This is a genomic window from Micromonospora zhanjiangensis, from assembly GCF_042650605.1.
GTDB lineage: Bacteria > Actinomycetota > Actinomycetes > Mycobacteriales > Micromonosporaceae > Micromonospora_J > Micromonospora_J zhanjiangensis.
In genome coordinates, this window is record NZ_JBHSBN010000037.1 from 1 (window position 1) to 42,727 (window position 42,727).

43 protein-coding genes, 1 rRNA gene and 1 pseudogene are annotated in these 42,727 nt (G+C 72.5%); 33 read left to right on the top strand and 12 right to left on the bottom strand.

Going from position 1 to position 42,727, the window contains the following annotated elements:
* Nucleotides 1-68 (bottom strand): 16S ribosomal RNA (locus ACFOX0_RS30590); the annotation flags it as partial.
* Nucleotides 69-839: 771 nt separating this feature from the next.
* Between ACFOX0_RS30590 and ACFOX0_RS30595 the strand changes: the two genes are divergently transcribed.
* From ACFOX0_RS30595 to ACFOX0_RS30605, 3 genes are all read left to right on the top strand, one after another.
* The gene (locus ACFOX0_RS30595) at nt 840-2,642 is read left to right on the top strand and encodes a serine/threonine-protein kinase (RefSeq protein WP_377552508.1); all 1,803 of its coding nucleotides are present in this window, start codon (nt 840-842) and stop codon (nt 2,640-2,642) included.
* Nucleotides 2,643-2,761: 119 nt separating this feature from the next.
* A complete protein-coding gene (locus ACFOX0_RS30600; RefSeq protein WP_377552509.1) occupies nt 2,762-3,982 on the top strand; it encodes an MFS transporter in 1,221 nt (406 codons plus the stop codon).
* A gap of 299 nt (nt 3,983-4,281) precedes the next feature.
* Nucleotides 4,282-4,998: a DivIVA domain-containing protein gene (locus ACFOX0_RS30605; RefSeq protein ID WP_377552511.1), complete on the top strand. Its 717-nt coding sequence runs from the start codon at nt 4,282-4,284 to the stop codon at nt 4,996-4,998.
* 75 nt (nt 4,999-5,073) lie between these two features.
* On the opposite strand, the gene ACFOX0_RS30610 is transcribed toward ACFOX0_RS30605, so the two are convergent.
* Together ACFOX0_RS30610 and ACFOX0_RS30615 are read right to left on the bottom strand one after the other, a co-directional pair.
* Complete coding sequence (locus tag ACFOX0_RS30610) at nt 5,074-5,496, bottom strand: acyl-CoA thioesterase (RefSeq protein ID WP_377552512.1); 423 nt, start codon at nt 5,494-5,496, stop codon at nt 5,074-5,076.
* 10 nt (nt 5,497-5,506) lie between these two features.
* The gene (locus ACFOX0_RS30615) at nt 5,507-6,238 is read right to left on the bottom strand and encodes a hypothetical protein (protein ID WP_377552514.1); all 732 of its coding nucleotides are present in this window, start codon (nt 6,236-6,238) and stop codon (nt 5,507-5,509) included.
* A gap of 64 nt (nt 6,239-6,302) precedes the next feature.
* Between ACFOX0_RS30615 and ACFOX0_RS30620 the strand changes: the two genes are divergently transcribed.
* The 4 genes and pseudogenes from ACFOX0_RS30620 to ACFOX0_RS30635 all read left to right on the top strand — a co-directional run.
* Nucleotides 6,303-7,004: an ArsR/SmtB family transcription factor gene (locus ACFOX0_RS30620; RefSeq protein ID WP_377552516.1), complete on the top strand. Its 702-nt coding sequence runs from the start codon at nt 6,303-6,305 to the stop codon at nt 7,002-7,004.
* 57 nt (nt 7,005-7,061) lie between these two features.
* Complete coding sequence (locus ACFOX0_RS30625; protein ID WP_377552517.1) at nt 7,062-7,442, top strand: YccF domain-containing protein; 381 nt, start codon at nt 7,062-7,064, stop codon at nt 7,440-7,442.
* Between the two features lie 225 nt (nt 7,443-7,667).
* Nucleotides 7,668-8,978 carry an RNA ligase RtcB family protein gene (locus tag ACFOX0_RS30630; protein ID WP_377552519.1) on the top strand — a complete coding sequence of 437 codons (1,311 nt, stop codon included), beginning with the start codon at nt 7,668-7,670 and terminating at the stop codon, nt 8,976-8,978.
* Between the two features lie 11 nt (nt 8,979-8,989).
* Nucleotides 8,990-9,277 (top strand): annotated as a pseudogene (locus ACFOX0_RS30635) (peptide chain release factor-like protein); the annotation flags it as partial.
* Here ACFOX0_RS30635 and ACFOX0_RS30640 read toward each other — a convergent pair.
* Nucleotides 9,274-9,432, bottom strand: a complete 159-nt coding sequence (locus tag ACFOX0_RS30640) for a DNA-binding protein (RefSeq protein WP_377552520.1) — start codon at nt 9,430-9,432, stop codon at nt 9,274-9,276. The pseudogene ACFOX0_RS30635 and the gene ACFOX0_RS30640 sit on opposite strands and share 4 nt — an antisense overlap.
* A 253-nt stretch (nt 9,433-9,685) precedes the next feature.
* Here ACFOX0_RS30640 and ACFOX0_RS30645 point away from each other — a divergent pair, with 253 nt between their 5' ends.
* Both ACFOX0_RS30645 and ACFOX0_RS30650 read left to right on the top strand, forming a co-directional pair.
* Nucleotides 9,686-10,993, top strand: a complete 1,308-nt coding sequence (locus ACFOX0_RS30645) for a D-alanyl-D-alanine carboxypeptidase family protein (RefSeq protein WP_377552522.1) — start codon at nt 9,686-9,688, stop codon at nt 10,991-10,993.
* Between the two features lie 104 nt (nt 10,994-11,097).
* Nucleotides 11,098-11,415 carry a hypothetical protein gene (locus ACFOX0_RS30650; RefSeq protein ID WP_377552524.1) on the top strand — a complete coding sequence of 106 codons (318 nt, stop codon included), beginning with the start codon at nt 11,098-11,100 and terminating at the stop codon, nt 11,413-11,415.
* Between the two features lie 15 nt (nt 11,416-11,430).
* On the opposite strand, the gene ACFOX0_RS30655 is transcribed toward ACFOX0_RS30650, so the two are convergent.
* A complete protein-coding gene (locus tag ACFOX0_RS30655) occupies nt 11,431-11,688 on the bottom strand; it encodes a hypothetical protein (protein ID WP_377552525.1) in 258 nt (85 codons plus the stop codon).
* Between the two features lie 117 nt (nt 11,689-11,805).
* Here ACFOX0_RS30655 and ACFOX0_RS30660 point away from each other — a divergent pair, with 117 nt between their 5' ends.
* The 3 genes from ACFOX0_RS30660 (at nt 11,806) to ACFOX0_RS30670 (ending at nt 15,961) form a co-directional block, all read left to right on the top strand.
* Nucleotides 11,806-14,271 (top strand): PEP/pyruvate-binding domain-containing protein, encoded by a 2,466-nt coding sequence (locus ACFOX0_RS30660; RefSeq protein ID WP_377552527.1) that lies wholly within the window; start codon nt 11,806-11,808, stop codon nt 14,269-14,271.
* A gap of 88 nt (nt 14,272-14,359) precedes the next feature.
* Nucleotides 14,360-14,935 (top strand): TetR/AcrR family transcriptional regulator, encoded by a 576-nt coding sequence (locus tag ACFOX0_RS30665; RefSeq protein WP_377552529.1) that lies wholly within the window; start codon nt 14,360-14,362, stop codon nt 14,933-14,935.
* 42 nt (nt 14,936-14,977) lie between these two features.
* Nucleotides 14,978-15,961 carry an aldo/keto reductase gene (locus ACFOX0_RS30670; protein WP_377552531.1) on the top strand — a complete coding sequence of 328 codons (984 nt, stop codon included), beginning with the start codon at nt 14,978-14,980 and terminating at the stop codon, nt 15,959-15,961.
* Between the two features lie 63 nt (nt 15,962-16,024).
* Here ACFOX0_RS30670 and ACFOX0_RS30675 read toward each other — a convergent pair whose 3' ends face one another.
* Complete coding sequence (locus tag ACFOX0_RS30675) at nt 16,025-16,471, bottom strand: MarR family winged helix-turn-helix transcriptional regulator (RefSeq protein WP_377552533.1); 447 nt, start codon at nt 16,469-16,471, stop codon at nt 16,025-16,027.
* A 97-nt stretch (nt 16,472-16,568) separates the two neighbouring features.
* Between ACFOX0_RS30675 and ACFOX0_RS30680 the strand changes: the two genes are divergently transcribed.
* The 12 genes from ACFOX0_RS30680 to ACFOX0_RS30735 all read left to right on the top strand — a co-directional run bounded on the left by ACFOX0_RS30680 (nt 16,569) and on the right by ACFOX0_RS30735 (nt 27,587).
* On the top strand, nt 16,569-17,720 hold the full coding sequence (locus ACFOX0_RS30680) for a substrate-binding domain-containing protein (protein WP_377552535.1): 1,152 nt from the start codon (nt 16,569-16,571) through the stop codon (nt 17,718-17,720).
* 481 nt (nt 17,721-18,201) lie between these two features.
* Nucleotides 18,202-19,446 (top strand): urea ABC transporter substrate-binding protein, encoded by a 1,245-nt coding sequence (urtA, locus tag ACFOX0_RS30685; protein WP_377552537.1) that lies wholly within the window; start codon nt 18,202-18,204, stop codon nt 19,444-19,446.
* 30 nt (nt 19,447-19,476) lie between these two features.
* The gene (gene urtB / locus ACFOX0_RS30690) at nt 19,477-20,361 is read left to right on the top strand and encodes an urea ABC transporter permease subunit UrtB (protein WP_377552539.1); all 885 of its coding nucleotides are present in this window, start codon (nt 19,477-19,479) and stop codon (nt 20,359-20,361) included.
* Nucleotides 20,358-21,491, top strand: coding sequence for an urea ABC transporter permease subunit UrtC (urtC, locus tag ACFOX0_RS30695; protein ID WP_377552541.1), 1,134 nt, complete (start codon nt 20,358-20,360; stop codon nt 21,489-21,491). The genes urtB and urtC overlap by 4 nt, the downstream gene beginning before the upstream one ends.
* Nucleotides 21,488-22,261, top strand: coding sequence for an urea ABC transporter ATP-binding protein UrtD (gene urtD / locus ACFOX0_RS30700; protein ID WP_377552543.1), 774 nt, complete (start codon nt 21,488-21,490; stop codon nt 22,259-22,261). Before urtC ends, urtD begins: the two co-directional genes overlap by 4 nt.
* On the top strand, nt 22,261-22,953 hold the full coding sequence (gene urtE / locus ACFOX0_RS30705; RefSeq protein WP_377552545.1) for an urea ABC transporter ATP-binding subunit UrtE: 693 nt from the start codon (nt 22,261-22,263) through the stop codon (nt 22,951-22,953). Before urtD ends, urtE begins: the two co-directional genes overlap by 1 nt.
* Nucleotides 22,954-22,966: 13 nt before the next feature.
* A complete protein-coding gene (locus ACFOX0_RS30710) occupies nt 22,967-23,269 on the top strand; it encodes an urease subunit gamma (RefSeq protein ID WP_377552547.1) in 303 nt (100 codons plus the stop codon).
* On the top strand, nt 23,266-23,589 hold the full coding sequence (locus ACFOX0_RS30715; RefSeq protein ID WP_377552549.1) for an urease subunit beta: 324 nt from the start codon (nt 23,266-23,268) through the stop codon (nt 23,587-23,589). Before ACFOX0_RS30710 ends, ACFOX0_RS30715 begins: the two co-directional genes overlap by 4 nt.
* Complete coding sequence (locus ACFOX0_RS30720) at nt 23,586-25,289, top strand: urease subunit alpha (RefSeq protein WP_377552551.1); 1,704 nt, start codon at nt 23,586-23,588, stop codon at nt 25,287-25,289. The genes ACFOX0_RS30715 and ACFOX0_RS30720 overlap by 4 nt, the downstream gene beginning before the upstream one ends.
* 6 nt (nt 25,290-25,295) lie before the next feature.
* On the top strand, nt 25,296-26,078 hold the full coding sequence (locus ACFOX0_RS30725; protein WP_377552553.1) for an urease accessory protein UreF: 783 nt from the start codon (nt 25,296-25,298) through the stop codon (nt 26,076-26,078).
* Nucleotides 26,079-26,112: 34 nt separating this feature from the next.
* A complete protein-coding gene (gene ureG, locus ACFOX0_RS30730; protein ID WP_377552555.1) occupies nt 26,113-26,811 on the top strand; it encodes an urease accessory protein UreG in 699 nt (232 codons plus the stop codon).
* Between the two features lie 20 nt (nt 26,812-26,831).
* Nucleotides 26,832-27,587 carry an urease accessory protein UreD gene (locus tag ACFOX0_RS30735; RefSeq protein WP_377552557.1) on the top strand — a complete coding sequence of 252 codons (756 nt, stop codon included), beginning with the start codon at nt 26,832-26,834 and terminating at the stop codon, nt 27,585-27,587.
* Between the two features lie 83 nt (nt 27,588-27,670).
* Here the strand turns inward: ACFOX0_RS30735 and ACFOX0_RS30740 are convergent, their stop codons facing one another.
* Nucleotides 27,671-28,318 (bottom strand): DUF4360 domain-containing protein, encoded by a 648-nt coding sequence (locus ACFOX0_RS30740; protein WP_377552559.1) that lies wholly within the window; start codon nt 28,316-28,318, stop codon nt 27,671-27,673.
* Between the two features lie 532 nt (nt 28,319-28,850).
* On the opposite strand from ACFOX0_RS30740, the gene ACFOX0_RS30745 reads away from it, so the two are divergent.
* Nucleotides 28,851-29,471: a DUF4360 domain-containing protein gene (locus ACFOX0_RS30745; protein WP_377552561.1), complete on the top strand. Its 621-nt coding sequence runs from the start codon at nt 28,851-28,853 to the stop codon at nt 29,469-29,471.
* Nucleotides 29,472-29,565: 94 nt separating this feature from the next.
* Here the strand turns inward: ACFOX0_RS30745 and ACFOX0_RS30750 are convergent, their stop codons facing one another.
* Nucleotides 29,566-30,402: an alpha/beta fold hydrolase gene (locus ACFOX0_RS30750; RefSeq protein ID WP_377552563.1), complete on the bottom strand. Its 837-nt coding sequence runs from the start codon at nt 30,400-30,402 to the stop codon at nt 29,566-29,568.
* 103 nt (nt 30,403-30,505) lie between these two features.
* On the opposite strand from ACFOX0_RS30750, the gene ACFOX0_RS30755 reads away from it, so the two are divergent.
* A complete protein-coding gene (locus ACFOX0_RS30755; protein ID WP_377552565.1) occupies nt 30,506-31,483 on the top strand; it encodes a sigma-70 family RNA polymerase sigma factor in 978 nt (325 codons plus the stop codon).
* On the opposite strand, the gene ACFOX0_RS30760 is transcribed toward ACFOX0_RS30755, so the two are convergent.
* Complete coding sequence (locus ACFOX0_RS30760) at nt 31,394-31,825, bottom strand: STAS domain-containing protein (RefSeq protein WP_377552567.1); 432 nt, start codon at nt 31,823-31,825, stop codon at nt 31,394-31,396. The genes ACFOX0_RS30755 and ACFOX0_RS30760 overlap by 90 nt on opposite strands.
* A 296-nt stretch (nt 31,826-32,121) precedes the next feature.
* Here ACFOX0_RS30760 and ACFOX0_RS30765 point away from each other — a divergent pair, with 296 nt between their 5' ends.
* Nucleotides 32,122-33,108, top strand: coding sequence for a glycoside hydrolase family 11 protein (locus ACFOX0_RS30765; RefSeq protein ID WP_377552569.1), 987 nt, complete (start codon nt 32,122-32,124; stop codon nt 33,106-33,108).
* A gap of 212 nt (nt 33,109-33,320) precedes the next feature.
* Here ACFOX0_RS30765 and ACFOX0_RS30770 read toward each other — a convergent pair whose 3' ends face one another.
* A complete protein-coding gene (locus tag ACFOX0_RS30770) occupies nt 33,321-33,971 on the bottom strand; it encodes a TetR/AcrR family transcriptional regulator (protein ID WP_377552571.1) in 651 nt (216 codons plus the stop codon).
* Between the two features lie 73 nt (nt 33,972-34,044).
* Between ACFOX0_RS30770 and ACFOX0_RS30775 the strand changes: the two genes are divergently transcribed.
* Nucleotides 34,045-35,553, top strand: coding sequence for an FAD-dependent oxidoreductase (locus ACFOX0_RS30775; RefSeq protein ID WP_377552573.1), 1,509 nt, complete (start codon nt 34,045-34,047; stop codon nt 35,551-35,553).
* Nucleotides 35,554-35,685: 132 nt separating this feature from the next.
* Here ACFOX0_RS30775 and ACFOX0_RS30780 read toward each other — a convergent pair whose 3' ends face one another.
* A complete protein-coding gene (locus tag ACFOX0_RS30780; RefSeq protein WP_377552575.1) occupies nt 35,686-36,981 on the bottom strand; it encodes a serine hydrolase domain-containing protein in 1,296 nt (431 codons plus the stop codon).
* Between the two features lie 140 nt (nt 36,982-37,121).
* Nucleotides 37,122-38,153 carry an ABC transporter substrate-binding protein gene (locus ACFOX0_RS30785; RefSeq protein ID WP_377552577.1) on the bottom strand — a complete coding sequence of 344 codons (1,032 nt, stop codon included), beginning with the start codon at nt 38,151-38,153 and terminating at the stop codon, nt 37,122-37,124.
* A gap of 152 nt (nt 38,154-38,305) precedes the next feature.
* On the opposite strand from ACFOX0_RS30785, the gene ACFOX0_RS30790 reads away from it, so the two are divergent.
* From ACFOX0_RS30790 to ACFOX0_RS30810, 5 genes are all read left to right on the top strand, one after another.
* Nucleotides 38,306-39,313 (top strand): FecCD family ABC transporter permease, encoded by a 1,008-nt coding sequence (locus ACFOX0_RS30790; RefSeq protein WP_449288878.1) that lies wholly within the window; start codon nt 38,306-38,308, stop codon nt 39,311-39,313.
* A gap of 53 nt (nt 39,314-39,366) precedes the next feature.
* Nucleotides 39,367-40,389, top strand: a complete 1,023-nt coding sequence (locus ACFOX0_RS30795) for a FecCD family ABC transporter permease (RefSeq protein WP_377552585.1) — start codon at nt 39,367-39,369, stop codon at nt 40,387-40,389.
* A gap of 29 nt (nt 40,390-40,418) precedes the next feature.
* Nucleotides 40,419-41,186, top strand: a complete 768-nt coding sequence (locus ACFOX0_RS30800; RefSeq protein ID WP_377552587.1) for an ABC transporter ATP-binding protein — start codon at nt 40,419-40,421, stop codon at nt 41,184-41,186.
* 86 nt (nt 41,187-41,272) lie between these two features.
* A complete protein-coding gene (locus tag ACFOX0_RS30805; RefSeq protein WP_377552579.1) occupies nt 41,273-42,334 on the top strand; it encodes a glutathione S-transferase family protein in 1,062 nt (353 codons plus the stop codon).
* A 167-nt stretch (nt 42,335-42,501) separates the two neighbouring features.
* On the top strand, nt 42,502-42,727 hold a 226-nt coding region (locus ACFOX0_RS30810), incomplete at its 3' end, for a cellulose binding domain-containing protein (RefSeq protein WP_377552581.1).

Sequence of the window (42,727 nt, forward strand, 5' to 3'; positions counted from 1 at the left end):
CGCTCGACTTGCATGTGTTAAGCACGCCGCCAGCGTTCGTCCTGAGCCAGGATCAAACTCTCCAACAAAAAATTAGAGAAAATCCTGACAACAAAAATGTTGCCAAAGGAATCCCAGCCGAACCAGCCAAAAGACCAGCCCGACACGGGGTAAAAACAATTGGCACTGGCTTATCAAGCACCCTGTTGAGTTCTCAAAGAACAAACACACACCAGACAACCAACCCGAAAACCGGGCCACCATCCGGGGCTTTTGTTCGCGCCGCGCTCTCGCTTGGCACTCCTACTACGTTACCCGGTCGTTTTCGCCGTGTCAAACCGGTGTCTCCCGGTTTGTCGCGGTTTGACGGCCACCCACGCGCTCGCAGGCGGTCACCCGCCTGGTCTGCTCGGAGGATTTTCGACAGGCCGGCCGCTGCGGTTACCCACGGTCCGTCCGGTTCCCTGCCGGTCGTGAACCATACCCGGTTGGTTTCGCTGGACCAAATCCGCCGCGCCGCGGCCTCACCGATCCGGCACCACCCGGTCACCGATCCCACCCGACGTCAGTCGGGGCGTTCTCGGCGCCCTCGGGTCCGGCCTGGCGGTTCTCACCGTTTCGTCCGTTCCCTGCGGGCAGAGAGAAAGTTACGCGGCACGGAGATCAAACGTCAAATCCACCCAGTGCGTCGCGCGTCACATCTGTCCGGACACCGCGTTCCGGTCGAGTCCCGTTGACCGGACGCTCTGCGGTGAGAGCCATTGGGGTGAGCGGTCCCCTACGGTCGGTCCATTCGAACGATCCACGGAACTGGATATCGTGAACCGAAATCCGGCTTCTGGAGGGGCTTCGGTGCGGCTGTGCTGATCGGCGAGCGCTACCGGTTACTGCACCTGGTGGGCAGGGGCGGCATGGGTCAGGTCTGGCTGGCCAGAGACGAGCTGCTGGACCGGCACGTCGCGGTCAAGGAGATGACACCGCCGCACTGGCTCGGTGACGACGAACAGGACGCCCTCGTCGCCCGCACGATGCGCGAGGCCCGCACGGCGGCCCGGCTGAACCATCCGAACGTGGTCAGCGTCCACGACATCGTCCGGTCCGACGGCGCACCCTGGATCGTGATGCAGTACGTGCCGTCCCGCACCCTGCAGGACCTCCTCGAGTCGGGTCCGGTCAGCCCTCACCGGGCCGCCGAGATCGGGTTGGCCGTGCTGGCCGCGCTGCGCGCCGCCCACCGGGCCGGCGTGCTGCACCGCGACGTCAAGCCGGGCAACGTGCTGATCGCCGACGACGGACGGGTACTGCTCACCGACTTCGGGCTCGCCAGGTTCGACGACGATGAGGGGGCGCTGACCCGTCCCGGCGTGATCCTGGGTTCACCCGAGTACGTGGCGCCGGAGCGGGCCGCCGACGGGGTGTCCAGCGTGGCAACCGACCTCTGGTCGCTGGGAGCCACGCTGCACGCCGCGATCGAGGGCCGCTCGCCGTACGCCCGGTCGACCGCCATGGCCACGCTCACCGCGCTGGCGAACGCGGCACCGGATCCGGCACCGCACGCCGGCGCGCTCGGGCCGGTACTGGCCGGCCTGTTGCAGCGTGACCCGGGCCGGCGGCTCGGCGCCGACGAGGTCGAACGGCTGCTGCGGGCGGTGGTCGACCGGGACGTACCGGTGGACGGGCCGGCGGTGGGACGGGCCGCGCCGATCGCCGGCCAGCCGGCAGGGTCCGGACCGCACCGCGCCGACTCGGACCGCCGCGACCGGGACCCGGCCGAGCCGGACCGCGGTGGGGCGCCCGATCCGGACCGACCCGGCACAGCGGTACGGCGCACCGGAAACGGACGGCTGCGCGGCTGGATGCGCGGGGCGCTTGCCGGACCGTACCGGCGCTGGTGGCTCCCGGTCGCGGCGACCGCGGTCGCGGTGCTGGTCGGCGTCGGCGCGGCGGTGGCCGTGGCGCCGGTACGGACGACCACGACGGTCGTTCCGCTGACCGGGCGGTTCGGCGGTGCGGACGCGGACCCGGGCACCCAGGCGGTGGACCGGGACGGCCAGGGCTGGGATCGGCGCGGCGGGCCGGGACGCGGCAGGCCGGATCAGGACCGGCCACCGCCGCCGGGCGGACCTCCCGTGCCACCACCACCGTTCGAATGCGTCCGCCCCGCCGGACCCGGTGAGGCCGTGCGTCCCTCGCCACAGCCGCCCGGTGAGGACTTCGCGCCGCCGGCCGGCTGGACCTGGCACCGGGACGACAGCGGCTTCCGCGTCGCCGTGCCGGTGGGCTGGCTGTTCTACCGCGACGACGGGGTGTCCTGCTTCCAGAACCCGCGGTCGGAGGAGGCCCTCGCGATCGACCCGACCACCAGGGCCGGCGGTGACCTGGTGAGCCAGCTGCGCGCGGAGGAGGAGCGGGACCTCGCGGCCGGCGTCCTGCCGGCGTACCGGCGGATCCGGATCGAACCGACCGGCGACCGGCGGGACGCGGAATGGGAGTGCCTGTGGACCGCTCCCTACGGGGAGCGGCTGCACAGTCTCCGGTTGGTCACCGGCGTGTCCGGCTCGCGGGCGTACACGGTGGGCCTGGTCGCGGCGGACCGGGAGTGGGCCGGCGGCGCCTCCGCCCGGCTGGTGACCGCGCGGGCCAGCTTCCGCCCGGCCGCCTGACCGGTCGGCGCGGACCACCGGGTCGGTCGGCCGCAGTACGGTCGGTGTTCCGGCCCGCCTCGGGTCGGCTGCCACGCGCACGGCCCGGCACCGGGACCGGCCGCAACGGAGGGACCGCCGTGAGTCAGATCCGCACAACCACCCCGGCCGATGCGGGCGTACGCCGGTTCCGGGCCGCCCGCAACGGCGTGGCGGTGACGTTCGGGCTGAACGGGTTGGCCATGGGCACCTGGTTCGCCCGGATACCGGCGGCCCGGGACGCGCTCGGAATCAGCCCCGGCACGCTGGGACTGGTGCTGCTGGCGATCTCGGCCGGCGCGGTGCTGTCGATGGCGACGGCCGGCACGGTGGTGCACCGGTTCGGGCCGGCCCGGGTGGCGGTCGGTGCGACCCTGCTGGTGTCGCTCGGCCTCGCCCTGACCGGTCTGGGCGTTGGCGCCTGGGCCTCGGTGCCGATGGTGACCGTCGGGCTGTTCGCCCTCGGCTACGGCTCGGGCAGCTGCGACGTGGCGATGAACGTCGAGGGCGCCGCCGTCGAGCGCAAGCTCGACCGCACCGTCATGCCCCGGTTCCACGCGGCCTGGAGCCTCGGCACGGTCGCCGGCGGCGGGTTCGGGGCGGCCAGCGCCCACCTCGGCGTGCCGATCGCCGTACAACTGGGGGTGACCGCCGCCGTGGTGCTGGCCGGCACGGCGGCCGGCGCCCGGTTCTTCCTGCCCACCGGTACGGGCGACGGGCCGGCCGCCGGCGAGGCCGGTCGCGGCAGCGGGGTGCTCGCCGCCTGGCGCGAGCCACGGGTCCTGATGGTCGGGCTGTTCGTGCTGGTGATGGCGTTCACCGAGGGCACCGCCAACGACTGGGTCGGGGTCGCCTTCGTCGACGGGCACGGGTTCGACGAGGCGGCCGGCGCCGCCGTCTTCGGGCTCTTCGTGGCCGCGATGATGGCCGGCCGGATGGTGGGCACCATGGCGCTGGACCGCTGGAGTCGGGTACCGGTGCTGACCGCCACGGTCGGGCTGGCCATGGTCGGGGTGCTGGCGGCCGTCTTCGGCACCGGTCCGGTGGCCCTGGTCGGCGTGGCGCTCTGGGGGCTCGGCACCTCACTGGGCTTCCCGGTGGGGATGAGCGCCGCGGCCGACGACGAGGACCACGCGGCGGCCCGGGTCAGCGTGGTGGCGATGATCGGCTACACCGCGTTCCTCGGCGGACCGCCGCTGGTCGGCCTGCTCGGTGACCGGTTCGGCACGCTGCGCGCGCTGATTGTCGTCCCGCTGCTGCTGCTGGCCGCGTTGGTGCTGATCCCGGCCACCCGCAAACCCCGGCCGGCGGAAAAGGCCTGATCTGGAAAGGTCTGATCTGGACCGGAACGGCGTCGACGACCACCTCGTCGACGCCGTATTCCACCCGAACACGATCTGGTAACCCGACCGTCCAGCTTGGTAGCATGCTGCCGGTCGATGCCCCTGTTACCGCTGGCGGCACGGGCCGATCGAACGAATCCCTCAGGGTCCAGATCCCTTTCTGGGCCGACATCTCGTCGACACGAACCCACGCGTATCAACCGTACGTAAGGAATCCCCCTGTGTCCGACATCTGGAGTAAGGACCCCGGCAGAGTGATGCGAAACGGGACGGCCTCCGTGCATTCGGCGACCTCCGAACACCCCATGGTCACGGCGGCCACCCCCGGCCTGCCCACCCAGGCGCTGCAGGTGCTGACCATGGCGCAGCGCACCGCCGAGGAACACGTCAGCACCGCGCACCGGCAGGCCCAGAAGATCCGCGCCGACGCCGAGGCGGCTGCCGAGCAGATCGCCCGGGACGCCAACCTGCACGCCCAGAACGTCCGGCGTGAGGCCGACAAGGTGCTCGCCGAGGCCGAGGAGGCCGCCGACCAGGCGGCGCAGCAGGCCCAGCAGCGCGTCGAGGACGCCCAGCGCAACGCGGAGAAGATCGTCGCGGACGCCCGGGCACAGGCCGAGGCGATCGCCGCCCACGCCCAGGACAACGCCGAGGAGATGCGGCAGCAGGCGCAGCGGCGCTTCGACGACGTGGTGGGCAGCCTGGGCGCCCGGCGCGAGGCGCTGCAGGAACAGATCGAGGCGCTGGAGCGGTTCGACCGCGAGTACCGCGGCCGGCTGACCACGTTCATGCAGGGTCAGCTGCGCGCCCTCTGGGTGGACCGGCCGCAGGTGAACATCGAACTCGAACCGGTACTGCCCGCGCCCGCCGCCGACGAGCCGGTGGACGAGGTCGAGGCGGTGGAACAGGACCTGGAGGACGAGCACGAGTACGACCAGCAGCGGCACGACCAGGAGGAGCCCAACGGGCCGGTCCTGGCGACGCAGGAGAACTGACTCGTTCGCGGAGGGCGGTCGTCGGGACCCGACGGCCGCCCTCCGGCGTGTCCGGGTCCGACCGGGACGGCGGTCTCAGAGGTTGAGCGGGGCGTAATCGGTGGCCAGTTCCCGGAACCTCCCGCGCGGGTCGGCCACCAACCGCCGGGCCGACAGGTCGAGCAGGCCACCCACCCCGGTCAGCGTCGCCACGGGGGTGCCGTCGGCCCGGGTGTAGTCCTGGTCGATGTGGAACGTCTTGCCCTCGCCCCAGCGGAACCCGCAGCTCACCTCGACCTCGTCGCCGCCGCGCAGCTCGCGCAGGTAGCGCAGGGTCAGCTCCAGGGCGACCGGGCCCACGCCGGAGGAGAGCAGCCGGTCCTGGGAGATGCCGGCGGCGCGCAGGCACTCCCACCGGGCGTGTTCGGCGTACTGCAGGTAGACCGCCTGGTTCAGGTGTCCCTGAGTGTCCAGCTCGTAGCCGCGGACGGTGATGCGTACCCGGAACGGATCTGCCATGGTGGCGAGCCTAGTCAGCGGCGCCGGTCGGCCCGCGGGTCAGGGCGAGGGCGTGCGCGCGGCCCGGGCAGCGCCGGGGACCGGCACCGAACGCCAGGTCGCCGGCCAGGCGTACCCGGATCGTTTCGCCGGCCGCGACGGTGACGCCGCCGACGGTGGTCGCGGCGAGCGCCCGCCGGAGGGTGGCCGGCACCGGTGGGTCGTCGCGGAGCACCTCCTCGACCGGCCGGTGCCGGGCCCGGTCGACCAGGACCGCGGTAGCGTCGCAGGCCTGCACCAGGACGCCGATCCGGGCCGCCGTCGACTCGTCGTGACCTCCGCCGAGGAGCGCGACCAGCCGCTCGACCGCCGCGTCGGCCCGCGCGTCGTCCCCGGTGCCCGGCCGGTACGCCTGCGCGACCGCCCGGACCAACTCGACGACGCACTGGTCGCCGACGGACCGGCCGCCGACGGACGAGTCGACAGCCGGCCGATCCCCGACGGAGCGCTCGACGCCCATCGCCCGGGCGAGCGCCGCCACCGGATGTTCGCCCGCCGCGACCCGCAGGGACTCCGGCGCGATCCCGGCCAGGACCGCGACCGACAGGGCACGCCGCCGGGCGTACGCCTCCCCGGTGCTGAACCGGCCCACGGTGGCCCGCAGCCAGCCGATCCCGGCCGCGCCGGCCGGCACCGGCGGGACCACGAAGTTCGGGTCGTGCAGGACGGCGCGCGCCGCCTTCGGATCGTCGATCTGTCGCATGGCGGGGACGCTACGGCGGCGATCGTTCGGCGCCCGCCGAACCGTGGCCGGGAACAATGGAGGCGTGACCTCAGCCGCAGACCTGGCCGCGCTGGCCGCGCTGCTCGCCGACGAGACCCGCGCCGCGATCTGCCTCGCACTGCTCGACGGCCGGGCCTGGACGGCGGGCGAACTGGCGGCGTACGCGGGGGTGGCGCCCTCGACCGCGACCGGGCACCTGCACCGGCTCGTCGACGGCGGCCTGCTGGTGGAGCGCCGCCAGGGGCGGCACCGGTACGTCCAACTCGCCGACCCGTCGGTGGCGTACCTGCTGGAGGACCTGTCGGCCCGGCTCGACGTACGGTCGGTGCCGGCCCGGGGGCTGCGGGCGGCGACCGTTGACGCGGCGCTGCGCCGCGGCCGGACCTGTTACGACCACCTCGCGGGCCGGCTCGGGGTGGCCGTGACCGACGCGATGACCGACGCGGGCCTGCTCGACCAGGCCGGCGGTTTCGCCCTCACCTCCGCCGGGGCGGCCTGGCTGACCGGCGAGGTCGGGGTGGACCCGGCCGCCCTGCGGCCCGGCGGGCGACGCCCGCTCGCCCGGGGCTGCGTGGACTGGACCGAACGCCGCCAGCACCTCGCCGGGGTGGCCGGGGCGAAACTGTGCGCGGCCTTCCTCGACCGCGGCTGGGTGACCCGGATCGGCTCCGGGCGCGCGGTACGCGTCACCCCGACCGGCCGGACCGCCCTGCGCGACCTCGTCGGGCTCACCGATCTCGACTGATCCCGGCCGCGGCCTCCGTCGGCTCGGTGGGTGGCGGGCGGCGGTCATGCTGGAGACATGATCCGCTTTGTGTTGAACGTGCTGTGGCTGATCTTCGGTGGCGGGATCGTCCTCGCCATCGGGTACGGCATCGCCGCGCTGATCTGCTTCCTGCTGGTGGTCACCATCCCGTTCGGGGTCGCCTCGGGACGGTTGGCGCTCTACTCGCTGTGGCCGTTCGGCCGGACGGTCGTGCCCAAGGCCGGCGCGGGCGCGGCGTCCGGGCTGGCCAACGTGCTGTGGGTGGTGCTGGCCGGCTGGTGGCTCGCGCTGTCGCACATCACCGCCGGCATCGCGCTGTGCGTCACGATCATCGGCATCCCGTTCGGGATCGCCAACTTCAAGCTCGTACCGGCGGCGTTCTGGCCGCTCGGCCGCGAGGTCGTCGACGTGCCGTGACGTTCGGGGACCGAGCGCAGGTACAGCTCGATGGTGTCTACGAGATCGTTCATCACCCTGGGCGGTGGTGGAAATCCGGTTTGCGGCCACGGCTCGACGTTCTAGGGTTTGCGGCATGACGTACTGACGGACAGCACCTCGATGCCGGCTCGACCGGCCGACGCCGGACATTTTCCGGCGCCCCGACGACACCGCCGCCCGTCCGCATTCCCGTAGAGGAACGTCATGCCCTCAGCCCTGCCGTCCACGCTGTCCGTGGGCGACGCCACCATCACCGTCTTCGCCTCCGCCGGCAGCTGGATCGAGTCCGACGCCGTCGAGCAGTGCCGCCAGGTGGCCGCGCTCGACGGCGTCGACCACGTCGCCGCCATGCCCGACCTGCACCCGGGCAAGGGCGCGCCGATCGGTGCCGCCATCGCGTCCACCGTGCTCTACCCGCACCTGGTCGGCTCGGACATCGGCTGCGGGATCGCGGTCTTCCCGCTCGGGCTGCGCCGGGCCGTACCGGAGCGGTTGGCCCGCCGGTTCCCCGACCTGGACGTCGGTCCGGAGTCGGACGACCCCGCCTGGTCGACCGTCGACCGGGCGGCGCTCGACGGCCCGGTCGACGGGCTCGGCACGGTGGGCCGCGGCAACCACTTCGTGGAGCTGGCCCGGATCGAGTCGCCGCTCGACGCCGGGCACGCCGGCCGGCTCGGGCTGGCCGCCGGTGACCTGGTCCTGCTCGTCCACAGCGGCTCGCGGGGCCTCGGCGAACGCATCCTGCGCGCGCACACCGAGCGGCACGGCAACGGGCCGGCCGTCGACCCGCCGGCCTACCTGGCCGCGCACAACGCGGCGGTGCGCTGGGCCTCGCTGAACCGGCGGCTGATCGCCGCCCGGGTTGCGCACGCGCTGGGTGCCCGGATCACCGAACCGGTGGTCGACCAGTGCCACAACCAGGTGGTCCGGGTCGGGTCCGGGTCCGCGGCCGCCCCGGGTCCAGACCCAGGTCTCGACGGAGCGGGTGCGGGGCCCGGGCGAGCCACCGGTGCGGCCGGCCCGGGGTCCTCGGCGGCGGGCCGGCTCCCGCGCGGCTATCTGCACCGCAAGGGCGCCGCGCCGGGCGACGGCGCGGACGTGTTGATCGCCGGCACCCGGGGCACCCGGTCCTACCTGGTGGCCACCCACGCCGGCGCGGCGGCCAACTTCTCGGTGGCGCACGGCGCCGGGCGCAAGATGTCCCGGGCCGACGCGCTCCGCCGGGGCCAGGCCAAGCACACGGTGGCGGAACTGCGCCGTACGCCGCTGGGGTCGCTGGTCGTCTGCGGCGACCGGCAACTGCTGTTCGAGGAGGCGCCGACGGCGTACAAGCGGATCGATCAGGTGATCGCGGACCTGGTGGACCACGGGCTGGCGACGCCGGTCTGCGCGACCGTCCCGCTGGTCACCTACAAGACGCCCGACCACCGGAGCGAGGCGGGCGCCGGGGACCGTACCCGGGGAGACCGCGCCCGGGGGCGGAACCGGCGTCCCGGGTCCCGGGAGCGGTCGTGAGCGAGGTCCGCGGGCCCGGCGGCCAACACCGCAACAAGGCCAGTACGGCGGTCCGGGCGACCCACCGGCCGACCGGGCTGGTGGTCGTGGTCGACGAGGAACGGCAGTTCAGCGCCAACCGGCGGCTCGCCATCGAGCGCCTCCGGCAGCGGATCGAGCGGGGCAACACGGCCGCCGAGCACGCCGCCACCGAGGCCCGCTGGACCACCCACGACCAACTGGTACGGGGAGCCCCGACCCGAACCGAACGCCCGGAGACGCCGACACCGGACCGCTCAACGGAAACCCGGACGCGCTAACTCTGCTCGTCGCCGTCGGTGGGGCGGGGCGGCCGGTTGGTGGCGGCCCACGCGTCGACTTCGTCCGCGTCCCAGACTGTCGTCCCGATGAGGCGGGCGACCGGCTCGGGGAATCCCGGCCGTCGGGTGATCTGGAGAACCCGCTGCCGCGACACGTCGAAGAGTATGGCGAGTTCGCCAGGCCCATAAAGCCGCGGTCGCTTCACCCAACGAACGTAGCGTCCGCCGGCCAACCTCTTCGACTGACTTCCAACCCCCACGATCATTCGGTTTGTGCGCGTTCGGTGTTGCTGCGGTGACACTGGATGCGCACGAACCGGCGGACCAGCCTGGCCCCCGCAGCCCGCCTGCTAGTATTTTTCGATTTTGCTACGGGGGGAGCGCACGGTGTACGGATCGCCGGAGGAAATGCCGACAGTCCAGTTCAGCCGGATTCCCCCGGCCGCCCAACCGCCGCCACCAGTGGCGCCGCCGTCCCCGGCCGGTCGCAAGCGCCGCCCGCTGCCCTGGATCCTGACCGGCCTGCTGGCCCTCCTGCTGCTCGGCGGCCTGCTGTACGCCGTCGCGCCGCTGCGGAACCCGCCGCCCGCCCCGACTGCCGAGTTGACCCTGCCGGCGTCGATGACGATCCCCGGCAAGGCGCCGAAGCTGCCCTGGCCGCGTACCGGTCAGGCGATGATCTCGATCGACGGGCTCGGCACCATGGGCACCGCGGGGGACACGAAGCCGCAGCCGATCGCGAGCGTCACCAAGATGATGACCGCCTACGTCATTCTGACCGCGCATCCGCTCGGCGTCGGCGAGCACGGGCCGGAGTTGACGGTCAGCCAGGCGGCGGCCGACGCGTTCCACGGGGAGCAGGCCCGCGGTGAGTCGCTGGTCGCGGTGCAGGCCGGCGAGAAGATCACCGAGCGGCAGGCGTTGCAGGCGCTGCTGCTGCCGTCGGCGAACAACATCGCGCGGATCCTCGCCACCTGGGACGCGGGCAGCATCGAGGCGTTCGTCGAGAAGATGAACAACACCGCCAAAGAGCTCGGGATGACCGGTACGCGCTACACCGACCCGTCCGGTCTGGATCCGCAGACCGTGAGCACGGTCCGCGACCAGGTGATCCTGGCCGGCAAGGCGATGGCCCTGCCGGCGTTCGCGGAGATCTCCAAGCAGAAGCAGGCGACCATCCCGGTGGCCGGCACGGTGACGAACTACAACGAACTGCTCGGCAAGGACGGCGTGGTCGGCATCAAGACCGGCTCCACCGACGAGGCCGGCGGGTGCTTCGTCTTCGCCGCGGTGTACACCGTCGGCGGCCGGAAGGTGACCGTGGTGGGAGCCGTGTTCGGCGCGCCCGGCAACAACACTCCCGTGCAACTGGACAATGTCTTCGCCTCGACCCGGTCGCTGTTGCGGGCGACCAAGGCGTCGCTGGCCGTGCACACCCTGGTCAAGGCCGGCCAGCAGGTCGCGACCGTGCACGGTCCGCTGGACACCGGGACCACCCTGCATGCCGCGCAGGACGTACAGGTGGTCGGCTGGCCGGGCCTGGAGGTGAAGCTGGACGCCCAGCTCGGAGGCGTACCCGCGCGGCTCGCGGCCGGCGCCGAACACGGCCGGCTCACGGTCAACCTCGGCGACGACGCGCCGGTCGAGACGGCGCTGCGCGCCGGCGCGGCCCTGGAACCGCCGAGCACCTGGGACCGCATCCGCCACCACGGCTGACCGGCAACCGGGACGATCCCGTGACCTCGCACGCAGCATGGTTTAGCCACCGCCACCGCTGGTGATAGACGAGGCGGAAACCATCGTCAAGCAGGGGATGTGCCGTGTCTGAAGCCAGTGCTGTCCGGTCCGACCGGTACGGGGACCGCCCCGCCACCGTGACCGATCCGTTGTTGTGGTCGCTCGCCCTGGACGTCGCCGACGCGCACGCCCCCGGTGAGGACGGTTGCGTCCAGCCGCACTGCGCCGGTCAGGGCTGGCCCTGCCGCGCCTGGGAGCAGGCACAGCGGGCGTTGACACTCGCCGAAGGGCACGCGCCGGAGGCGCCGGGCCCGGTACGCTCGGCGCCCACCCCGCTCCCCTCGACGCCGCAGCCCTGGTCGGCCCGGATGGGCGGGCGCCCGGAGTCGTCGGCGGCCTGACGGACAACCGGTGGATCACCGGGGGTCGGCCCGGGTGGCCGGCCACAGCGCCACCAGCATCAGCAGGCCGGTGAGCGGCAGCAGGTCGAGGGTGACCGTGGACGCCAGCACGCCGAGCAGCAAGGCCACCGGGCTCCACCAGGGAAGCCGCCTCGCCAGGACCAGCAGCAGCGCGAGAACGAGCACGCCCACGAAGAACAACTGCGGGCCGACGGTGTAGAAGGCCGGCGTCACGCCGGGAAGGTCGGCGAACCGCTGGGACAGGGACTGCATCAGACCCCTACGGCTCCCGCCGCCCGAAGACGTCACTCAAAGTTACGTTGCACTCGTAATGCCAACGTCCTACCCTGGGATGCATTACGACCGTAATGCGAACGGGGGAGGCGGCGGATGCGACTGGTGATCGGGCTGGCGGAGGCGTACCCCGAATCGGTGGACCTGGTGGGTGGCAAGGCCGCCGGCCTGGGCGAGTTGATCCGGGCCGGCGAGCGGGTGCCGCCGGGGTTCTGCGTCACCACCGAGGCGCACCGGCTCGGGGCGATCCCCCGGGCGGAGGTGACCGACGCGTACCGGCGGATGGGCGGTGGACGCGTGGCGGTGCGGTCCAGCGCCACCGCCGAGGACCTGCCGGACACGAGCTTCGCGGGGCAGTACGACACCGTCCTCGACGTCGCGGGCACCGAGGAGCTGCTCACCGCGATCGGCAGGTGTTGGGACTCGCTGCACGGGGACCGCGCCGTGGCGTACCGGGAGGCCCACGGCATCGAACACGCGACGGTGCGGATGGCCGTGGTCGTCCAGCGGATGGTCGACGCCGGGACCGCCGGGGTGCTGTTCACCGCGAACCCGCTCACCGGCTGCCGGACGGAGATGGTGGTCGACGCCGTCGCCGGTCCCGGCACCGCCGTGGTCGACGGCACCGGTCCCGTGGACCACTACGTGTTGGACGGCACGGAGCCGGCCGGCACGGGTTGCCTGGACCGGACCCGGCTGGCGGAACTGCGCGCCACCGGGGAACGGCTGCGGCGGCACTTCGGCGCGCCGCAGGACGTGGAGTGGGCGACGGACCGGGACGGCACGACCTGGCTGTTGCAGTCCCGGCCGATCACCACGCTCTTCCCGCTCCCGCCCCGGCACGAGGGCCCGCTCCCCCGGGTGTACCTGGAGTTCGGGCACGTGCAGGGCATGCTGCGCCCGGTCACCCCGATGGGCATGTCCACGCTGCGGGCCATGATCGAGGCGATGCTCCGGCCGCTGGGTCTCACCGTCGAGATCGTCGACATCGGTGGGCGTCTCTACGGCGACCTGACCGACCTGGTCCGTGACAGGTCCGTCCGCAAGCGTCTGGTCCGCCTCATGGCGGTGGACTTCGGGCCGCGGGCGCAGGCCGTGATGCGGCACGTCCTGGCCGATCCGCGGTTCGCCCCGGCGCCGGGCCGGCGACGTCGACGGGTCGAGGCACCGGGAGCGGCCGTCCGTACCGCGGGTCGGGCGGTGGCCGGCATCACCCGGGCGCTGGTCCGCCCCGAGACGGCCCGCCGGCGGATGTCCGACGCCGTCGAACGGCTGAGGCTGGCGTCCGTCCCGCCCGACGACCCGCGGACCGCCGCCGACCGGCTGCGGTTCGTCCGGACCGAGACGCCGACGGACGCCTTCGACGAGATCACCTGGCCGATCGTGGCCGGCCTGATCGCGACGTCCCTGCCGGCCTGGTTGCTCAAGGGGGTCGCCGGCACCGACGAGATCCACGGCGTCCTGCGCGGCATGCCGCACAACGTCACCATCGAGATGGACCTGGCGCTGTGGCGACTCGCCGTCGACGCCGCCGGACACCGCCGGTTGCTGCTCGACACGCCGCCGGCCGAACTGTCCGACCGGTATCTGCGGGGCGACCTGCCGGACCTCGGGTTGGCCGGGTTCCTGGACGCCTACGGCCACCGCGGCGTGGCCGAGGCCGACCTCGGCGTGCCGCGCTGGGCCGAGGACCCGACCCCGGTCTTCGCCATGATCGCCAACTGCCTGCGGGTCACCGACCCCGAACAGGCTCCCGACCGGCGGTTCGCGCGCGCCGCCGCCGCGGCCGAGGTGGCCCTCGACGACCTGGTCCGCCGCGCTCGACGACGCCGACCGGTACGCGGTCGACTGGCCGGTTTGCTGCTGCGCCGGGCCCGGTCGCTGTCCGGCCTACGCGAGACGGGCAAGTTCGCGGGCCTGTACCGGCTGCGCGAGGTCCGCCGACAACTCCTGCTCATCGGCACCGATCTCGTCGGCGCGGGCCTGCTGACCGAGCCGGACGACGTCATGTTCCTCACCCTCGACGAGGTCGACGCCGCCGTCCATCATCAGGTCGACCATCGGGACACCGTGCTCCGCCGCCGCGCGGTCCACCGGGCCGAGTCGCGCCGCCGGGTGGTCCCGGTCGCGCTGCTCTCCGACGGTACGGACATCGAAAGCGTCCTGCCGGTGCCACCCGACGCCGACGGCGTCCTGCGCGGCGTGGCCGCCGCCACCGGCCGGGCGACCGGACCGGCCCGGGTCGTCCGGGATCCGGCCACCGCCCGGGTCGAACCCGGCGACGTGCTGGTCACCGCCACCACGGACCCGGGCTGGACCCCGCTGTTCCTCACCGCCGCCGCGCTGGTCACCGAGACCGGCGCGGTGATGGCCCACGGGCCCACGGTCGCCCGCGAGTACGGCATCCCCGCCGTCATCAGTGTGCCCGGTGCCACCACCCGGATCGTCACCGGACAACTCGTCACGGTGGACGGCGCGGCCGGGACCGTCGAACTCGCCGACCCGCTCCCGGCGGCGGACGGTCCGGCGGCGAGCCCGGCCCGACGTAAGGAGACGGTGTGACGGCAGGAGACGGTGTGACGGCAGGGGACGACGTGCCGGGCCCGCGCGGTCGACGGGTCGGGGACGATGTTGTGCGACCATCGCTGCCATGCCCAGGAAGGTCGACCACCAGGCACGACGCACCCTCATCGCCGACGCGTTGATGCGGGTGGCCGCGGAGCGGGGGCTGGAGGCGGTGAGTTTCCGGCACGTGGCCGCCGAGGCCGGCGTCTCCACGGGCATGGTGCAGCACTACTTCGGCAACAAGGACGAGGTGATGGCGTTCGCGCTGGACGTGGTGCGCGAACGCGGCGAGGCGCGGGTCACCGCGGCGGTCGAACGGCTGGGCCAGGACCCACCGCCGCGGCTGTTGCTCCGTACGATCATCGCGGCGCTGCTGCCCTTGAACGACCAGACCCGGGCCGACGGTCGGATGGCGCTGGCGTTCCTCGCGTACACGGCGGTCCGGCCGCAACTGGCGCCGGCGCTGCGCGACGACACCGCCCAAATGGTCGGGTTCATCGCCGGTCTGCTGCCCGGACCGGACGCCGGTACGGCGGCGGCCGGGCTGCTGGCTCTCATGGAGGGCCTGGGGGTCTACCTGCTCGGCGGGCAGTACACCGCCGAGCAGGCGCTCGCGGTCCTGGACGACCAACTCGACCGGCTTTTCGCCCGGTCCGGCTGAGCCCGTGCTGCGCGGCCGGCCCCGGCCCGGTAGCCTCCGCCCGTGGAACAGCGAACTCTCGGCCGGACCGGCCGCCCGGTCTCCGTCGTCGGACTCGGCACCTGGCAGCTCGGCGCCGACTGGGGCACCGTCGAGCCGGACGCCGCGCTGGCGATCCTGGACGCCTCGGTACGCGCCGGCGTGACCCTGCTGGACACCGCCGACGTGTACGGCGACGGCCGCAGCGAGCGCCTGATCGGTGAGTTCCTCGCCACCGGCGACCGCGGGGATGTCCTGGTGGCGACCAAGATGGGCCGGCGCGCCGAGCAGCGGCCGGAGAATTTCACGCTGGACAACTTCCGCGCCTGGACCGACCGGTCCCGGGAGAACCTGCGGGTCGACACGCTCGATCTGGTCCAGTTGCACTGCCCGCCGACGCCGGTGTTCGGCACGGACGAGGTCTACGACGCCCTGGACACGCTGGTCGCCGAGCGGCGGATCGCCGCGTACGGAGTGAGCGTGGAGACCTGCGACGAGGCCCTGGCCGCGATCGCCCGGCCGAACGTGGCAAGCGTGCAGATCATCCTCAACGCGTTCCGTCGCAAGCCGCTCGAACGGGTGCTGCCCGCCGCCCGGACGGCCGGGGTGGGCATCATCGCCCGCGTCCCGCTCGCCTCCGGCCTGCTCACCGGCAAGTTCCGGGCCGACACCAGGTTCGCCGCCGACGACCACCGCAACTACAACCGGCAGGGTGGATCGTTCGACGTCGGCGAGACGTTCTCCGGGGTGGACTACGAGACCGGCCTGGCCGCGGCGGAGGAGTTCGCCGGCCTGCTGCCGGCCGGGGTCACGCCGGCCGCCGCGGCGCTGCGGTGGGTGATCCAGCAGCCGGGTGTGACCACCGTGATCCCGGGGGCCAGCACCGTCGAGCAGGCGGCCGGGAACGCGGCGGCGGCCGACCTGCCGGCGCTGCCCGAGCCGACCCTGACCGCGATCGAGGAACTGTACGACCGGCGGATCCGGGCCCAGGTCCACCACCGCTGGTGACGGCGCGGCGGTGGCCGGGCCGGTGAACAGCGCCGGGCCACCCGATCGGTGGTAGGGCTGCCCTCAGGAGGCGGTGACGGCCGCGTCGTCGAGCGAGTCGACGAGCCGGGTCAGCAGTTCTTCGAGCAACTCCCGCTCGCCGTCGGCCGGCAGCGTCGCCAGGATCGCGTCGACCTGCTGGCCCACCCGCTGGTGCAGGCGGTGACCACGCGGCGTGAGGTGGGCGCGCACCCGGCGCCGGTCGACCTCGTCCACCCGCCGGTACACCAGGTTCTCCTCGACCAGGTGGTCGACCAGCTTGGTGAGCGTCGCCGGTGGGAGGAACGCCCGCTCGGCGATCTCGGTCATGTGGTGGCCGGCGCCGTCGGCGAGCAGCGTGACGACCCGCCACGCCTCGGGCGTGCAGCCGGCGGCGTCGAGGATCGCGGCGAGTCGCCGGCCCAGCAGCCGTTCGGCCCGGGTCAGCAGGAGAATCAGGTCCCGCGGCCGACGCGCGGACGATGCGGTCATGGCACTCCTCGCTCCGACCGGGACTGTCATGCTACCGACCGGCGCCAGCAGGCGGAACGCTCTGGAGATCGGACCGGGGAGCGGGAAGCATGGCGTCATGTCCCGACCCGAGCAGCCGACGTCCGGTCCGGTGGTTCTCGGCCGGTCGCCGTACGGGGGTGCCGGGTCACTGGACCTGACCGGGGAGACGTTCGGGGTGGCCCTGGTCGTACCCCTGCGCGGACCGGCCGGGATCTTCGGACCGAGTTGCGAGATGTGCGCCCGGCTGGCCGTCGAGGACGTCAACCGGGCCGGCGGGGTGTTGGGACGGGAGCTTCGCCTGGTGCCGGTGGACGGCGGGAACCCGCCGGACCGGGTGGCCGCCGAGGTCGAGGCCCTGGTCTCGGCGGGTGCGGTGCACGGCGTGACGGGTTGGCACATCTCGTCCGTCCGGCAGGCGGTGGCGCCGCGGATCGCGCACCGGGTCCCGTACGTCTACACGGCCCTCTACGAGGGCGGCGAGCGCACCGACGGTGTCTTCCTGACCAGCGAGACGCCGGACGCCCAGCTCTATCCCGCGATGCGAGCGCTGACCGGGGAACGCGGGTTGCGGCGGTGGTTCGTCGTCGGCAACGACTACGTCTGGCCGCGCCGGACCGCCGTGGCGGCGCGCGGCTACGCGCGCCGGTTGACGGTGCGGATCTGCGGCGAGTCGTACCTGCCGCTGGGCACGCACAACTTCGCCGAGACGCTGCGCCGCATCGAGCACTCCGGAGCGGACGCCGTACTGATGCTGCTGGTCGGCAACGACGCGGTGCGGTTCAACCGGGCCTTCGCCCGGTACGGCCTGGATGCGCGGTGCCTGCGGCTGAGCACGCTGATGGACGAGAACATGCTGCTGGGCAGCGGTGCCGGCGCGACCCGAGGGCTCTACAGCACGGCTGGTTTCTTCGCCTCCCTGGTGACCGCCGAGAACCTCGACTTCCACGGCCGGTACGCGCGCCGGTTCGGGGTGGACGCCCCGCCGCTGGGCAGCCTCGGCGAGTCCTGTTACGAGGGAATCCTGTTGTTGTCCACTTTGATCGAGCGGGCTCGTTCGGTCGACGTCCGGACGATCGGCGCGAACGCCGACGCGGCCGCGTACGAAGGTCCACGTGGGTTGCTCAGGTTGCGTCGCCGGCATGTCCACCAGCGAATATATCTGGCCGAGGCGCGTGGCCTGGAGTTCGATGTGGTCACCCAGTTGGAGTTGCCCGGCAGGGCACCTTGACAGCACCGCCCAGGACCGGCCAAGATGCTTCCCACGTGAAGCATTATCGGGATAACCCCAGCTCCACGGCCACCTAGGCCACGTCGGACCGACCCTGGCGTCGGCTCGCGCCGGTCACCGCGCCGCCGTGCGGCCGTCCCGCCCCGGGACGGGCCGCCGCAATTTGTTGCCTTATTCAGCCGGCCCATGCGCCGGCTTTTTCCATGGGCATTCTTCGGGTCGCGGCGACCATTGAACCTTTTCAACCTGAACCGCGCGGTGCGCAAGCGGCGTCTTCGACCTCGGCCGACGCCGAAGCGCAAGGGGAGGTTGAAAAAGGTTCATTGTGGAAACCGCCAATTAAGGGCCGCGAAACGTTTGCGAAACCAAGCTCATTGACGCTTGCCGTGCCCGTTCGAGAAATGCGATCCGCAGCGTCGCGGCAACCATCCCCCAGCACCCTTGGTTTCTCGTGCTCCCGGTCCGGGAGCGAGGAGGCGACATGTCACGGTCATCCGGGCGCCGCGTGGCGGCGTGTGCAGCAGCTCTGGTCGCCGCGGTGGCACTCGCCGCGTGCGGCAGCAGGACCGGCGCGAACACGGCCACCGGCGGCGCGGTCGCCGACACCTCCGGTGACTCCGTCAAGGTGGGTCTGCTCAACTCGCTCTCCGGCACGATGGCGATCAGCGAGGTGACCGTCCGCGACTCTTTGCTGCTCGCCGTCGAGGAGATCAACGCGGCGGGCGGCGTACTGGGCAAGAAGGTCGAGCCGGTCAGCGAGGACGGCGCCTCGGACTGGCCCACGTTCGCCGAGAAGGCGGAAAAGCTGATCCGGCAGGACAAGGTCGCCGGGGTGTTCGGCTGCTGGACCTCGGCCAGCCGCAAGGCGGTCAAGCCGGTCTTCGAAAAGAACAAGGCGCTGCTGTTCTACCCGGTGCAGTACGAGGGCCTGGAGCAGTCGCCGTACATCTTCTACACCGGCGCCACCACGAACCAGCAGATCGTCCCCGGGCTGGAGTACCTGAAGGCGCAGGGGAAGACGACGATCTACCTGGTCGGCAGCGACTACGTCTTCCCGCGTACCGCAAACAAGATCATCAAGGCGTACGCCGCGGCGAACGGGATGACCGTGCTCGGTGAGGACTACGCCCCGCTCGGCTCCACCGAGTTCGGCACGATCGTCAACAAGGTCAAGGCGGCCAAGGGCTCGGCCGTGTTCAACACCCTCAACGGCGACAGCAACGTGGCCTTCTTCAAGGAGTACAAGTCCGCCGGCCTGACCGCCGCGACGATGCCGGTGGTCTCGGTCTCCATCGCCGAGGAGGAGGTCAAGAGCATCGGCACCCAGTACCTCGACGGCCAGCTCACCGCCTGGAACTACTACCAGACCACGGCCGGCGCGGCGAACGACCGGTTCGTCAAGGCGTACAAGGCGAAGTACGGCGCGGACAAGCCGACCAGCGACCCGATGGAGGCCGCCTACGTCTCGGTCCACCTGTGGAAGGCGATGGTGGAGAAGGCCGGCTCGTTCGACGTGGCGAAGGTGAAGGCGGCCGCCGACGGCATCAGCTACGACGCGCCCGAGGGCAAGGTCACCGTCGACGGGCCCACCCAGCACATCTACAAGACCGCCCGGATCGGCAAGGTCGGCACCGACGGGCTGATCACCGAGGTGTGGAACTCGGGCCAGCCGGTCCGGCCCGACCCGTACCTCAAGGGCTATCCCTGGGCGAGCGGATTGTCCTGACGGCGGACCGATCGGGAACGGACGCGGCTCATGGTCATCGTCAGTCAACTGTTCACCGGCGTCAGCATCGGCGCCGTGCTGCTGCTCATCGCGCTCGGCCTGGCCCTGACCTTCGGCCAGATGAATGTCATCAACATGGCACACGGCGAGTTCATCATGACCGGCGCGTACACGGTGTACGTGCTCCAGCAGAGCATCACCGGCGCGGGTGTGTCGCTGCTCGTGGCGTTGCCCGTGGCGTTCGTGGTCACCGGCGCCATGGGCGTCCTGCTGGAGGTCCTGCTCGTCCGGCGGCTCTACGCGCGACCGCTGGACACCCTCCTGGTGACCTGGGGGGTCTCGCTGATCCTGCAACAACTGGCCCGCGACGTCTTCGGGGCGCCCAACGTGCAGACCCGCGCACCGGATCTGCTCACCGGTCACGTCCGGATCGCGGGCGACCTGGTGCTCGCCAACAACCGCCTGTTCATCCTGGCCCTGGCACTGGCGGCCGTCGCGGCGGTCACGCTGGTCCTGCGGCTCACCCCGCTGGGCCGGCGGATCCGGGCCGTGGTGCAGAACCGCGACCTCGCGGCCGTGTCCGGCATCCCCACCGGCCGGGTCGACCGGCTCACCTTCTTCATCGGTTCCGGGCTCGCCGGCGTGGCCGGGGTGGCGCTGACGCTGCTCGGTCCGATCGGCCCCACCATGGGCACCAACGTCATCATCGACGCCTTCCTGGTCGTCGTGGTCGGCGGGATCGCGCAGCTCAAGGGCACCGTGATCGTGGCCTTCGGGCTCGGTGTCCTGCAGAGCACCGTCGAGTACTCGACCACCGTCAGCGTCGCGAAGGTCGGCGTCTTCGTCGCCATCGTGGCGTTCCTGCAGTGGCGCCCCCAAGGGCTGTTCACCCTGCGTACCCGGAGTCTCGCATGACTTTTCCCAGCACCGGCCGCGCCTTCGCGCCGGGCACCCGGGTCCGCGCCGCCGCCGGGTTCGCGCTCGGTGCGGTGCTGCTGTTCGCGATCGCTCCCATGGCGCTCTCCGACTTCCGGCTCGGCCTGCTCGCCAAGTACCTGTGCCTGGCGATGGTCGCGGTCGGGATCGGTCTGGCCTGGGGCCGCGGCGGCCTGCTCACCCTCGGCCAGGGCGTCTTCTTCGGGCTCGGCGGCTACGCGATGGCGATGCACCTCAAGCTCGCCGACGCGGGTCCCGGCACGCTGCCGGACTTCATGCAGCTGTACGGGCAACTGGACGAACTGCCCTGGTGGTGGCGCCCGTTCGCCAGCCCGTACGTGGCCCTGCCGGCCACCGTGCTGGTGCCGATGCTGGTGGCGTTCCTGCTCGGGTCGCTGGTCTTCCGCCGCCGGGTGCGCGGCGCGTACTTCGCGATCCTGTCCCAGGCGCTGGCCGCCGCGCTGGCCATCCTGCTGATCGGGCAGCAGGGCACCACCGGCGGCACCAACGGTCTCACCGACTTCCAGGGCTTCTTCGGATACGCCCTGGACGACCCGGTCAACCAGCGGATGGTCTACTTCGTCATCGCCGGGGTGCTGCTCGCCCTGCTGTTCGTCGCCCGTCAGCTCACCCGCAGCCGGTACGGCGAGCTGCTGGTCGCGGTGCGGGACGCCGAGGAGCGGGTCCGCTTCCTCGGCTACGACCCGGCCACCGTCAAACTGGTCGCCTACGTGGTGGCCGCCGGCATGGCCGGCCTGGCCGGCGCGCTGTTCGTCCCGGCGGTCGGCATCATCAACCCGGCGCTGATCGGCATCGTGCCGTCGATCGAGTTCGTCATCGGCGTCGCCGTGGGCGGGCGGGCCACCCTGCTCGGCCCGGTGCTCGGGGCGGTCGCCGTGGCCTGGGCCCGGACCGCCCTCTCCGAACAGTTCCCGGCCGCCTGGACGTACCTGCAGGGGCTGCTGTTCGTGCTGGTCGTCGCGTTCGTACCCGGCGGGCTGGCGTCGCTGGCGAGCCGGTGGCGCGTCCGCCGCCGCACTCCCGCGGACCCCGCGCCCGTCCCGACGCTGCCCCCATCGACCACCACCGTGCGGGAGGTGACCACGTGAGCGACGGGTTGCGGGTGCGGGGGTTGCGGGTGGTGTTCGACGGGTTCGCCGCGGTGGACGGGGTGGACCTGGACGTGCCGCCGGGCGACATCCGGTTCCTCATCGGCCCCAACGGCGCCGGCAAGACCACCCTGGTCGACGCCGTCACCGGACTGGTCCGGGCGTCCGGGTCGGTCCGCTTCGGCGGGCAGGAGCTGCTCGGCCGGCCGGTGCACCGGATCGCCCGGCTGGGTGTCGGGCGGACCTTCCAGACCGCGACGGTGTTCGAGGAGCTGACCGTCCTGCAGAACCTGGACATCGCGGCGGGCGCCGGCCGCAGCGCGCTGACGCTGCTGCGCCGGCGTACCCAGGTGCCGGCGGCGGTGACCGGGGCACTGGAGACGATCGGGCTGACCGCACAGCGGGACCGGCCCGCCGGGACCCTCGCGCACGGCCAGAAGCAGTGGCTGGAGATCGGCATGCTGCTGGTCCAGGACGTCCGGCTGCTGCTGCTCGACGAGCCGGTGGCCGGCATGAGCCAGGACGAGCGCGACGCGACCGGGGAACTGATCGGGGTGGTGGCCCGGGACCGCACGGTCGTGGTGATCGAGCACGACATGGACTTCCTGCGCCGGTTCGCCCGCACGGTCACCGTCCTGCACGCCGGCCGGGTGCTCTCCGAGGGCACCGTGGCCCAGGTGCAGGCCGACCCCCGGGTGCAGGAGGTCTATCTGGGACATCCGACCACGGCGGGGGGCGCGCCCGCCGTCCCGTCGACGCGGGAGGCGTGATGCTGGAACTCGACGACGTCCAGGTCGGCTACGGCCGCAGCACCGTGCTGCACGGCGTCTCCGTGGCGGTGCCCGCCGACGGGGTCGCCGCGGTGCTGGGCCACAACGGTGCCGGCAAGAGCACCCTGCTCCGCACCGCGATCGGGTTGCTCGGGCCGCGCCGCGGCACGGTACGGCTGGACGGCGCCGACATCACCGGCCTGGCCCCGCACCAGCGGGTGGCCCGCGGCCTGGCGTACGTCCCGCAGGGCCAGCAGTGTTTCCCGCACCTGACGACCGCGGAGAACCTTCAGCTGGTGGCCGACGGGCGGCGCCGGGGCCGGGCCGTCACCGCCGAGGTGCTCGACCTGTTCCCCGCCCTGGCGACCTTGCGGAACCGGCGGGCCGGGCTGCTCTCCGGTGGGCAACGCCAGCAGCTCGCCATCGCCCGGGCACTGCTCACCGAGCCGCGAATCCTGCTGCTCGACGAGCCTACCGAGGGCATCCAACCGTCGCTGGTCGCGGAGATCGAGCGGACCATCCTGGCGGTGGCCGGCCGGGGTGGCGTGTCGGTGCTGCTGGTCGAGCAGCACATCGGCTTCGCCCTCACGGCGGCCGAACGCTACTACGTGCTGGCCGCCGGTCGGGTCACCGCCACCGGTACGGGCGGCGCGGACGCCCGTACCGCGGTCCGGCGGGCGTTGACGGTGTGACCGGGAGGTACGGATGTTCCTGACCCCGCACGAACGGGAGCGGCTGCTGGTGCACGTCGCCGCCGACGTGGCCCACCGCCGGCGGGACCGCGGCCTGCGGCTCAATCACCCCGAGGCGGTCGCGGTCATCACCGCTTTCCTGCTGGAGGGTGCCCGCGACGGCCGCACGGTCGTCGACCTGATGGACGCCGGGCGGCGGGTGCTGACCCGCGCCGACGTGCTCGACGGTGTCCCCGAGATGCTGGAGGAGGTGCAGGTGGAGGCGACCTTCCCGGACGGGACCAAGCTGGTGACGGTGCACCACCCGATCGGATGATCCCGGGCGAGATCCTGCCGGCCGCGACCCCGGTGGAGATCAACCCGGGCCGGCCGGTGACCACCCTGCTGGTGACCAACACCGCCGACCGGCCGGTCCAGGTCGGCTCGCACTACCACTTCGCCGAGGCGAACCCGGGACTGTCGTTCGACCGGGCCGCCGCCCGGGGGCAGCGTCTCGCCGTACCGGCCGGGACGGCCGTGCGGTTCGAACCGGGCGTGACCAGGCAGGTCGAGCTGGTCCCGCTCGCCGGCCGGCGGGTCGTGCCCGGCCTGCGCGGCGAGTGCGCGGGACCCGTCGATCGGGGAGACCGACCGTGACCGCGGTGGACCGGCGGCGCTACGCGGCCCTGTACGGCCCGACCACCGGCGACCGGATCCGGCTCGCCGACACCAACCTGTTGATCGAGGTGGAGGCGGACCACTGCGCCGGCGGCGACGAGGCCGTCTTCGGCGGCGGGAAGGTGATCCGCGAGTCGATGGGCCAGTCCCGGGCCACCCGCGCCGAGGGCACGCCGGACACCGTGATCACCGGCGCGGTGGTGCTGGACCACTGGGGCGTGATCAAGGCCGACGTCGGCATCCGCGACGGTCGGATCACCGCGCTCGGCAAGGCCGGCAACCCGGACATCATGGACGGGGTCCACCCCGACCTGGTGATCGGTCCCGGCACCGAGATCATCGCCGGGAACGGCCGCATCCTCACCGCCGGCGCCGTGGACACCCACGTCCACTTCATCTGCCCGCAACTCGTCGAGGAGGCCCTGGCCAGCGGCGTCACCACCCTCGTCGGCGGCGGGGTGGGCCCGGCCGAGAGCAGCAAGGCCACCACGGTGACCGCCAACTCCTGGCACCTCGCCCGGATGCACGAGGCGCTCGACGCGTGGCCGGTCAACGTGCTGCTGCTCGGCAAGGGCAACACCGTCTCCGAGGAGGCGCTGTGGGAACAGCTCCGGGCCGGGGCGGGTGGGTTCAAGCTGCACGAGGACTGGGGCACCACCCCGGCCGCGATCGACACCTGCCTGCGGGTCGCCGACGCCTCCGGGGTGCAGGTGTCCATCCACACCGACACCCTCAACGAGGCCGGCTTCGTCCAGGACACCCTCAAGGCGATCAACGGCCGGGCGATCCACGCGTACCACACCGAGGGTGCCGGCGGTGGGCACGCGCCGGACATCATCACGGTGGCCGGCCGGCCGAACGTGCTGCCGTCGTCGACCAACCCGACCCGGCCGTACACCCGCAACACCCTCGCCGAGCACCTGGACATGCTGATGGTCTGCCATCACCTGTCCCCGTCCGTACCGGAGGACCTGGCCTTCGCCGAGAGCCGGATCCGGCCGTCCACGATGGCCGCCGAGGATCTGCTGCACGACCTCGGCGCCATCTCGATCATCGGCTCGGACTCGCAGGCGATGGGCCGGATCGGTGAGGTGGTCATGCGTACCTGGCAGACCGCCCACGTGATGAAGGCGCGGATCGGCGCGTTGCCCGGCGACGGGCCGGCCGACAACCGGCGCGCCCGGCGGTACGTCGCCAAGTACACGATCTGCGCCGCGATGGCCAACGGGCTGGAGAACGAGGTGGGCTCGGTGGCCGCGGGCAAGCTCGCCGACCTGGTGCTCTGGGAGCCCGCGTTCTTCGGCGTACGCCCGCACCTGGTCCTCAAGGGCGGCATGATCGCCTGGGCGCAGCTCGGCGACGCGAACGCCTCCATCCCGACCCCGCAGCCGGTGCTGCCGCGGCCGATGTTCGGCGCCCAGGGTGTGGTGCCGGCGGCCACCAGCGTCGCCTTCGTCGCGCCGGCCGCGCTGGCGGCGGGGCTGCGGTTGGACGTCCGCCGCCGGATCCTGCCGGTCGCCGACGTCCGGTCGCGCGGCAAGGCCGACCTGCCGGAGAACGACGCCCTGCCGCTGATCGAGGTGGAGCCGGACACCTTCACGGTACGGATCGACGGTGCGGTGGTGGAGCCGGAACCGGTGACCGAACTGCCCATGGCCCAGCGCTACTTCCTGTTCTGACGACCGATGGACACCACCACCCTGCTGCTGCTCGCCGACGGGCGGTTCCCGTCGGGCGGTCACGCGCACTCCAGCGGGCTGGAGGCGGCGGTGGCCGCCGGCCGGGTCACCGACGTCGACGGGCTGGCGGCGTTCCTGAGCGGGCGGTTGGCCACCGCCGGCCGGGTCGCCGCCGCCTTCGCGGCCGCCGCCCACCTGGCGGCCACCCCGGCCGGCCACCCCGCCGATGCCGACCGGACCGCCGACGGCGAGCGCGCCGCCGACACCGATCGCAGCGGCGCCGGCGACCATGTCGCGCCGGGCCCTGGTGTGGCCCGGGCGCGGGATGCGCTGGTCCGGCTCGACGCGGAGTTGGACGCCCGGACCGCCGCGCCAGCCGCCCGGCTGGCCTCCCGGCGGCAGGGCCGGGCGCTGCTGCGCGCCGCCCGCACCACCTGGCCCTCGCCACTGCTCGACCTGGTGCCCCGGCACTCCGACGGGTGCCACCAACCGATCGCGCTCGGGGTCACCGCCGCCGCAGCCGGCCTCACCGTCGACCGGGCCGCGCTGATCGGGGCGTACGGCACGGTCACCGGGCCGGCCGGTGCCGCCGTACGCCTGCTCGGCCTGGATCCGTACCGGACCCAGGCGGTGCTGGCCCGGCTGGCCGGCGCCTGCGACGCGGTGGCGGGGGCAGCCGTGCTCGACGCCGCCGGGCCCCCGGCCGCGTTGCCGGCGCACGCCGCGCCGCTGGCCGACATCCATGCCGAGGTCCACGCCACCTGGGAGGTGCGTCTCTTTGCGTCCTGATCACGAACCCACGCCCCGCCACGTTCCGGACGACGTGGCACCCGACGAGTCCGTCCCGCACCGCCATCCGGATCCCGCGGTCGACCCGCACGCGGCGCTGCCCGCCGGGGGGCGGGCCCTGCGGGTCGGCATCGGCGGCCCGGTCGGCTCCGGCAAGACCGCGTTGGTCGCCGCGCTGTGCCGGGCCCTCGGCGGCGACCTGCGGCTGGCCGTCGTCACCAACGACATCTACACCACCGAGGACGCCGACTTCCTCAAGCGCAACGGTGTCCTGCCACCGGACCGGATCCGTGCGGTGGAGACCGGCTGCTGCCCGCACACCGCGATCCGGGACGACATCTCGGCCAACCTCGACGCCGTGGAGGAGTTGGAGGCCACGCTCGGGCCGCTGGATCTGCTGCTGGTGGAGAGCGGCGGCGACAACCTCACCGCGACGTTCAGCAAGGGGCTGGTCGACCACCAGATCTTCGTCGTCGACGTGGCCGGCGGGGACAAGGTGCCACGCAAGGGCGGGCCCGGTGTCACCACCGCCGACCTGCTGGTGGTGAACAAGACCGACCTGGCCGGGCTGGTGGGCGCGGACCTGTCGGTGATGGCGCGCGACGCGCGAGCCCGCCGCGGCGAACTGCCCACCGTCTTCCTGTCCATCGTCCGGGACCGGCAGGCCACGGCCGTGGCCGACTGGGTCCGCCGACTCGTCGCCGACCGCGCGGCCCGGCCCGCACCGCGCTGATGCGGGCCCGGGCCAGGGTGGTGGCGGAGGTCGACGACCGGGGCGGCACCCGGCTGGTCGAGCTGCGCGAGGAGCCACCACTGCTGCTGCGCCGGACCCGGTCGTACGACGGGTCGGCCGTCGTGCACCTGGTCGGCGGGGCGGCCGGACCGCTCGGCGGCGACGACCTGGAGCTGGAGATCGAGGTACGCCCCCAGGCGGCGCTGTGCCTGCGTACCGTCGCCGCCAGCGTGGCCCTGCCGGCGCGGTCACGGCGGCCGTCCCGGTTCGCCGTCTCGGCGACGGTGGGTGCCGGCGGCATCCTGCACTGGCTGCCCGAGCAGACCGTCGCCGCCGCGGGCTGCCGGCACACCACGTCGGCCACGGTGGCGGTGGCGGCGGGTGGGAGCGTGCTCTGGCGGGACGAACTGGTGTGCGGCCGACACGCCGAGCGGCCGGGTGACGCCAGCGTCCACACGTCGGTGGACTACGCCGGGACACCGCTGCTGCGGCAACGGATCGACGTCGGTCCCGGCGCCGACGGGTGGGACGGCCCGGCCGTGCTCGGTGGTGCGCCGGCGACCGGGTCGCTGCTGGGCGTCCGCCCGGGCAGCCGGCCGGTCGCGCCGGTCGTACTCGGCCCCACCGCCGTCCGGGTGCCGCTGGCCGGACCGGGATGGCTGGTCACCGCCACCGCGGCGGACGCGCACACGTTGCGGACGCAGCTCACCGAGCCGGCCGTGCCGGATGCCGAACATCGACCGGACGGCCGGCGGACAGGCCGAGGGCGGGGGTGACCGGTCCGTGAACCGGTCACCCCCGCCTCGTCAACCGCCGTGTTCCGATGTGTGCTCAGCTCGTCGGCGACGGTTTGGGTGGGTCAGCGGCAGCGCTCCCAGGCGAAGTGGTACGTGGTGTCGATGCTGCCGTCGGTCGAGTCCATGGTCAGGAAGCTGGTGCCCGACGACGTACCGCGGGTGAGCCGCATCTCGGTGTTGATGTTGAGGTTCCGCAGTTCCCCACACGGGCTCCACACCGTGGACGCGATCGGCACCAGGTCACTGATGAGCCAGTTGTCGTCCAGCGGCGCGGCGATGGGGTGGTCGCTGTACGTGCCCTGGCTCATGCCCTGGAAGTAGTAGTTGGCCCGCTGCGAGGCAACGGCGCCCTTCAAGAGCTGCCCGTACCCGCGGTAGTCCACCTTGGCGATCGCGAAGGTGAACCCCTGCGGTACGTGCACCAGCACGTTGAGCTGGCAGTTCTTCCGCCCTTCGGTGGGCGAGATGCCGGGCCCGGCCTGGACCAGGTAGTCACTGTAGATCGTGGTGAAGGCGGTGTTGTCCGGCGAGACCGCGACAGCGGCGGTGCCGGGCCGGCAGCCGGAGCCGGCCATCGCGACCAAATCAATCACGACTTTGTCGGGCGGCGGGTTGGTAATGATGTTTCCGGCCGACGCGGGCGTGCCCGCCAGCAGCGACGAGGCGAGCAGTGCGAGCACCATCCCACCACGCACCAACAATTTGTGCATGAAGCCTCCTCCGAGGAGATTCGACGATACGTGCGGGGACAATGTAATTACTTACATCGACGGACGTCAACGCCTTTCCATTTCTTTCGAAATACTGCGGAAATGATCTGGCGGTAGCCGGTTTGCCGAACTTTCACGCCCTTGCGCGTCGGGCGGCACAGAGCACCTTACCGACCAAACGGGACACATCAGCCGCGCGAGTTGCGCCTGAAACGCCTCTGAAATCAGGCAAAGTGCCCGACTGGGTGCGTTCGGCAGCCTTTCCGCCGGCACCGACGCGATCTTCCGAGCAATCGTCCACCGTCAATGGTTGTGTGCACCGCGTCACATCGCTACCATTCCCTCGCGGGACACCACGAAGCGTCCTGGCCGGCTACTCACGGCCTATCACGGAATCCCAATGGGCAAAGGTGTCCGTCGGGTAGTTCTGCGATATCGCATGCGCCATACCCAGTCAGCATTGAGTACGTACGCACCCGAGGGGAACGGAATGATGAAAAACCTCGTCGGCGCAAGGCGTGGGGTTCTCGCCGTGCTTGGCACGGCGCTCGCGCTGTCCCTGTCCACGCCCGCGCACGCGGTCACCAGCGACTCCGGCGCGCAACTGGCCACCGTGCCGGAGGGCACCATCACGCTCAACGTGGTGGCCGCCAACGGTTCGGGCTGCGCCCCCGGCACCGCCCGGGTCATCGGCAACCCCGACAAGACCGGCTTCCGGATCCGGTACTCCAACTTCGTCGCGGAGGCCGGTGACGGCGCCGACCCGACGGACCGCCGGAAGAACTGCCAGGTCGGTGTGCTGGTGGGGGTCCCCTCGGGCTGGACCTTCGCGATCGCCGAGGCCGAATACCGTGGCCGGGCCCGGCTCGCGGCCGGCGCGACGGGCCTGCAACGCACGAACTACTACTGGCAGGGCTCGTCCGCCGGCAGCAGCACCGAGGAGACGTTCGCCGGCCCGGTCAACCAGTTCTGGGAGACCTCGGACGTCGCCCACGTGCAGGTCTACGTCCCGTGCGACCAACAGCGGGTGCTCAACATCAACACCGAGCTGCGGGTGGACGCGGGCAGTTCGAAGGCGCGCAGCAGCATGTCGATGATGTCCTCCGAGGGCGATGTCGACACCCTCTTCAACTTCAACTGGGTACGGTGCTGATCGCGCGGCATCCCGGACGCACCACCAGCGATCGCGAAGGGTTCGCGGAACCCTTCGCGATCGCCGTCCGCCGCCCGGATCCGCCACCGGCGGTTCAGGCTCGGTCCTCCCGGTCGAGGAAGGCGAGCGCGGCCACCGCGAAGAGCGGGGAGTAAGCGATGTCGTAGTGGGTCAGCCCGGGCAGGATGGCCAGCGCGTGGCCGCCCTTCGGCCGGCCCTCGCCCATCCAGCCACCGTCGCGCTGCCCCCCGTCGAGCAGCTCGAAGACCTCGACGAAGTGGCTCGGCGGGCACATGTCGGCGTCGGCGGCCATCACCAGGGTGGGCACCTGGAGGCCGCGGACCTGCTCGGTGAAGTCGAAGTCCTTCGCCATCGCCACGCCGATCTTGTCCAGCAGCCGGGGAAAGTCCTCCGGGCGCGGCGCCACCCGCTGGTAGAGCTCGTACATCGGAGTCTCCTTCATGAACTCCGCGGCCGCGGCACCCACCTGCCCCTGCTGGTCGAGGATCTCGGCGTAGGTGGCGTCGCGGCGGATGCCGGCCGACGCCATCACCAGCCGACGTACCTTGCCCGGGTGCCTGGCCGCGACCTGCAGCGCGACCCCGCCACCCAGGGAGAAGCCGACCACGTCCGGGCGGTCCAACCCGAGGTGGTCGATGAGTGCCGCGATGTCGTCGGCCATCAGGGCCACGTCGAGCGGCCGGTCGATGTCGGCCGTGCGGCCGTGGCCCTGCAGGTCGACCAGGACCACCTGGTGGTGGTCGGTCAGGCTGGGCAGGATCGGCCCGAACGACTCGCCCGACATGAGCCCACCGTGCAGCAGGATCATCGGGCGTCCCGCGCCGTGCGTCTCGTAGTACAGGTTGATGCCGTTGACGTCGGCGTACCGGCCGGTGCCGGTGGATCCGGTGCCCTGCTGGGTGATGGTCATGACGTGCTCCATGAGGTCGGCGTCGAACTGACATCGGTGTTGACCGGGCGGCCACCGGAAACTCATCGCCATTGCCGGGTGGAGTTCGGGTAACTTCGGGAGCGTGACTGATCTGGCGACCGGCGTCCCGATCGAGGGGCAGTTGGAGGCGTACCGGTCGGAGCTGACCGGCTACTGCTACCGCATGTTGGGGTCCGCCTTCGAGGCCGAGGACGCCGTACAGGACACGATGATCCGTGCCTGGCGCGGCTACGACCGGTTCGAGGGGCGGTCCGCGCTGCGGTCCTGGCTGTACCGGATCGCCACGAACGTCTGCCTGGACATGCTCACCAGCGCCCAGCGGCGGGTCCGGCCGATGGACCTCGGACCGGCCGGGTCCGGCCACGCCACCGACCCGGGCGAGCCGCGTCCGGAGCAGATCTGGGTCGGCCCGGTGCCGGACAGCCGGGTGCTGCCGGAGGGCACCGACCCGGCCGAGGTGGTCGCCCGACGCGACTCGGTCCGGCTGGCCTTCGTCGCCGCGCTCCAGCACCTGCCGCCGCGGCAGCGGGCCGTGCTCATCCTGCGCGAGGTGCTGGCCTGGTCGGCGCAGGAGGTGGCCGAGCTGCTGGACACCTCGGTGGCCAGTGTCAACAGCGCCCTGCAACGGGCCAGGGCGGCCGTCGCCGCCGCCGACCTCACCGCCGACGTCCACAATCCGCTGGACGACGGGCAGCAGGCGCTGCTCGCGCGGTACGTGGCGGCCTTCGAGACGTACGACCTCACGGCGCTGACCGCCCTGCTGCACGAGGACGCGACGTTGTCGATGCCGCCGCTGCCGCTGTGGCTGCGCGGCCCGGCCGACATCCTCGCCTGGATGACCGGTACGGGCAGCGGCTGCCGCGGTTCCCGCCTGGTGCCGGTGACGGCCAACGGCATGCCGGCGTTCGGCCAGTACCGACCCAGCCTGTCCGGCTCCGGGCACGAGCCGTGGGCCCTGATCGTGCTGGAGCTATCCGCCGGCCGGATCGCGGCGGTCAACAACTTCCTCGACACGACCCGGTTGTTCCCGCTGTTCGGCCTCCCGGCCCGGCTCGGCTGACGGACCGGCCTCCCGGCCCGGCTCGGTCCGCAGGTCGGCCGGACTGAGCAGGTCGTCGGCCGGACCGAGCAGGTCGGTCAGGCCGAGCAGGGCGACGATCTGCAGCAGGGTCGGGTCGGCACCGCCGACGACCAACCGCCAACCGTGCCGACCGGCGGTCAACCGCAGCCGGGCCAGCGCCTCGACCGTCACCACGTCCGCGCGGATGACGGCGCTCGTGTCGCAGAGCACGACGCCCCGGTCCGGCCGGCGCAGCAGCGCGGCCAACTCGGCGCAGAGGACCGGGATGTCCGCCCGCGTGATCCGCGCGCCGATGGCGAACCGGGTATGGACAGCCGTCACGCTCTATACGACCGCCCGTCGGCCAGAAACTCATCGCTCCGCGACGGCGTACCGGTTGGGCGGACCCCGGGCACCCGCCGGCAGTCATCGATAGGCGGCCGAAATTTTCGGCCCTCTGTCCGCGCGCCCGGCCGGCCGAGTGCGGCCGCAATGGAGCCGATCCCCACCGTTGACCCGTCGAGCACTTCCGGAACGTTCCGGAAGTCGTTGACAACGCGACGACGTCAGATCCAAACTGGCGCCCCGACAGAGTTCGATGTACATCAATCTCGGTCGCCCGAGGAGGACACCCGCTCATGACCGACTCCCCCGCCCCACCCAAGCGCCGCGGACGCATCCGGCTGCTCGTCGGCAGCGCCTGGACCGCGGCCCTGGTCGCGGTCGCGACCCTGCTGCCCGGCACCGCGTACGCGGCCATCACCTCGAACCAGACCGGCACGAACAACGGCTACTTCTACTCGTTCTGGACCGACAGCCAGGGCACGGTCTCGATGGACCTGGGCTCCGGCGGCAACTACAGCACCTCGTGGCGCAACACCGGCAACTTCGTCGCCGGCAAGGGCTGGAGCACCGGCGGCCGTCGGAGTGTCAACTACTCGGGCAGCTTCAACCCGTCCGGCAACGCCTATCTCGCCCTCTACGGCTGGACCCGCAACCCGCTCGTCGAGTACTACGTCGTCGACAACTGGGGCACCTACCGGCCCACCGGCACCTACAAGGGCACCGTCACCACCGACGGCGGCACGTACGACATCTACCAGACCACCCGCTACAACGCCCCCTCGATCGAGGGCACCAAGACGTTCAACCAGTACTGGAGCGTCCGACAGTCGAAGAAGACCGGCGGCACCATCACCACCGGCAACCACTTCGACGCCTGGGCCCGCAACGGCATGAGCCTCGGCAGCTTCGACTACATGATCCTGGCCACCGAGGGCTACCAGAGCAGCGGCAGCTCCAACATCACCCTGGGGGGTTCCGGCGGTGGTGACCCCGGCAACGGCGGCGGTGGCAACGGCGGCTGCACCGCGACGCTCTCCGCCGGCCAGCAGTGGAGCGACCGGTACAACCTCAACGTCTCGGTCTCCGGCTCCAGCAACTGGACCGTGACGATGAACGTCCCGTCCCCCGCCAAGGTGCTCTCCACCTGGAACGTCACCGCCAGCTACCCGAGCGCCCAAGTGCTCAGCGCCAAGCCGAACGGCAGCGGCAACAACTGGGGCGTGACCATCCAGGCCAACGGCAACTGGAGCTGGCCCTCGGTCTCCTGCAGCGCGGGCTGAGTCCCGTACCACCGGAAAACCGCGATCGGAGGCGCGGCGGCTTCGGCGGGTCGCCGCGCCTCTCCACCGGCCTGCCCTAGGCTGCGCGCCGTGATCAGGGCGGGTCTGGCCCGCGCCGGACGGCTGACGAGATGGTTCACCCCGAGCGACCGCGCCGGTCCCGGCCGTGACACGGACCATTGATTTACAATGATAGATTTCTGCGGCGCGCGCTACCCGCCGGCAACAAAGCCGCCCGCGCCGACCACGCCCCGATGGATGAGCCGGGCCAGCGTGTCGATCGCCTCGTCGTCGGGCAGCGTCCGACCGACATCCCCGGCGCCTCTGGTCTGCCACGCGTACGCGGCCTGCCAGAGCAACGCGCTGATGGCGGACGCCACGACCAGCGGATCGCCGGGCAGTTCGCCACCGGCGGCGGTGACGTGGCGCAGGTGCCCGGCCAGATGCGCGACGTCCGGGGTGAGGATCTCCCGCAGCCGGTCGGCGAACCGCGCGTCGACCATCGCCGCCTGGTTGAGCGCGATCATCACCGGCCGGTGGGCGCGGAAGAGCCGCCAGAACGCGGCGACGTGCCAGCGGACCGCGGCCAGGTCGGTGAAGTCGTCGCTGTGCCCGGGCCCAGCGGCGGTCTCGTCGGCCTCGGCGAGCAGGTCGACCAGCAGCGCCTCCAGCAACTCCTCCTTGCCGGCGAAGTGGCTGTAGAAGGAGCCGGCCGCCCGCCCGGCCTCGGTGGTGATGTCGGTGATCTTCGCGTTCAGGTATCCGACACGGGCGAACACCCGCAGCCCGGCCTCCTTCAGCGCGGCCTCGGTCCGCGCCGCGCGCAGCTTGCGCGTCCCCGCCCCGGCCGTAGCCTCTGCCATCGCCACCTTCCGGATCGCCACCTTCCGGTCCGTCCCTTGACGAGAGCCTATCGAGCATCGCACCATACTGAATATGAATTCACTGAATCGGGATTCAGGTATTGACGTGTTGATCGTCGGCGCCGGACCGACCGGTCTGACGCTCGCGATCGACCTGGCCCGGCGCGGCGTCCCCTGCCGCGTCGTCGACCGGTCACCCACCCCGTTCACCGGGTCCCGCGGCAAGGGGCTGCAGCCGCGTACCCAGGAGGTCTTCGAGGATCTCGGCGTGCTCGACCGGATCCGCGCGGCCGGTGGCCCCTACCCACCGATGCGGGCGTACCGCGGCGCCGAGATCGTCTGGGAGGGTCGGCTGGAGGAACCCCGCGAGCCAGCCCCGGGTGAGCCGTACCCGAACGCCTGGATGGTGCCGCAGTTCCGCACGACCGAGATCCTCCGCGACCGGCTGGCCGAACTCGGCGGATCGGTCGAGACCGGCACCGAACTGGTCGGCCTCGGCCAGGACGACGCCGGCGTCACGGCTACCGTCGCGCGGGCGGGCCGGACCGGGTCGATCCGCGCCGGCTACCTGGTCGGCGCGGACGGCGGTGGCAGCACCGTACGACGGGCGGCGGGGATGGCGTTCCTCGGCGAGACGGTCGAGACCCAGCGGATGCTGGTCGCCGACGTACGCGCCACCGGCGTCGACCGTGCGCACTGGCACGTCTGGCCGGAGCCGGACGATCCCGGCCGCGCAGTGGCGCTCTGCCCGCTCGCCGGCACCGACCTGTTCCAGTTCACCGCCATGGTGGCCCCCGACTCGACACCGGAGACGACCGCGCCTGCGGTGCGGGAGATCCTCGACGCGGCCACGGGGCGCGCCGGGATCCGGCTGGTCGACGTCGGCTGGACCTCGCTGTGGCGGTCGAACATCCGGATGGTCGACCGGTACCGGGTCGGGCGGGTGTTCCTGGCCGGCGACGCCGCCCACGTCCACCCGCCGACCGGCGGCCAGGGTCTGAACACCGGTGTGCAGGACGCGTACAACCTCGGTTGGAAGCTGGCCCTGGTGCTCGCCGGAGCGCCCGACGGCCTGCTCGACAGCTACCAGGCCGAGCGACTGCCGGTCGCCGCCGACGTCCTGGGCATCAGTGCCACCCTCTACGACGCGGCGGTGCGCGGGGCCGCCGACGCCCACCGGCGCGACGACCCGAGGCTCAAGCAGCTCGGCGTCACGTACCGGGACGGGCCGCTGGCTGCGGAGCACCGGCCCGCCGCGCCGGGCCCGCGGGCCGGCGACCGCGCCCCGGACGCGCCCTGCCGGGACGCCGACGGGCATCCGGTACGCCTGTTCGACCTGTTCCGGGGACCGCATGTCAGCCTGCTGACGTTCACCGGCGACGACCGGCTCTCGGTGCGCGCCGGAGGCCGCCGGGTGGACCTCGTCGACACCGGCGGGCATGCGCGCGACGCCTACGGCGTGCCGGCCGGCGTAACGTACGTCCTGGTGCGGCCGGACGGGCATGTCGGGGTGGCCAGCCACGACCGGGCCGACGTCGACCGTTACCTCGACCGGCTCGGCGCCACGCTCCCGACACCCTGAGTGCCACGGCGGTCCACCGTGGGACAGTGGCAGGCCGCCGCGGCGGGTCAGCACGGCCGCGCCGGGTCCGTGGACGACCGACGCCTCCCGGCGGGAACGGCCGGGAGGCGTCGGGTGTGCCGCGGAGGGGAGCTACTTTGTGGCGGCCGGCGCCGGGGGCGCGCTGTGCAGGTCCTTCAGCACCGAGTCCGGGACCGGCTTGCCGAGCATCGCGCACACCGAGGCGTCGGTGGCGGCCATGGCCACCTGGTAGAAGTGGTCCCACTTGGCATTGGGCGTCGCGTCGAAGGGTTCCGCGTTGGCGTCGGTGACCACGGTGCGCCGACCGTCGGCGGTCGCCAGGGTAACGCTGTGGTGCCCGATGGTGTCACCGCCGTGTCCCCACACCGTGCCGCACGCCGAGTCGAGCCGGATCAGTCCGAGACCGTAGCCACCCTTCATGGGGAAGTTTGCCGGCAGTTCGACAGTGGTCTTCATCTGCTTGAGCTGAGCCGGGGAGAACAGCTCGCCGCGCAGCACGGCGGAGAAGAACCGGGAGAGGTCGTCGGGGTCGGAGATGACGGCGCCGGCGGCACCGCCCCAGCCACCGATCGGCCAGCTGGCCGCGTCGATGTACTCCCGCTCCGGGCCGGCGAGCTTGACCCCGTAGCCGTGCAGGTAGCCCGGTCCGGTGTGGACGGCGCGCGGGTTGGCGTAGTAGGTGCGTCGCAGGCCCAGCGGCTCGGCGATCCGCTGTCGTACCAGGTCGGCCATGTTCTTGCCGGTCAGCTTCTGCAGGATCAGCCCGGCCAGGATGAAGTTGGTGTTGGAGTAGCTCCAGCCCTTGCCGGGCGCGAAGTTCGGCTGGTGCGCGAAGGCCACGGCGATCAGCTCGCGGTCGGTCCAGACCCGCTGCGGGTGCTGCGCCAACTCGACGTTGAACCCGTCGTCGGCGGTGTAGCTGAACAGCCCGCTGGTGTGGTTGAGCAGCATCCGTACGGTGATGTTCCCGCCGTTCGGGACGGTGCCCGGCAGGTACCGGGAGACCGGCGCGTCCAGCGTGAGCTGGCCGCGGTCCACCAGTTGCAGGGCGAGGACCGCCGTGAAGGTCTTCGTGTTGCTGCCGACCTCGAACTGGTCCCGGGCGGAGGCGCGACGTCCGGTGGCGATGTCCGCGAGCCCGGCGGCCGTCCGGGTCGCCCGGTGGTCGGTGCCGATCCGGGCCACGAATCCGGGCGGGCCGACCGCCATCATCGAGCGGGCGACGTCGTCCATCACGCCGGTGTTGCCGGGCGTGGCGTGGGCGGTCGCCGTCGCGTGCCGGTCGGTCACCGCGGCGGCTGCGGTGCCGATCCCGGTGGCGGTCAGCCCGATCGCGGCGGCCAGCAGGACCGCCGCCATCCGGTTCCGGCGGGGCTTTTCTCCGATGTTGTTCCGTGGCGTTGTCATGCATCGATCATGTCGATTCCGCCCGGTCCGGTCATTGACGTCCGCTGCCCAGTCGCCGACCAGACCGGTCTACCGTCCACGGTGGTGCCTGCACCACCTCGCCGGTTCCCACCCTGGTCGGGCCGGCCGGCCGTCGCCCGTCAGGTCAGCTTCCGGGCGGTACGGATCGCCGCGGCCAGCTTCTCCAACAGCGGCGCGGCGCCGGCGTACGAGAAGCGGGGCACCGCGTCCCAGGGGGTGACCTGACCGGCCCTGACCGCCGGCAACTGCGCCCAGGTGGGCTTGGCGGCGAGGTCCCTGGGCTGCAGCGCGGTGCCGCGATTGTCCAACAGGATCAGATCGGCCCGGAACTTTCCGGCGTTCTCCCAGCTCAGCGCCTCGAAGTAGTCGCCGGTCGCGAGCTTGTCGGGCAGCACGACGTCGACCCCGAGTTCGGCGAAGTACATCAGGTCGGTGCTGACCTTCGGGTTGGAGACGTAGAACAGGTCGGGGCTGCCGGACGAGGCCAGCACCTTGATCCCCGGATTCGCCCTGACCGCCTGGCGGACCGACTCGGCCGCCGCGTCGAAGCGGGCCCTGGCGTCGGTGACCTTCTTCGCCGACAGGTCCGCGCCGAGCGACCGGGCGAGTTCGGCGTACCGCTCGATCGGTCTGGTCATCGGCACCCGGGCCGTGGTGATCGCGACGCTGGGAGCCAGCGGCAGGATCTTGCTCTTGCTCTCGTCCGGCACGTACCAGAGCGCACCCGGGTCGTACATGTGGGTGACCAGCAGGTCCGGGCGCAGGGCGGCGTACTTCTCGACGCTGAACTCGCCCCACACGTTGCCGAGGACCTGCACGCCCCGCACGTCGAGGTCGCCGGCCTGCGGGTCGACCGTGCCGTCGGTCCGCTTCGTCTCGCCGAAGACCCCCACGATCTGCTCGTCCAGGCCGAAGTCGACGAGCGCCGCGGCGACGCCGGTGAAGGCCACCACCCGTGTCGGTCGGCCGCCCAGGCTCACCTTCTCCCCGCGGTCGTCGGTGAACGACCACGGTCCGCCACCGCCGCTCGACGACGGTCCGGTGGCGCCACCGCGGTTGCCGCAGCCGGTCGCCAGCAGTGCGACGGTGGCGGCACCACCGGCCAGCAAACCACGGCGGGACAGGCGGCGGGCGGAGAGGTGATCAGTCATGGCGTCGTCTTTCGATCGGGGCCGGTGCGACCATGGACAGCGCGGTTAGGTTAACCTAACCTAACTTGCTGTCAAGCCGCGTTCGGCAGTCCGCACCCTCGGAGATCGCTCTGTCCACCACCGAGTTGCCCGCCACCGCTCCACCTGCGGTCATCCCCCGCCGGGGCCGGCGCGGCCGAACCGTCCTACGGGCCGTCGGCCTCGCCGGGGCGGTGGCCCTGCTCGCCGTCGTCGCCGTGCTCAGCATCGCCGTCGGGGCGAGACAGCTTCCGCTCGCCGACGTCTGGTCGGGCCTGCTGCACCCCGACTCGGCCGGGTACGCCGTGGTGCACCGGATGCGACTGCCGCGTACGCTGCTCGGCCTGCTCGCCGGCGCGGCGCTGGGCGTGGCCGGCGCGGCCATGCAGGCGCTGACCCGTAACCCCCTGGCCGACCCGGGCCTGCTCGGCATCAACGCCGGCGCCTCCGCCGCGGTCGCCACGGCCGCGGTCCTCGGCGTGACCGCCCTCGACGGGTACGTGTGGTTCGCGCTGCTCGGCGCGGCCCTGGTCACCGCGCTCGGCTACGCCGTCGGCGGCGGGCCCACCGCCACCCCGGCCCGGCTGGCCCTGGCCGGCGCCGCCCTCAACGCGACCCTCTACTCGTACGTCAGCGCGGTGATGCTGCTCGACGCCGCGTCGCTGGACCGGCTGCGGTTCTGGACCGTGGGTTCGCTGGCCGGCGCGCAGTCCTCGACCGTGGCCCGGGTGCTGCCCTTCCTGCTCGCCGGCCTGCTGCTCGCCCTGGCCGCCGCGCGCCCGCTGAACGCGCTCGCCCTCGGTGACGACGCGGCCCGGGCGCTGGGTGCCCGTCCCGCGCTGATCCGGGCGGCCGTCATCACCGTCGTCACCCTGCTCTGCGGCGCCACCACCGCCGCCTGCGGCCCGATCGTCTTCGTCGGGCTGCTGGTGCCACACCTGGTCCGCGTGCTGACCGGGCCCGACCTGCGCTGGTTGCTGCCGTACTGCGCGGTGCTCGCGCCGGTGCTGCTGCTCGGCGCGGACGTGCTCGGCCGGGTGCTCGGCCGGCCCGGCGAACTCCAGGTCGGCATGGTGACCGCCGTCCTCGGCGGCCCCTTGTTCCTCTGGTTGGTCGTCCGGCGACGGGTGGCCGCGCCGTGAACGCGCGCGGTGGCCCGCTGCCGCGGTCCCGGACGACGGCCCGGACCGCGGCCGTGCTGCGTACCCCCGGTGGGTTCTCCCTCCGGTTCCGCCCGCGCGCGCTGGCGGCCGGTGCCGGCTGCGGGCTGCTCGCGGCCGGCCTGGGCGTGCTGGCCGTCGCGGGCGGCGACTACCCGATGACCCCGGCCGACGTGCTGCGCGTGCTCGCCGGCGCGGGCAACCCGGCGGAGGACTTCATCGTCCACCAGCTACGGCTGCCCCGGATGGTCACCGCCGTCCTGGTGGGTGCGGCCCTGGCGCTCGCCGGGGCGGTGTTCCAGTCCCTGGTACGCAACCCGCTGGGCAGCCCCGACGTGCTCGGCTTCACCCAGGGCGCGGCCACCGGCGCGCTGGTGGTGGTCGTGCTCGGCGGCGACAGCCTCGCCCTGTCCGGCGCGGCGGTGGCCGGCGGCCTGCTGACCGGCCTGTTGATCCACGCGGTCGCCTGGCGCAACGGCGCGCACGGTCACCGGTTGGTGCTGGTCGGCATCGGTTTCTCCGCCATCCTCACCGGGGTCAACGGCTACCTGCTCACCCGGGCGCCGCTGATGGACGCGGCCCGGGCCATGCGCTGGCTCACCGGCAGCCTCGACGGGCGCGGTTGGTCCGACGCCCTGCCGTTGCTGACCGTGCTCGCGGTGGTCACGCCGGCGGTGTTGCTGGGCTGCGGCCCCGCGCTGCGAATGATGGAGCTGGGTGACGACGCCGCGAGCGGCCTCGGTGTCCCGGTCCGGCGACTGCGACCGCCGCTGCTGGCCGCCGCGGTGCTGCTGGTGTCGTTCGCGGCGGCCGCCGCCGGACCGGTGTCGTTCGTGGCGTTGACCGCGCCGCACCTGGCCCGACGGCTCACCCGCTCCCCCGGGCCGAACCTGCTGGCCGCGATGTGCGTCGGCGCGACCCTGGTCGTCGGCGCGGACCTGCTGGCCCAGCGGGCTTTCGCCGGCCACCAGTTGCCGGTCGGCGCGGTCACCGGCGCGCTCGGCGGGGCGTACCTGGTCTGGTTGCTGGCCGCGGAGCGTCGGGCGGGCCGGCTGTGACCGGCACCTCCCGGCTGATCGGCACCGGGATGACCCTCGGCTACGACCGGCGCGTCATCGCCGAGAACCTGACGGTCGCCGTCCCGGACCGGTCGTTCACCGTGGTCATCGGCCCGAACGCGGGCGGCAAGTCCACCCTGCTGCGTGCGCTGTCCCGGCTGCTGCGACCGACCGCCGGCGCGGTGCTGCTGGACGGGGCGGACATCCACCGCCGGCCGGCCCGGCAGGTGGCCCGCACCCTCGGCCTGCTGCCGCAGTCGTCGGTCGCCCCGGACGGGATAACGGTCGGCGAACTGGTCGCCCGGGGGCGGTACCCGCACCAGGGGCTGCTGCGCCAGTGGTCCCGCGACGACGAGCGGGTGGTCACACAGTCGTTGGCGGCCACCGGGGTCGCCGACCTCGCCGACCGGTTGGTGGACGAGCTGTCCGGCGGGCAGCGGCAGCGGGTGTGGATAGCCATGGCGCTCGCCCAGCAGACCCCGCTGCTGCTGCTCGACGAGCCGACCACGTACCTGGACATCGCCCACCAGATCGAGATCCTGGACCTGTGCGCCCGGCTGCACGAGGAACAGGGCCGGACGCTGGTCGCGGTGCTGCACGACCTGAACCACGCCGCCCGGTACGCCAGCCATCTCATCGCCATGCGCGACGGGCGGGTGGTGGCCGCCGGTGAGCCGGCCCGGGTGGTCACCGCCGACCTGGTGGCGGAGGTCTTCGGGCTGCCGTGCCGGGTGATCGCCGACCCGGAGACCGGTACGCCGCTGGTCGTACCGGCCGCCCGTCGACGCGCCACGTGACGGGTGGGCAACGGCAACACCGGGCCGACCGGCGCCCGACCGGCCATGATGAGGGGACGGGACGCGAGAGCGGGTGGAGGCATCGCATGGCAGAGCGGACGGAAGGCGTCGAGCCGGAGTCGTGGAAGACCGGCGGGAAGTACGTGGAGCCGGGTGGTGAGTTCACCCGGGACCAGCGGTACATCGCCACCCGGATCACGGCGGACGGTCGGGACGGCTATCCGGTGGAGCCCGGCCGCTACCGACTGGTGGTCAGCCGGGCCTGCCCGTGGGCCAACCGCCTGATCATCGTCCGCCGGCTGCTCGGCCTGGAGGACGCCATCTCGATGGGCGTCGCCGGCCCCACCCACGACGAGCGGAGCTGGACCTTCGACCTCGACCCGGGCGGGCGCGACCCGGTGTTGGGCATCGAACGGCTGCGCGAGGCGTACCTCGCGCGGTTCCCCGACTACCAACGGGGGATCACCGTGCCGGCGATGGTGGACGTGCCCACCGGCCAGGTCGTCACCAACGACTACGCCCGGATGAGCCTGGACCTGTCGACCGAGTGGACCGCGTACCACCGGGCCGGCGCGCCGGACCTCTACCCCGAGTCGCTGCGCGCCGAGATCGACAAGGTGAACGACGGGGTGTTCCGGGACGTCAACAACGGCGTCTACCGGTGCGGCTTCGCCGGCGGCCAGGGCGCGTACGACAAGGCGTACCGCCGGCTGTTCGACCGGCTGGACAAGCTGTCGGAGCGGCTGCGTGACCGGCGCTACCTGGTCGGCGACACGATCACCGAGGCCGACGTCCGGCTGTTCACCACCCTGGTCCGGTTCGACCCGGTCTACCACGGACACTTCAAGTGCAACCGCAGCAAACTCACCGAGATGCCGGTGCTCTGGGCGTACGCCCGGGACCTGTTCCAGACGCCGGGCTTCGGGGACACCATCGACTTCGATCACATCAAGCGGCACTACTACCAGGTGCACCGGGACATCAACCCGACCGGCGTCGTACCGCTGGGGCCCGACCTCGGGGGCTGGCTCGACCCGCACGGCCGGGAGGCGCTGGGTGGCCGGCCGTTCGGCGACGGCACCCCGCCACCACCACCGCCGGAGGCGGAGCGGGTGCCGGTCGAGCACACCGCCGCGGCCCGCGACTGACCGTACCGCCGGGTGGCCGGCACGACCCGGCGACGAGGCGCCCAAAGAGTCATAGACAAGCTTGATGGTATGGGAGCGCTCCCGTAACATACCCGACACGGCTGTTAACGCTCACAACCATCGTCCCCCACACATGCGTCGGCCGCCATCCCTCAGGAAGGTGCTTCATGACCAGATCCAGATCGACAAATGTTTTCCTGGCTGCGACCGGCGCCGCGTTACTGGCGTCGGCGACGATCGTCGCCGCCGGCCCGGCCGGCGCCGCAGCGGCGGGCTGTTCGGTGAACTACGCCGTGTCGTCCCAGTGGCAGGGCGGGTTCGGTGCCAACGTGTCGATCACGAACCTCGGCGACGCGTTGTCCAGTTGGACGTTGACCTGGTCGTTCGGTGCCG

Excerpts from the sequence above, each read along its gene's own strand:
- ACFOX0_RS30610 (WP_377552512.1), bottom strand. The coding sequence starts at position 5,496 with ATGGCAGATCCGTTCCGGGTACGCATCACCGTCCGCGGCTACGAGCTG.
- ACFOX0_RS30615 (WP_377552514.1), bottom strand. The coding sequence starts at position 6,238 with ATGCGACAGATCGACGATCCGAAGGCGGCGCGCGCCGTCCTGCACGAC.
- ACFOX0_RS30625 (WP_377552517.1), top strand. The coding sequence starts at position 7,062 with ATGATCCGCTTTGTGTTGAACGTGCTGTGGCTGATCTTCGGTGGCGGG.
- ACFOX0_RS30630 (WP_377552519.1), top strand. The coding sequence starts at position 7,668 with ATGCCCTCAGCCCTGCCGTCCACGCTGTCCGTGGGCGACGCCACCATC.
- ACFOX0_RS30645 (WP_377552522.1), top strand. The coding sequence starts at position 9,686 with ATGCCGACAGTCCAGTTCAGCCGGATTCCCCCGGCCGCCCAACCGCCG.
- ACFOX0_RS30655 (WP_377552525.1), bottom strand. The coding sequence starts at position 11,688 with ATGCAGTCCCTGTCCCAGCGGTTCGCCGACCTTCCCGGCGTGACGCCG.
- ACFOX0_RS30660 (WP_377552527.1), top strand. The coding sequence starts at position 11,806 with ATGCGACTGGTGATCGGGCTGGCGGAGGCGTACCCCGAATCGGTGGAC.
- ACFOX0_RS30665 (WP_377552529.1), top strand. The coding sequence starts at position 14,360 with ATGCCCAGGAAGGTCGACCACCAGGCACGACGCACCCTCATCGCCGAC.
- ACFOX0_RS30675 (WP_377552533.1), bottom strand. The coding sequence starts at position 16,471 with ATGACCGCATCGTCCGCGCGTCGGCCGCGGGACCTGATTCTCCTGCTG.
- ACFOX0_RS30680 (WP_377552535.1), top strand. The coding sequence starts at position 16,569 with ATGTCCCGACCCGAGCAGCCGACGTCCGGTCCGGTGGTTCTCGGCCGG.
- urtA (WP_377552537.1), top strand. The coding sequence starts at position 18,202 with ATGTCACGGTCATCCGGGCGCCGCGTGGCGGCGTGTGCAGCAGCTCTG.
- urtB (WP_377552539.1), top strand. The coding sequence starts at position 19,477 with ATGGTCATCGTCAGTCAACTGTTCACCGGCGTCAGCATCGGCGCCGTG.
- urtC (WP_377552541.1), top strand. The coding sequence starts at position 20,358 with ATGACTTTTCCCAGCACCGGCCGCGCCTTCGCGCCGGGCACCCGGGTC.
- urtE (WP_377552545.1), top strand. The coding sequence starts at position 22,261 with ATGCTGGAACTCGACGACGTCCAGGTCGGCTACGGCCGCAGCACCGTG.
- ACFOX0_RS30710 (WP_377552547.1), top strand. The coding sequence starts at position 22,967 with ATGTTCCTGACCCCGCACGAACGGGAGCGGCTGCTGGTGCACGTCGCC.
- ACFOX0_RS30715 (WP_377552549.1), top strand. The coding sequence starts at position 23,266 with ATGATCCCGGGCGAGATCCTGCCGGCCGCGACCCCGGTGGAGATCAAC.
- ACFOX0_RS30725 (WP_377552553.1), top strand. The coding sequence starts at position 25,296 with ATGGACACCACCACCCTGCTGCTGCTCGCCGACGGGCGGTTCCCGTCG.
- ACFOX0_RS30740 (WP_377552559.1), bottom strand. The coding sequence starts at position 28,318 with ATGCACAAATTGTTGGTGCGTGGTGGGATGGTGCTCGCACTGCTCGCC.
- ACFOX0_RS30750 (WP_377552563.1), bottom strand. The coding sequence starts at position 30,402 with ATGACCATCACCCAGCAGGGCACCGGATCCACCGGCACCGGCCGGTAC.
- ACFOX0_RS30765 (WP_377552569.1), top strand. The coding sequence starts at position 32,122 with ATGACCGACTCCCCCGCCCCACCCAAGCGCCGCGGACGCATCCGGCTG.
- ACFOX0_RS30770 (WP_377552571.1), bottom strand. The coding sequence starts at position 33,971 with ATGGCAGAGGCTACGGCCGGGGCGGGGACGCGCAAGCTGCGCGCGGCG.
- ACFOX0_RS30775 (WP_377552573.1), top strand. The coding sequence starts at position 34,045 with ATGAATTCACTGAATCGGGATTCAGGTATTGACGTGTTGATCGTCGGC.
- ACFOX0_RS30780 (WP_377552575.1), bottom strand. The coding sequence starts at position 36,981 with ATGACAACGCCACGGAACAACATCGGAGAAAAGCCCCGCCGGAACCGG.
- ACFOX0_RS30785 (WP_377552577.1), bottom strand. The coding sequence starts at position 38,153 with ATGACTGATCACCTCTCCGCCCGCCGCCTGTCCCGCCGTGGTTTGCTG.
- ACFOX0_RS30800 (WP_377552587.1), top strand. The coding sequence starts at position 40,419 with ATGACCCTCGGCTACGACCGGCGCGTCATCGCCGAGAACCTGACGGTC.
- ACFOX0_RS30805 (WP_377552579.1), top strand. The coding sequence starts at position 41,273 with ATGGCAGAGCGGACGGAAGGCGTCGAGCCGGAGTCGTGGAAGACCGGC.